The following is a 43,223-nucleotide window of genomic DNA, read 5'->3' as shown; positions in this document are numbered from 1 at the left end:
CGCCGTGCGTGCGCGAAGCTGGTGGCTAGAGTTCCGTGAAATGCTGCTGAAAGCCACCGTCTACAACCTTCGCCGCAGCGTCCGATACCCGTAAAATCCGCCGCCGTATACCGAAACTACAGAGCCCGATTTTTCTATCCGCGCTACGTTTATTCCCGACCATCCCTCCTCGAAGGAGATCGGCTTCAGTCACATATAGTAGTAATAGTGGGTGTCAAGGTTGATGTCCGATGCTTCCGGCTCGGCCAAGATGTCGCCTACCGATTCAGCGATACTCAACGTAACTGGCAGATGCTTACAGAAGTCGGAGCTATTCCAATCCAACTTCGTAAAAGATAGGATTTCTTGGCAGAGTCGGCGATAATCCTGTGAGAAGTACTCTTCGTGCGGCTGGATTACGATCGGGTTTGGCGTTCCCGGCCCGTTGTAGACAGACTGCTCCGGTACGTATCCCTGCGTATACAGGTAGCATTCGTGTCTACCCGGTGGAATAGCGAGTGATCCTCGGAGGGCAGGATTATCGCCAGTTTTAGGGAACAATCGGAAGGGATGATTGTCGCGGATGGCGACAAACTCTTTCTCATTGATGCCCTCGGCACCGTTACTGAAGCCCTTCGCTTCTTCTTCCAAGAAGTTCGAGGACTTGTGGAGTACGAAGCGGTCGGGGTAGACGTCCCGGTACTGACCGTATTGCTCAAGGATGTTTTCGGCGAGCCGCTTCGCGTCCTCACGTGCAAGGTGCGTTTCACCGGGTCGATCGTCGCCAGAGATGTCCTCGACCTGCCCGCCCTCGATTACGAAATTGCGCCCATCCTCGATGAAAACTTGGGCGAGCGCGGCGCGAGTCTCCCCATCATCACCACGTTCCTTATAGAAGGAGATTCCGGCATAGCATGTCCTGCTACGCAGCTTGGCGAGCTTCCACGGGCGTCCTTCACGGGCCTTGTACAGCATCCCGACCGCGAGGTTCCACGCCAGTTCTGACTCCTCCTGTACGTCCTCACCTTCTTGATAGAGCGTCCGCGGGAGGAGGATTTGGGTCGGGGTGCGGTTCTTCATTCCCGTGATCTTGATCTGACTGCGGAAGTTCGTGGTTTCCGTTCTGATCCGTTGCGTATCCGTATTCGGATCCGAGCAACAGTCGACGATTCGTTGTGGAATCGGGACAAAGACCACATCGGGTTTCGGCGTTTGCGAGCAGATGCGGCTAATGTGGCTGTTGAAGAGTTTAAGCGCGAAATCAACGCGATCGTCTCTATCGGGCAATTCCTCGATCTGCCGCATATCATCTGGCCGGATTCGGCCCTTCCACTTGTCGAGCGTCTGGTAGTCTATCCCGATCCCCGTCTTCGAGTCGAAGCCGGGGAAGTTCTGCTTCCATCGCTTTCGTTTCTTTTTGCTCCGGATCCCCGTCCTCATCCCTCGGAGAAGTTCCTCCATCCGGCTGATTGAACGACTGCTCCCAACGATTCCTACGCTGACAACCTCGATATCCACCTTCTCTGAGATTGGGCAGGGGCCGTGTTCCAACAGACCAGCCCGCGGATCTTTCTTTTCTTGACCTTCCGCGAAGACGAGTTTCGGTTCAGGAATGCGCGTTATTTCAAACCCTGTCATTGGTCTATTCCACCTGATTTCCCTTCATCAGGATATCCCTCTCCTCGGCGTTCTTCGGCGGACGCTCAGCGAGTTCAAAGGCAAGCGGTACCAATCGCATTCGTTGTGATTGACTTGAGAGATTCAGATCCGCGAACTCGTCACCTGATTGCGTTTCTTCTGGGACGCCAAAATGAGTTCGCCACTGTCGGAATTGGGAACGCTTGTTGGTGATTCGCTCCCGATTGTTCTTGTCCAGTTCATTGTGGAGTTCGTCGGCTTCGTCCCCCTCAATCACCTTTTGCCCGTACCCATGTCTGGTGAACAACCAGCCCGTGGGTAAGAACGCGTAAAACTTGTCATCGTACTGCTTGACGCGAGGTTCCGCGTACCGATGGGCGACCGCTCGGCCCATATCCAGCAGCGCCACGTAGTCGTTGACCTCCTCCTTTCGTCGGATGTCTGTCTCTTCTCCTTGGAGAGTCTGCTGCGTAGTGCCGAACCGATCACTCACCTCAAAGATTAGCTTGTGAGTTCGATCATGTCTGACAACTCGGCACCGTTCGTGTCGTTTCGCACCCCGCCATAGCAATTGGTAGTTCAATAGCGTGATACCCCACCGGCGTTCATCGTCTCCAGCTGAGGCCATCCATTCCGTGAATGTATGTCGAGACGCGTCGTTCGCTTTGACGTACTTCCGGAGCGATTCTTGCATCTCCTCTGGGTCGATCAGGCTGTAGGCCTCGTCACCGTCGAACCAGATCGGGAGGTAGCTCGGATTCTCGTCCCGGACATCGTGGTGATTCCGGGCCACGCTCGGCATTACCCATAGATGGTCAGGTGGGTCGGCGACTTGGACGCAGTTCGGAATGAGTTCGCCGCGCTTCTTGACGGGATCATTTTCCCGAACATAGAATTCCCACTTCTTCTTACGTCGCTCCTTGGATTCCCGGTCGTCGATTAGTTGTCCGAGGCGTTCATATCCTACCTTCTTGATAGCGACTTTTTCCAAGAACCTCCAGAAGTCTTCGAATTCCAACTGCTCTAACTGCTCTGCCTCGTCCTCACTTAGACTGTGGTCGTCGCACAACCGCTCGTAGTAATCTCGTACTGCCTTCTCTTTCCGGATTCTGTCGTGGAAGATTTTCTTCCACTTCTGCTGAGCGGCGTAGTCAGCGGCGTACACGTGAAATTCGAACTCGGTATCCCCGCGGTGAAAGTCGATGAACTGTCTGGCGAGTTCGTTGATGAATGCTTCATCCGTCCGCCCGAGCTTGGTGTGCTTCGTCTCGACACGGAACACCTTCTCCTCGTTCTGCGCGGGGCGGTCAAGTACAATATCTGATGTCCCGGCATACTCGTCGCCTATTGCGTGGAATTCACCAGCCTCCAAATATTCCTTTACTTGCTGTCGATATGCCTCTCCGCTGTGTTGACTAGACTCCTGTTCCCCTTCGAGGTTCTCCCAAGACACTATCCACTATTACTCATATCAGATATAAAAAGGCTATTCGGAAAACACCCCGCAGAAAATATACGCAGTACCATATAACACACTAACAATACGAATGGCCGAAGAGTTAGATCCGGACGAGGTGATCGCACTACTGTTTGATGAGTGCAGGTATGAGAATATTCGTCCGAAGGCATTCCACAAGATCCTCTACTTCGTTGATAAGGAACTGGAGCGTGAACACGTCTCCGTTGACTTGCCCATCTTCTGGTATATGTATGGTGCGGTGGTAGCGACCTCAGAAACCGAGGCATCAATCGAAGGTGGAGAGGACGGCAACACAGTGAGGTGTTCGATTACGACCTCAGATATCGACGCTCCCGAGGTCGCCGTTCGCCGCGGACGCAGAGCGGTCAGTCGAGCTCTTGACCGTTATTACGATGGTGGTACTGAAGGTTTGACGGAGGAGATGTATGATGAAGCCCCTTACGAGGTGCAGCGTCACTACCGTCGCCTTGATCAGCAATTGGAGACCGCGACGGACGAGAAGCAGATGACACTTGACGGTGGCAAGAACGAAAAGCGAACTCGGGAAACTCTATACGACTTCGTGGAGGCGTTTCCCGAGGACGAGTTCTCGGAGTTTTCCGATGATCTGAGTATCTGGTATCGGTTGATGAGTGCAGAACTCGACTCCGACGATTATGACCCAGATAGGGCGCAAGATCTGGCCGAGGATTTCTGGAGATTGTTCTGCTTGGAGTTGGCCTGCCGAGAGAACAACGGACTGTCACGGGAGGAGATCGCTCGGGAACTGAAAGGGGTGTCGAGCGTGGAGGAATCCAAGCAACGCATTCGAAGTGACCTTCTCGAGATGGAGCAAAAGAAGGCGTACGAAAACGCCGAAGGTGACGAGACTGCTCTCAAGGCCGGAGAGGCACTTGTCATTCCGCACTTGGACTTTACGGTGGCACAAAACGTATGACGAGATACTTCCTTGACACCGGCCCACTACTTGGTGTTACGTTCCTCCACGATCTGTGGCGAGATGAGTCGGAGCAGTTGTTTGCGACGGACAACACGCTGTACACCAGCGATGCTGTTCTCTACGAATACTGTAATTATGACGGGTCAAACGATCTGGAGACGGCGGATATCGATTTAGAGTCCGAGGACGGACGATTCGGCCAGATTCTCTCGAAAGTTCGTCTCGCACAACGGAGTCTTGATATTAAGCTGCGAAGTTACGATGACGACGAGCTAGACCTCAAAACGCTTGTCGACGAGTTCATAGAGGAAACTGGGTTAGATGAAGAGATTGAACCAGAAGAACTCCTCGACAAACGAATCAAGCCGAACGTCGGAGAGTACCTCGCCAATAAGATCGGCAGAAGAGATGTCACGAAGGAAGTCGCTCGAGAGGTGATGGATGACCTGTGTGACGAGATCGAAACCGCCGCCCGAGAGACACAGGAGATGATTGATCAGCGGGTGAAGCGAGCCCCCCAGAGGGAGGACGACTGGTCGAACAAAAAGCGGCGATTACACTTTGTTGACGATCGCATCGACAAGGAAATCCTGTGTGATGCCGCCAATATGTACGAAATGAACCGGATACGGCGAGTGGTGACCACGGACAACAACCATATGTACTCCAACCGAGAGCGAATAAATACGATACTCGGATTGGTTATCGTCTTCATCAAGGACGAATTTAGCGAGACAACGCTTCCATCGTCGTCTGAGACGGAGTGAATCTACGTCAGGTCAATTCAGCCCGAGGGAAGCGAAAATCGTACCCCACCATTGATGATTTCTCGCCGTCAGTTTCGATGCAATCCCGGTTGTTACCGGTTTCTGCGCCAATGATGCCTTCAATATATTTGTGGGTCGCTCGCGTTCAGTCCGATGTACCTTTCCGGGTCGACGGCGTCCAATAGGGTATGAACGCGAATTCGCCGGCAGTTCCTGCGCGGAACATGTCAAGGAATTTGGTGAGGTAAGCATGACAAATCGTGATAAGTACTACAACCGGTCGAAACAGCAGGGGTACCGGAGCCGCGCCTCCTACAAGCTGAAACAGCTCGACGAGGAGGCGGACCTCCTCTCGCGGGGCGACACCGTCGTCGACCTCGGGGCCGCGCCGGGCGGCTGGCTCCAGGTGGCCGCGGAGGCGGTCGGGGAGGGCGGCACCGTCGTCGGCGTCGACCTCCAGCGCATCGACGACCTCGAGGAGCACGACGTCGAGACGATCCGCGGCGACATGACCGAGGAGCGCACCCGACACTACCTGCGGGAGGCGGTCGGGGAGGCGGGCGCGGACGTCGTCGTGAGCGACATGGCCCCGAACATGACCGGCGAGTACTCGCTGGATCACGCCCGGTCGGTCCACCTCGCCCGGCAGGCGTTCGACGTCGCGAAAGAGCTGCTCGCGCCCGGCGGCGACTTCGTCGTGAAGGTGTTCCAGGGCGAGGACCTCGACGCGTTCCGCGACGAGGTCGCCGAGGAGTTCCAGTACCTCCGCACCGTCTCGCCGCCCGCCTCGCGCGACTCCTCCTCCGAGGTGTACCTCGTCGCGAAGGGGCTCACGGCCGCCCCCGTCGAGGAGGGCGACCGGATCGAGGTCGACATCGAGGAGGTCGGCGACGAGGGCGACGGCATCGCCTACGTCGAGGGGTACTCGCTGTTCGTCGCCGACGCCGCCCCCGGCGAGACCGTCGAGGTCGTCGTCACCGACGTGAAGCCCCGGTTCGGCTTCGCCGAGCGGGCCGGGGAGTGACGCGTCAGTCGCTCGCCGGCCGCCGCCGCCACTCCCGCAGCGTGAACCGGTCGTGGTCGGTCTCCGCGGCCACTTCCCACTCCGTTTCGTCCCACTCGGGGTACCGCGTGTCCCCGTCGTAGCTCCCCTCCACGTGGCTGAGCGCCATCCCGTCGAGGTACGGCTGGAACAGCCCGTAGATCGCCCCGCCGCCGAGGACGTAGACGGCGTCGTCCGCGGACTCCCCGCTCTCGACGAGCCCGCGAGCCGCCTCGATCGCCGCCTCGACGCCGTCGACGACGACCGCGGTCGGCACGTCGACGGACGACACGCTCCGGCTCACCACGATCTGGCGGCTTCCGGGGAGGTCGTCGCGCATCGAGTCGAACGTGCGCCGGCCCAAGATCACCGGCGAGCCGGCGACGCGCTCGCGATACTGGCGGACGTCGGCCTCGATGTGCGGCCAGGGGACCTCGCCGTCCTCGCCGATCACGCCGTTCTCCGCCACCGCGGCGACGCTGACGAGTCGCATACCGATCCGCTGGGGCGCGACGATATAAAACTCCACGACGGCGTTCGGGATTCCGAGCCCGTCTACTCCGCGAGGCCGAGCAGGTCGAACGGGTAGCCGTTGTCGTTGTCGTCGGCCTCCTCGTAGACGACGCGGGCGGCCGCGACGTCCTGGATCGCGAGGCCGGTCGAGTCGAAGACGGTGACGCCGGTGACGCCCTCGTCGCCGGTGTCCCTGGCGCCCGCCCGCCCGGCGCGGTCGCCGACGACGATCTCGCCGATCTCGCCGTAGATGTCGTCGTCGCCGAGGACGCCCGCGGCGTACGGGACGTTGATCTCCCCGGAGTGGGTACACTGCGCGTGGTCGTCGATGACGATCGTCGCGTCGGAGAGCAGGTCGTCGGAAAGCTCGTGTTTGCCCTCGGCGTCGGCACCCATCGCGTTGACGTGGGTGTGCTCGCCCACGTCGTCGGGCCCGACGATCGGGTCCTCGACGGGCGTCACCGTCGAGAGCACGTCGCAGTGGCCGGCCTCCGAGATGGAGCCCGCGCGCACGTCGAAGCGGTCCTCGAAGGCGTCGATGAAGTTCGCCACGCGCTCCTCGTCGAGGTCGCTCACGACGACCTCCTCGATGTCGCGCACCGCGGCGATCGCCTCGAGCTGCGTGTACGCCTGAACGCCCGCGCCGACGATCCCCATCGAACTGGCGTCGGGAACCCCGAGGTGGTCGGTCGCGACCGCGGCGGCCGCGCCGGTCCGCTTCATCGTGAGCTCGGTCCCGTCCATGATCGCGAGCGGGAACGCGGTCTCCGGGTCCGAGTAGATCATCGTTCCCATCACGGTCGGGAGGTCGTGGTCGGCGGGGTTGTCCGTGTGGACGTTCACCCACTTGATCCCGGCGGCGTCCCAGTCCCCGGCGTCCATGTACGCGGGCATCGACCGGAAGTCGCCGTTGTACTCGGGCAGGTCGATGTACGACTTCGGCGGCATCTGGGCGTCGCCGCGCTCGTAGGCGGCGAACGCGCCCTCGACTGCCTCGATGACGCGGTCCATCCGCGCGTTCTCGTCGACGTCGTCGCCGTTGAGGAGCAGCGTCTGCATGTCGCAACTCTTGCCGGAGGGGTACTTATGAGTGCTGAAGCGCTCCGGTCGGAGGAAACGAACCGGACGCGGGACGCTCGGCTACGATCCGGTTGGATCCCGCCTACGATCCGGGAGCCGTCGGGCCGGAGTCGGCGTCGTCGGCCGGATCGAGACCGGAGCCCCTGATCTCGAAGCGCGCGCCGCCGTCGGACCCCGCCACGACCTCGACCTCCCAGCCGTGTGCCGTGACGATCTGATCGACGATCGCGAGCCCGAGGCCGGTGCCGTGCTCGGACGTGGTGTGACCCCGTTCGAAGACGGCCTCGCGCTCGGACGGAGGGATGCCCGGCCCGTCGTCCTCGACGTAGAACCCGTTCCCCGCCTCGAGCACGCCCGTGGTGACGGTCACGGACTCGCCGCCGTGGTCGAGGGCGTTTCGGAAGAGGTTCTCCAGCGCCTCGCCCGTCCGGACCGGGTCACATCGGATCGTGCCCGATCCGACGACTTCGAGGGCCTCCTCCGACAGGAGGCCCTCGCTCGCGGACCGGACCAGCGACTCGAAGGCGACCGGTGACGGCTCGTCGATCGCCGCCCCCTCCTTCGCGAGCGCGAGCAGGTCCTCGATGAGGTCGTCCATCTTCGCGAGCGCCCGGGCGCTGGTCTCGAGGCGGGGGTCGTCCGCCTCCTCCCGCACGAGGTCGACGTTCCCGTCGGCGACGTTCAGCGGGTTCCGCAGGTCGTGTGCGACCGTCGACGCGAACCGCTCCAGCTGCTCGTTCTTCTCGACGAGGCTCGCCTCGTAGTACTTCCGGTCGGAGACGTCGCGGCTGAACCCGCTGATGAGGTCGACCGATCCCCCCTCGTCGGTCAGCGGGATACACCGCGATTCCACCCACGACTGGAGCTCCGCGGACGCGTTCACCCGGTACTCGATCCGGACGTGCTCCCCGTTCGAGGCGCGGCCCATCGCCCGCTCGACGCGGTCGACGTCCTCGCGGTGTACCTGGTCGAGGAACGACCGCGGCTCCGCCCGGACCTCCTCGACCGGCTGCCCGAAGACGCTCTCGTACGCGGAGTTGACGAACTGGAGCTCCCGCCAGTCCGCCGAGAAGATCCACAGCGCGTCGTCGGTCGCCTCGGCGACCGACCGGAGCTGCCGGGCCGTCCGGTCGATCCGTCGCCGGGTTCGCTCGTGGTCGACCGCCGAGAGTACCTTCCGCGCCAGAAGCGGGGAGGGGTCGCCGATCGCCCGGTGGATGACGTAGTCGGTGACGCCGGCGGAGATGGCCTCGCTCGCGACCTCCTCGTCGCCCGTCTCGGTGAAGAGCACGAACGGGACCCCGTCGTCGTTCGCACGGACCGACCGGAGGTAGTCGAGGCCGGTCCGACCCGACATGTGGTGGTCGCTCACGATACAGTCGACGTCGTGACGCGAGCGGAGCCGCTCCGCCGCGTCGACCGACTCCGCCGTCCGAACGGCGAGCCGGTCGTCCTCGCGCTCGAGCCGCCGAGCGACCAGCTCGCGGAGATCGCGGTCGTCGTTGACGTATAGTACGGAGACGTCCGTCGCGTCGGCCATTACGTCGAACCGTCGGCGATGACTGAAGACGCTTCGGGATCGATTATCACCTGTCGTAACGGCTCGCGGGACGGCGGACGAGAAAACGGCGCGCGGTGCGGTCGTTCGACGGAACTCGGTTCGACGGGGGATCGGCGGCGGACGGGGTCGCGTACGCTCCCCGCTCGCCGATCGAGGTTCCTACGGAACCTCGCTTACATAGCGCCGCCCATGCCGCCCATACCGCCCATGCCGCCCATGCCGCCGGCGCCGCCCTCGTCGTCGTCGCCGGAGGTGGAGAGGTCGCCGGCCGCGATGATGTCGTCGATCTTGAGCACGAGGTTCGCGGCCTCGGCGGCGGAGGCGATCGCCTGCTCCTTGGCGTGGGCCGTCTCGACGACGCCCGCCTCGAAGGTGTCCTCGACCTCGCCGGTGAAGACGTTGAGTCCGGCGTGTGCGTCGCCCGACTCGTGGGCCGCACGGAGGTCGACCAGCAGGTCGATGGAGTCGAGACCGGCGTTCTCGGCGAGGACGCGGGGGATCAGCTCGAGCGCGTCGGCGAACGCCTCGACGGCGAGCTGCTCGCGCCCGGAGACGGAATCGGCGAAGTCGCGGAGCCGGCTCGCGAGCTCGACCTCGATCGCGCCGCCGCCGGGGAGCGTCCGGCCGTCCGAGACGGTCGTCGCGACCACGTCGATCGCGTCGTTGATGCCCCGCTCGAGCTCGTCGACGACGTGCTCGGTGGAGCCGTACAGGAGCAGCGTCGCGCCGTGGGGGTTCTCGCCCTCGACGTAGAACAGCTCCTCGTCTGCGTCACGGGTGACCGAGCCGACCGCGACGTCGTCTGCCGACAGCGAGTCGAGGTCGGTGACGATCGCCGCGTCGAGGACGTTCTTGAGGAACTTCATGTCGGACTTCTTGGTCCGACGGACCGCGAGGATGCCCTCCTTCGCGAGGTAGTGCTGTGCGAGGTCGTCGATCCCCTTCTGACAGAAGACGACGTCCGCGCCGCTCTCGACGATCCGGTCGACCTTCTCGCGGAGCTGCTTCTCCTCCTGGTCGAGGAACTTCTGGAGCTGGTCGGGGGAGTCGACGTTGACGGAGGTGTCGACGTCGGCCTCCTCGACCTCGATGGCCTCGTTGAGAAGCAGGACGTTCGCCTCCTCGAAGTCGGTGGGCATGTCGTCGTGGACTGGGTCCTTGTCGACGACCGCGCCGGAGAGCAGTCGGGACTCGCCGGCCGAGCGCCCGGTCCGCGTCTCGATGTTCAGGTTCTGGAGGTCGACGACGTGCGAGCCGTCCTCGGCCTCGACGGTGACCTCCTGGATCGCGCGGACGACGAGGTCCGCGAGGACGTCCTTCTCGAGCTCCGCGCCCTTGCCCGTCATCGACGTCTCGGCGACGTTCTTCAGCGTCTCCGTGTCGTCGGCGTCGACCGAGGTGGCGATCTCGTCGACCTGCTCGCGGGCGTACTCGCTCGCGAGGTTGAACCCCTTGATCACGGCGGTGGGGTGGATGTCCTGCTCGAGGAGGTCCTCGGCGTTCTTCAGGAGCTCGCCCGCGATGGCGACCGCGCTCGTCGTGCCGTCGCCGGCCTCGTCCTCCTGGGTTTCGGCGACCTCGACGATCATCTCGGCGGTCGGGTTGTCGATGTCCATCGTCTGCAGGATGGTGACGCCGTCGTTCGTGATGGTGACGTCGCCCATCGAGTCGACGAGCATCTTGTCCATTCCCTTCGGCCCGAGCGTCGAGCGTACGGACTCGGCGACGCCGCGCGCCGCGGAGATGTTGTACTCCTGTGCGTCCTTGTCCTTGACGCGCTGGGCGTCGTCGCCCATGATGATCATCGGCTGACCCTGCTGCATTCGCTGGCTCATACAGCGTTCGATTGTTTGTGATTCTATATAAACCCATCGCAACCGACTCCGCGGGAGCGAACGACCGAGCCGAGTGCTCCGACGACGAAACCCCTCGACTGCGCGCCCACGGGCCGAGTATTGTGTTGACGATTCTCATGGACTTTCGCCGGTTCCCCTGCCCGCGAGGCGACCGTTTTATAAACTACGTATCAGCCGTGAGATCGATGCCCATTCGTTATTAGGCGGCACCGAAAACGACGGCGTATGGACAGGTTGGACGGCCCCGTGGAGGGGCGAAAGGGGGCGTGGTCGGTCGGCGACCGCGTCGGGCGGACGCCACGGTGGACCACGTATCGCGGAACGGACGAGGAGGGGACCCCCGTCGCGATCCGGACGCCGACCGGGAGGGTCCCGAGCGACCGGTACGACAGGTTCGACGCGCTCGCTCGCCAGTGGGGAACCGTCGACGAGCGGCGGACCGTCCGCGGGCTGCTCGACTGGGGGACCGATCCCGAGCCGTGGGTCGCCGTCGAGTACGTCCCCGACGAACTCGATTCGTGGGCCGCCGGGACCAGCCTCGAGACCGCGAGAGCGTGCGACCAGCGGACGCGGGCGGAGCTGCTCTTCGACGTGTGTGAGATACTCCGGACCTACTCCCGGTACGGCTCCACGCCGTGTCACCTCGCGCTTCACCCCGACTGCCTCTCCTTCCGGGTCGACGCCGACGGACCGGTCGCGGTCGTCGACGACTGGGGGCTGAGCCGGCTCGTCGCGGACCCTCCGGCGACCCCGTACACCGCGCCCGAGCAGCTCGAGGGCGATCACGCCTCGAAGCGGACCGACGTCTACCGGATCGGCGCGCTCGCGGCCGCGGCGCTCGGCGACGGGTCGCCGTTCCCCGGCGTCGACGCCGACGACCCGGCGGCGCTGGTCGACGCGATCCGCGAGGGGATCGACGCCGACGCGCTCGGCGACGAATTTCCGGAGGGAGCGGTGCGACCGGTCGGCCGGGCGACCGAGGGCGACCCGTCGGACCGGTACGCGACGACGTATCCCCTCGGCCGGGACCTCCTCGACGCCGTCCCGACGGTCGACACGGCGGACCGTCGGGCGGACGCGCTCGCCGCGACCGTCGCGCCGACGCCCGAGGGAACGGGTGACCACGGAGCCGCGACTGACGACGATGACGCCGGGGCGGGAGACGACGGGACGGCGGCCGAGGCGGGAGACGACGGGACGGCGGCCGAGGGGACCGCCGCCGGCACGTCCCAAGGAGGAGACGACTCACCCGGCGACGGTACGCCCGGAAGCGGCGAAGCCGCGGGCGGCGCGGACGACGCCGGCGGGTCCCGGCGGTCGCTCCTCAAGGCCGGCGTCGGCGCGTTCACGCTGGCCGGGATCGGCTACGGTGGGCTCCTCGCGCTCGATCGGAACGACTCGGCGCCCCGGCTCCCTGGGAGCGAGACCACGTCGCCCGGCGGCTCCGGATCCGACGACGGAACCGGTTCCGGGGCCGCCCAGTACGGCGGATGGCTGGACGACGTCGAGAACTACGACGCCACCCACGACTACCGGGACGAAGACGAGGTCACGGTCTCGGTCGGGACGGGGGAGAACGGGCTGCTCTTCTCCCCGGCCGCGATCCTGATCGATCCCGGCGCGACGGTGGTCTGGGAGTGGACCGGCGAGGGCGGCGCGCACAACGTGGTCGCCGAGGCCGGGACGTTCGACAGCGGCGATCCGGTCGACGAGGGCGGGTACACCTTCGAGTACGCCTTCGAGGACGCGAGCGAGGGCGACGTCTTCAACTACCTCTGTGTCCCCCACGAGACGGTCGGCATGAAGGGGTCGGTCGCGGTCGGCGACGTCGACGACGACCTCGTGAGTCCGGACGACGAGGGCACCGCCGCCGAGATCACGGGCGGGACCGTCACCGTCGACGTTCGCAACTACCAGTGGCTGGAGGAGCTACCGAGGGCGATCGCCGACTCGGACGTTCCGGACGAGGTCGACGTGGAGGTGCTCTCGGAGACGGGCGGGACCGATCGGGTCCGGGAGTTCGTCGGGGCGGTCGACGCCGGCGAGCCGAAACCGGACGTGCTGCTCGTCAGCGTCCAGGAGCTCGGCGTGCTCTTTTCGGCGGGCGCGACCGAGCCGCTCTCGGCACACGCGGACGACCACCGGATCGGGGAGGTGTTGGACGAGACGTTCCCCGCGCTCGACACCGCGGCGCGCCACCCCGAGGACGGCGAGATCCACGCGCTCCCGTACTCGTTCGCCCCCTTCTCCGTCGTCTACCGGAAGCCGCCGTTCGAGGAGGCCGGGATCGGCGACACCGACGAGTGGATGACCACCCCGCCGACGTGGGCGGAGTGGTCGGAGATGGTCGCCGCCGCCGCTGCCGACCGGGGGACCGACGGGTTCGTCTGGAGCGGTCGACCGTCCATGCTCCCGCCGACGTTCACCGGCGTGCTCGGCGGCTTCGGCGGCTCGTACTACGAGGGCGGGGAGACGGCGCCCGGAGACGACGCCGGGGTGACGATCGCGGACACGCCGGGCGTCCGGGCGGCGAACGTCCTCCACGACCTCGCGCTCGGCGGCGACCGGGCGGACCCGCCGGTCGAACGGGCGTCCCCCGAGGAGGTGCTCGAATACGGGTTCTCCGACGTCCTGAACGCGTTCCGCGAGGGACGGGGCGTCGCCGCGCTGCTCCCGCCGTCGATCGGGATCGACGTACGGGACGACTCCGAGGCGCTCGGCGTGATGCCGGTGCCGACGGGAGCCGAGACGTCGCGGACGACGGTGTACGGCCAGTACGCCGTCGTCAACCCCAACACGGAGCTGCTCGGCGAGGCGCTCGCGGTCGTCCGGGGGTTCCGCTCGGAGGCCGTCGGGTCGCTGCTCGTCGACGGGGGGCAGTTCCCCACGATGAACGGGGACCCGTTCTCACTGGACGCCATGGCGTCGTCGCCGTACGAACCGCACGCGCCCGCGATCCGGTTCATGGCCGAGAACGCGGTCGTCGAACCGCCGACGGAGACGTGGTACCGCGAGCGGTCGGCGGTCGGCGAGGTGCTGCGGAAGACGATCACGGACGATCCGCGGGCGGGATTGGACGAGATCGCGTCGATCCTCGACGAGTAACAAAAGGGCGGATCGGTCGATCGGACCGTCGGGACGGCTACTCGGCGGCCGGCTCGCCGGGCTCGTCGAGATACTCCGAGTCGACCGTCTCGAACGTCGGCTCCGGCGGTTCGTCGTCGGCCTCGAGCTCCCGTCGGGTGAGGTGGTTCTCGAGCTGCTGGCGCTTGCCTCTCCCCTTCCGTTCGCGTCCCGATTTCGTGTCTGGCATCGTCACCCGTGTCAACACCTCCCACACATATGAAGGTTACGTGGATCCGCCGAACCCCGTCGGCGTGGATCGACGGGGATCGACGGGGATCGTCTCGAGAACCGACTGGAGAGGGAGCGACACTTGTCTCGCCAGTGCGCCGCTCCTCGTTCTTATTGCGACAGCAAAAGCGCCAGGAGAGGGATTTGAACCCCCGATCCCGGAAGGGAACACGCTTTCCAGGCGTGCGCCTTACCACTCGGCCATCCTGGCTCGTCCGGAGCTAATCCGGTGAGACTGTTAAGTCCTTCTTTTCCCCCCTCGTCGCGCGATCCGGTGTTCCGTGAGATACGCCAACGCCCCGGCAGCGGCGGCGACGACCGCGGCCATCCCGAACAGCCACGCGTATCCGAAGGGGACCGTTCCACCGACGAGGAGGTACCCCTGTGCGGCGGCGAGGAACGCGAACCCGCCGACCGCCCCCCAGAGCGCCGCGGAGCGAAGCCGGTTCCGCCGCGTGGCGGGGAGGCCCGGTGCGTTACCGGCGTGACTGACGGCGTCCGCGGAGGCGGCAGGGCCGTTGCCGCCGGAGACGTCGTCGCCGGACGCACCGTCGCGGCCGCGGTCCTCGCCGCCCTCGCTCATCTCACTCGACGCTCGCGACGGCCTCGATCTCGACGCCGACGCCCTTCGGGAGCGCGCCGGCCTGAACCGCCGACCGCGCCGGCGGCGCTCGGTCGAAGTAGTTCGCGTACACCTCGTTCATCTCCTCGAAGTCGTCGATGTCGCCGAGGAAGACGGTCGTCTTGAGCACGTCCTCCGGCTCCGCGCCCGCCTCCGCGAGGACCGCCAGGAGGTTGTCGAGCGCCTGCTCCGTCTGCTCCGCGATCGGGGCGTCCTCGAGGAGTTCGCCCTCCGGCGTCAGCGGTATCTGTCCGGCGGTGAACACGAGGTCGCCGTTCGTCGTCGCCTGGCTGTACGCGCCGACCGCCTCCGGGGCCGCGTTCGTGTGGATGATCTCCGACATGCGTCGACCCTTCGACGCGGATCATTAAGTGTGTCGGGGACGCGGCCGATCCGACCGCCGAGCATATTACTGTCGAGTGCTAACGTCACACATATGTCGGTGGCACTGCTCGCCGCGCTGCTGGCGGGGATGCTCCTGATCAACGTGGCGGCCGCGTGGACGCTCGCCCGCCGGGACCGCGGCCCCGGTGACGCGCCCGACGCGGAGGGGAGGCCCGCGGACGACGATCCCACCGGGTTCGACGCGGTGCTCGCCAGGCGGCGGGATCGAACCCGGTCGGCCGACGGCGACGACGCGTCGGCCCACGCGTCGACCGACGCGCGCTCGCCGTCCACGGATCCGTCGGCCGACGGCCCGCCGCCGCTCGAAACCGACGGCGAGACGGTCGTCTGCGGGAACTGCGGCGCGAGGAATCGGTCGGGGTACCGCTACTGCCGCTGGTGTGTCCGGTCCGCCCTCGTCGACGACGGACGGGGCCGCGGCGACGCGGCCGGAGCCGCCCGTCGGCCGCTCTGAGCCGGACGGCGCGACCTCACCGCTCCCGTTTCGCCTCGCGACCGAGGTGTTCCTCGACCGCCTCGACCTTCCGGTCGGCCGTCGTCTCGACGGTCCGCTTGTCGTCGATCTTCAGGAACGTGGAGACGCGGTCGCCGTCGACCGCCCGGTGGGCGGCCCCGACGGCGTCGAGCAGCGTGTCGACGTCGTCGGCCTCGATGGTGGTCCCCATCGGGTTCGTCTCGTAGCTCACGTCGAAGTCGTCGAGGGCGGCCACCGCCTCGGCGACCTCCTCGGCCATGCTCCCCTCGATCACCGGTGCGACGCTCAACAGGGCGACGACGGTCATGGGGGAGGGTACGCGACTCGATGAGATAAAGGCCGCACCCGATCCTCGCCGTCCGCGAGCGCGTCCCGGCTCGACTACCGGTCGAGCGCGTCCCGGCTCGACTACCGGTCGAGCGCGTCCCGGAGGAACGAGAGCTGGTGGCCGACCGCCGGCTCGAAGTCCGCCCCGAACGGGGAGAAGTGGTCGGCGGGCATCGAGACGACCGTGCCGCGCCGGAGCGCCTCGGCGGCCGCGCGGACCGACTCGACCGGAACGATGGAGTCGTCGGTGCCGGCCAAAAGCAGCGTCGGCGCACGGATCTCCGCGAGCCGCTCGCCCGGCCGGTAGTTCACGAGCCGCAGGAGCGACCGGGCGGGCGTCTCGTTCCGCCAGGCCGACTCCCGGTCGACGAGGTCGAGGTAGCCGCGTTTCGTCCCCGGCTCGGTGATCGCGGCGAGTTCCTCGGTCCCGCCGACGATCGGGACCGTTCGGCCGCGCCCGAACCGATGGCCGAGCAGGTCGCGGAGCCCCGCGAGCCCGGAACGGACGACGTACCGGCCGCCGCGGGCGAAGGTGACGGCGCGCGCGTCGAGCAGGGGCGTCACCGCGATCACGGCGTCGACGTCCCGGCGATCGGCCGCGAGCGTCAGGACGTGTCCCCCCGACAGCGACGCGCCCCAGAGGACCCGGTCCCGGCCGAGCGCGTCGACGCGACCGAGGCGGTCGAGCGCGCCCGCGTAGTCGGCGCGCTGGCGACCGGGGTGAACCAACCGGGAGTCGCCGTCGGAGTCGCCGAACCCGCGGTAGTCGAAACAGAACGCGGCGTAGCCGGCGTCGGCGAACCGCTCGGCGATCGCGGGGTAGCCGAAGCTCCGCTCCGCGCCGAGACCGGGTGCCATGACGACGACCGGCGGATCGTCGTCGTCGCCGCTCGGGAGGTACAGCGTTCCTCGGCAGGTCTCTCCGTCGACGTCGAACGCGAGATCGCGCGTCGAGAAGCGTTCGCGCGGCGGCCGATCGAGCCGCCGCTGGGCGCGGTTCACCGGGTCGCGTCGGGTCACGGCGTCCGGTCCTCCTCGGTCTCCTCGTCGTTCGATCCGTCACTGTCGTCGCTGGCGTCGTCGGCGGCGTCCGATCCGCCGTCGCCGTCCCCCTCGACGTGCGTGAGCGTTTCGAGGACGCGCGTCGAGAACTCGGTCTCGGTCAGTTCGTCCGCGAGGAGGTCCTCGAACCAGGCGGGCTCCGCGCTCCACGTCCCGAGCGGGTCGCCCGGCGATCGGACCACGGTCGCCTCGACGCGAACGGGGTCCCACGCGTCCGCCTCCGCGCGGTCGATGAGGGCGTTGAGCGCCCGACCGATCTCGCGGCGGTGGACCTCGCTGCCGGGAAACGCGGTCATGTACGTCACCTCGAGGGGGTCGCCGACGTCGATCGACTCGACGCTGATGCCGTAGCTTCGGAGGGTCGGTTCGACCCCGCTCGTCGGCTCGTCGTCGCTCATACCGGAGGGTCGGCGGGACGGGATAAATCGGTACCGGCGCGCCGCTTCGGGAGTGGTTCGATCGAGAACTCGAGCGGAAAGCCGCTGACGGGGGCCGTCGGTTGCGACGGCCGATATCGGGTCTGTCAGAGGCACACGATTGTCCCGCGCGGCCGAGGCCAACTACTCCATCCTCGGGCATAAACGCTCGGTGAACGATGTTTCAGTCATCCGTTTTACAGACGGAGATCGCCGGCCGTCGCCGACCGAACCGACCGGTACCGTCCGCCGCCGACCGCTCCGCTCGGCGCGCCCCGTCGACCGCTTCCCCGCGTCGCCGGCACAATTTATACGCCTTCCGAGGAAACGATCGGTATGCTCCGGGCCGCGCTGGGGACGCCGCTTCGCTCCGAGGACGCGGCCGGAACGCTGATCATCGGGACGGTGCTGACGCTCCTCGCGTGGGTCGTCACGCCGATTTGGGTGATCGGGACGCTCTCCGCGCCCGCTCTCGTCCTGGCCGCGCCCCTCGCGCTCGCGCCGACGTTCGTCGGTCGCGGCTACCTCCTGCGGGTGGTCGCCGCCGGGATCGAGTCGGTCGACGGGTCCGGAACCGGGACCACCGCCGCGGCGGACGCCTCCCCGCAGGCTCCGCCCTTCGTTCGATGGGGGCGGCTCTACCGCGACGGGGTCGCGTCCGCGCTGCTCACCGTCGCGTACCTCCTCCCGCTCGTCGTCGGGCTGACCGCCGTCGGGGTCGCGGGCGCGTTCGTCGAACTCGATCGCGTGGACCCGGCACCGCTCGCGGAGTCGGTCGCGGGGGCCGACTCGGGAGGCGTTCCCGGCGTCGGCGCGGGCGTGCCACCCGTCACGCCGGTCTACGGGATCGTCGGGGCCTTCGTCGCCGTCGTCTCGCTCGCGTACCTGGTCGCGTTCGCGTACGTCAGGCCGGCGGCGCTCGCCGCGCTCGCCGCCGGAGGTCGGCTCCGCGACGGACTCCGACCGGCCGCGGTCGGTCGCGTCGCACTCTCGGGGGAGTACGCGGTCGCGTGGTCGCTGGCGATGGTCACCCTGCTCACGGGATACGCCCTCGCGGGGCCGTTCGTCCCGCTCCTCGTCGGGATCGCCGGGGTGTTCGCGGTCCGGATCGTCGTCCACACGCTGTACGGTCTCGGGGCGGCGGACGCGATCGAGCGCGCCCGGTCGCCCGTCGCCGTCGACGTCGCGGACGCCGCCGACTCGTCGGAACTCCGCGAGTCGGCGGCCGGTTCGCTCGCCGCCGAGGTCGGCCCCGAGGTCGACCCGGCGGTCCAGACCGGGCGGACCGTCTCCGGCGGAGCCGCGGCCCCGGTTCCCGAGGCGGTCGGCACGGTCGACCTCGACGCCCTCGTCGACGGTGACGGGGACGACGGTCGCGATCGGGTAGCCGGCGACGGCGATCGTGACGAGGTCGGCCCCGCGGCCGACCGCGACGGATCCGACGAGCGGGCGAGCGTCGACGCCGCCGACGAGTTCGACTGGGGGACGTGACGGGTCGACGACACCGCCGACCGAGCGGAGGATCGATCGGCACGGAAGCCAAGAGTTGATACCCTCCCGATCGAACCCGGAGTATGCGCATCTCCGAGCGGGGCTACGGCGAGGAGGGCCGAGAACGGCTCACGCTCGTCCCCGAGAACGTCGACGACCTCTGGCATCTGTCGCACGTCCTCGAGCCGGGCGACCGCGTCGAGGGCGACACCACCCGCCGGATCCAGCGGGACGACGACCGGATGCGGGACACGGGCGGCCAGCGCGAGCACGTCTTCGTGACCCTGGAGGTCGACGACGTCGAGTTCGCGCGCTTCGCCAACCGGCTCCGCGTCTCGGGCGTCATCGTCGCCTGTTCGCGGGAGGACCAGCTCAACGCTCACCACACCATAAACGTCGAGGAGCACGACGAGATCACGGTCGAGAAGCACTTCAAGCCGGACCAGACCGAGCGGCTGGAGGAGGCGACGGAGGCCGCGGAGAACCCCGACGTCGCCATCGCGACCGTCGAGGAGGGGGCCGCCTACGTCCACACGGTCCAACAGTACGGCACCGAGGAGTACGCCTCGTTCACGAAGCCGACGGGGAAGGGAGAGTACTCCCGCCCGCGCGAGGAGCTGTTCGCGGAACTCGCCGAGGCGCTCTCCCACCTCGACGCCGACGCCGTGATCCTCGCGGGTCCGGGGTTCACGAAACAGGACGCGCGCGACTACATCGCCGAGGAGTACCGCGATCTCGCGGAGCGTGTCACCGTCGTCGACACCTCGGCGGCCGGCGACCGCGGCGTCCACGAGGTGCTCAAACGCGGCGCGGTCGACGAGGTACAAAAGGAGACGCGGATCGCCAAGGAGGCGAGCCTCATCGACGAGCTCACGGAGAACATCGCGACGGGCGCGAAGGCCACCTACGGCCCCGAGGACGTGGCGGAGGCCGCGGAGTTCGGCGCGGTCGAGACGCTGCTCGTCGTCGACGACCGGCTCCGAACCGAGCGGCAGGGCGGGGGCGACTGGGAGATCGACGTCAACGAGGTGATCGAGTCGGTCGAGCGACAGGGCGGCGACGTGGTCGTCTTCTCGGCGGCGTTCGCCCCCGGCGAACAGCTCTCGAACCTCGGCGGCATCGCCGCCATCCTGCGGTACCGGCTCCAGTGACCCGCAACCGCGAGCGGTCGACGGGAGACGCGGGATGAGCGACGACGACCCCCGCGGCTACGACGAGCGACACTACGCGAACACGAAGGAGGGCGCGAGCTACTGGACCGAGCGGCTCTTCTTCGCCGGGATCGAGCTGACGGTTCTCGCGTCGCCCGCGCTGGTGCTCGGCCTCGTCCTCCAGTCGGCGTTTCCCGACGCGCTGCCGACGGCGGGCATCGGCGCGGTCGTCGTCGGGTCGCTCGCGCTGACGCTGTTTCGCACCCGCGTCGTCGACGCGGGCGAGTGGCCGCGGCTCGGCGAGGTCGGGAGCGCCCCGCTCCGGATCACGTACTTCTCCGCGAGCTACCTGGCGGCGACGCTCGGCGTCGCCGCGGCCGTGACGGCGCTCTCCGGGCCGCTCCCGCTCGCCTTCGTCGGCGGGGGGATCGTCCAGACCCTCGGGATCGCGGCGTTCCCGACCGTCTACCGCGCCGTCCACGGCGAGCCCGTTCGGCGGCGGAGCAGGCGGGGCCGACGGGGCCGTTGAGCGCGGGTCGGCGGTACGCCGCGGCCCGTCGCCGCGCCGCTACTTCCCGGTGAGTGCCTCGCTCGCGGGCGCGAACGCGATCGTCTCCCCTCGCCCCGCCTCGCGGGCGCGCTCGTACAGCATGTGGGCGGCCGCGACCGTCTCGATGCCCGTCCCGCCGGAGTCGAAGACCGTCACCTCCTCGTCGCTCGTCCGTCCCGGATGGGCGCCGGCGACGACGTCGCCCAGTTCGGCGACGACCCCGTCCTCGTCGACAAGTCCCTCCTCGACCGCCGCGAGGAACGAGCCGGCGTCGCGCGTCGCGCGGTCGCGGAGGTCGGGGACGTAGGTGGCGCGTGCGACGAGTTCGGGGGGAAGCTCGTTCTTTCCGGGGGCGTACTGGCCCATCGCCGTGACGTGGGTGCCAGGCTCCACGTCGGCGTCGTCGATCACCGGGTCGCTCGCGGTCGTCGCCGTGATCACGACGTCCGCGCCGGCGAGCGCCTCGCTCGCGCTCGCGACTGCGCGCGCGTCGGCGTCGAGCCGCTCGTCGAACTCCGCCGCGAAGGACTCGCGGTTCTCGGCCGTCGGCGAGAAGACGCGGACCGCCTCGAACGGGCGGACCGTCGCGGCCGCGCGGAGCTGCCCGCGCGCCTGCGAGCCGCTGCCGATCACCGCGACCTCGGTCGCGTCCTCGCGGGCGAGCGCGTCGACCGCGACCGCGCCCGCCGCGCCCGTCTTGAACGGGTTCATCGACGCGCCGTCGAGGAGCGCCAGCGGCTCGCCGGACTCCGCGTCGAAGAGCGGCGTCATGAACCACGCGTCGCGCTCCCCGAAGCCGGCCGAGTAGGTGTATCCGCCCATCGCGCCCGTTTCGGGCAACAGCGCGACGTAGGTCGTGAGCATCCCCGGCGGGTCGTCGCTGCCGAGTTTCGTCCGCGGCTCGGCGGGCGCACCCTCGCCGACCTGCCGGTACCCCTCACGGACGGCCGCGACGTAGTCGGCCGGCTCGGCGAGGTCGTCGACGTCGGCGCTCGTGAGAAACAGCGTGTCGGTCATGTCCCACCCATCGGGCGGGGGTGACTAAACGGTACAGGACGCGGCGATCAGTCCGAGCCGGAGCCGGCGAAGGGGGCGGAAGCGGAGCGAGAGCCGGTGCCGGCGGCGTCAGAGGTCCGAGCCGCGTCGTCGAGGGGAGCCCGCACGAACATCGCGTGGCCCATGAGCGCCAGCGCGACGCTCGCGCCCACGGGCACGGCCGCCGTCAACGACAGCCCGACCAGGTTCAGGAAGGCAGTCACGCCGAGCAGGGCGGCCGGAATGAGTCCGAGGACGTAGTCGTAATACCTACTCATGATCCGCGTGGATCTATACCATGATACCACATAATTGTTTCGCGTACCCACGGAGTCATAGCTGCCGTGGGACGAGAAAACCATCTCATAACTTATGCCGGGTTCGGGGCGGGATCGTTGCCGGGACGCGGCCTCCTCGAAGTTCCGACGTGGATCGAGATGAAACGCCCGCCGTCGGTGAGTGCTTGTAGAACGGGTGTTTCGTGAGAAAACAAGGTGATGAGAACGGTGTCGTTGCTGGTGCGGAGAACGTCTCCAAAGCCCCAGTCGCTCGGCTGTACGCGGTGAAACAACCGACTGCGGAGAACGCCTCCAAAGCCCCAGTCGTGAGGACTTGCGCGACTCGTTGCGCGCTTCAGTCACTCACTCCGTTCGTTCCTTCCAGTGCTTACGTCGTCGAGCTTCGTCCTCGCGACTGCCCCTTTGAGTCCCACCCGACCGCTACCGCTCCGCACCTCACGCCTCCCCAACCTCGTTGCTCGCGCGTTCGCGCTCGCAACTCCCTCGCGGGCGGTTCGCGTCCGTCGGGCGCTCACCGGCGCGCCACCGCACCGCGAATCTCCCGCTTCTTCACCTGTATTGACCGAGTCGAGTCGAACCACATCGTCCGCGGATGCTGATCGGATGGAGAAGCCGAACGTCGATCCGGAAACGCGAGTCGAAGACGGGGGAGTGCGGCTACCGCAGCCGGAAGTAGACCGCCCGCCAGCCGCCGAGCGCGACCGCGCCGGTCACGAGGATAACCGCGACGAAGCTGGGCGCGATCCCGCCGCGGAACACGAACGCGCGCAGGACGAACCCGACGGCGGCCGCGGGGACCCACGAGCGCACGACGAGCGGGACCGACGACTTCGCCGTCTCCGCCGCGCCGGGGGAGTACGCGCCGACGAGCGGCGCGAGGAGGACCCACCCGATCAGGAAGGGAGCCCACACGCCGAGCAGGTAGGTCGGCTCGTTCGCGAGGAACTCGGTCGACGTGTGACTGAGCGTTCCGACGGTCAGAAGCGCCATCAACACGAGGACGTCGCCGACCGCGAGCGGCGCGGCCGCGCGGTCGAGACGCCGGGCCAGAAACGACTGGTCGTCCATACGCCCCCGTCGGACCCGCCCCTACTTTGTACGTACGGATCCGCGCCGGCGGGGCGGAGTGGGGTTGAAAACTGGGACGGGAGCGCTACTCGTACAGCGGGTACTCCCGGCAGAGCTCGACGACGCGCTCGCCGACCTCGTAGATCACGTCCTCGCTGTCGGCGTCGTCGATCACGCGGTAGATGAGGTCGCCGACCTCCGCCATCGCGTCCGCGTCGAAGCCGCGGGTCGTGAGCCCGGCGGTGCCGGCGCGGATCCCGGAGGGGTCGAACGGCGAGCGCGTCTCGTCGGGCACCGTGTTCCCGTTGAGCACGATGTTCGCGGCCGCGAGCGCGTCCTCGGCGTCACCGCCCGAGAGGTCGGGATGCGACTCGCGGAGGTCGACCAACACGAGGTGGGTGTCGGTGCCGCCGGAGACTAAGGAGAGCCCGTGACCCTGGAGCGTCTCCGCGAGGGTCTCGGCGTTGTCGACGACCGCCTGCGCGTACTCCTCGAACTCGGGCTCGAGCGCCTCCTTGAACCCGACGGCCTTCCCGGCGACGTTGTGCATCAGCGGGCCGCCCTGCCCGCCGGGGAAGACGGCCTTGTCGACGTCGTCCGCGAACTCCTCGTCGCACATCACGATCCCGCCGCGGCCGGCGCGGATCGTCTTGTGCGTCGAGCCGGTGACGAAGTCGGCGACGCCGACCGGCGAGGGGTGGACGCCGGCGGCGACGAGCCCGGTGATGTGAGCGATGTCGGCGAGGTGGTAGGCGTCGACGGCGTCGGCCGCGGCCTGGATCGCCTCCCAGTCGACCGTCCGCGGGTACGCGGAGTAGCCGGAGACGACGATGTCGGGATCGAACGCCTCCGCGGTCTCGCGGAGGTCCTCGTAGTCGATGTAGCCGGTCTCGGGGTCGACCTCGTACTGCTCGACCTCGTAGATCTGGCCGGTGAAGTTCGCCGGATGGCCGTGCGAGAGGTGGCCGCCGTGGTTCAGATCGAGCGAGAGGATCCTGTCTCCCGGCTCGAGCACCGAGTAGTAGACCGCCTGGTTCGCCTGCGTCCCCGAGTGCGGCTGGACGTTGACGTGCTCGGCCCCCCACAGCTCCGTCGCCCGCTCGATCGCGAGCTCCTCGACCTCGTCGGCGTACTCGCAGCCGGCGTAGTAGCGCGCGCCGGGGTACCCCTCGGCGTACTTGTTCGTGAGGACGCTCCCCTGTGCCTCCAGAACGGCCTCGCTGACGTGGTTCTCGCTCGCTATCATCGCGAGCGTCTCCTCCTGTCTCGTCCGCTCGCCGGCCAGCGCGTCCGCCACCGCCGGGTCGACCGCCCGGAGGTTCTCGTTGTCCATACGTCTCGTCGCGGCCGACGGCACATTAAGCCTGTCCGTCCGCGGGCGGAACGGGCGCGCCACCGACGATCGGCGGATCCGTCGATTTCAGCGGTGAGACGCCCCTAAACGGCGTTGTTCGCTATACAAGTCCCGTTAATATTAAATAGATATCCGGATTGTATACGAGGAGATAGATGGTGTCGAATTTATTGGAATCGGACGTGGAGGACGTCCTCGAGGCGGCGTTCGCCGGGTCCGACGAGGAACTGTTCGTGATCGACCCGCCGGCGTCGACGATCGTCTCGCTCGTGGACGCCGCCGTCGACCGCGACGACCTCCCGACGATGTCGATGCTCGCCGACGAGAGCGTGCTAAAAGGTGTCATGGACGACTTCCTCGTCGCCTCGAAGGCCGCTGACCTCCTCGAGTCCGGGGCGTTGCGGCTTCGCCTCCTCCCCGAGGACGCCGACAACGCGCTCTTCGTCTCCGAGTCGAAGGTCGTCGCGCTCGTGAACGCCGGCGAGCGCGTCGCCGCCCTCTCGACGACGGACGAGGCGTTCGTCGCCGAGGTGTTCGGGACGCACCGCGACGCCTTCGCGGACGCCGAGGAGTACGCGCTCCGCACGCCGTCGATCAGCCGCGTTCGCGAGACGATGGCGGCCGACATCGGCGAGGACGTCCGCGACGACTTCGACGCGGTGCTCGCGTCCGTAGAGAGCGCGGGCGGGGACGACGGGCTCGACGAGGTGACGGTCTCGCTCCTCGTCGCCGCGCGCAACGACGTCCTCCTGTACGACATCTCGAAGTGGGGCGAGGACGTGGGGATCGCCTCGAAGGCGACGTTCTCCCGGACGAAGACCCGGCTCGAGGACGTCGGCGTCATCGACACGGAGAAGGTCCCGATCGACGTGGGCCGTCCGCGGCTCCGGCTCAAACTCGGCGACGACCGGCTGGCCGGCGTCGACGCCGACGAGTTCGCCGCCGTCGCCGCCGACCTCCTCGCGTAGTCGCCTCCTCGCGTAGTCGCCTCCTCGCGTAGTCGCCTCCTCGCGCAGTCGCATCCGTCCCGTTTTCACCGTTCTCGTCCCGTCCCCGCGGGCTTTTTTTCCCTCCTCCCCGTCGACCGCGGCATGGACATCGGACTGGTCGGCGACGGCCCCGCGGTCGAGGCCGTCTCGGCCGCGCTCGGCGACGTCGACGTGAACGTGATGCCGGTCGAGCCGTCGCTGCTCGACGGGTTCGACCTCGCCGTCGTCGTCGACGCGACCGGGTCGGCGACGTTCGACGCCGCGAACGACCTGCTCGACCGCTGGATCGCCGTCGAGGTTGGCGGGCTCGGCGGGACCCCGCTCGCGGACGTCGACGCCGCGGTGACGGTCCTCGAGGACGCGTGTTACGACTGCCTGCGGGACCGCGTCGCGAGCGGCGATGCGGAGGCGGCGGACGCGCCGCAGGGGACGCGCTCCGCGGTGCGGTACGCCGGCGCGGTCGCCGGCCGGACGGCGATCCGCCTGCTCGCGGGCGAGCCGGTCGGCGACACGGTCCGGGAGGTCCCCGGTCCGACCCGGTCGCTGCTTCCAGTGCCCGGCTGCGGCTGCGGCTCCGAGCCGGGCACGGCGCTCACGCTCGGGGGCGAGCGGCGCTCGGTGTCGGCGGCGCTGGAGCGCGCGGAGCGAGGGGTCGACGCTCGGATCGGACTCGTCTCCGAGGTGGGCGAACGCGAGTCGTTCCCGGTGCCGTACTACGTCTCGCACGTCGCCGACACGACGCCGTTCTCGGACGTCCGCGCCGCGGAGTTCGCCGCCGGGGCCGACGACGACTGGGACGCCGCGTTCATGAAGGCGCTCGGCGAGGGACTCGAGCGCTACGCCGCGGGCGTCTACCGGGCGTCGTCGTTCACGACCGCGACCGAGGCCGACGTGCCGAACCCGGTCGCGCCGGACGCGTTCGTCCGCCCGGACGACGCCGCGGGGTACTCGCCGGGGGACGAACTCGCGTGGATATCGGGCGAGCGACTGGTGACCGAGGGGCGTCCGGGCTCCGAGACGGTCGTCAGCCTCCCCGCGGAGTTCGTTTGCTTCCCGCCGCCGGAGCGCCGATACCGCCCCGCGATCACGACCGGGCTCGGCCTCGGCAACACCGGGGCGGAGGCGGCGCTGTCGGGGCTCTACGAGACGATCGAGCGGGACGCCACGATGACGACGTGGTACTCGACGACGGAGCCGCTCGGGCTCGAACTCGACGACCCGGTCGTCGATCGGCTCCGGAAGCGCGCCCGCGCGGAGTCGCTGTCGGTGTCGACGCTGCTCGTCACGACCGACGTCGACGTCCCCGTCGTCGCCGCCGCCGTCCACCGCGACGGGGAGTGGCCCCGCTTTGCCGCCGGATCGGGCGCGGACCTCGACCCGGTCTCCGCGGCCCGCAACGCGATCGCGGAGGCGCTCCAGAACTGGACGGAACTCCGGTCGATGGGGAGGGAAACCGCCGCCGAACAGGAGGCCGCGATCGGCCGCCACGCCGACCTCCCGGACGCGACGCGCGAGTTCTTCGACCCCGACGCGACGGTCCCGGCGACGAGCCTCGACGCGCCCGACCTCGAAAGCGGGACGGACGGTGAGTCCGGCTCCCGGAACGGGGACGGCGGGGTCGCCGAACTCGAGGCGGTCGTCGACCGTGTTCGGTCGGTCGGGCTCGACCCCGTCGTCGCGCGCACGACGACCCGCGACGTGGCGGCGCTCGGCTTCGAGGCCGTTCGCGTCCTCGTCCCCGGTGCGCAGCCGCTCTTCACCGGCGACCCGTTCTTCGGCGAGCGCGCCCGCGAAGTCCCCCGATCGATGGGGTTCGAGCCGACGCTCGACCGAGCGTACCATCCGTTCCCGTGAACGTCCTCGAGCGACCCGGCGGGTGACCCCCGCGTTCGCCCCCTCCGCCCCGCGTGTTTAAGTGACGCCGCGTCGCGGTGGGTCGTATGGACATCGTATCTGACGACGAGGTCGAGTCGACGGAGGCGGTCCCCGGCGTCCACCTCACCCAGGGGGCCGCGGGCGACGAGGCGAGCATCCAGCGGTTCTACATCGAGCCGGGCGCGGAGGTACCAGAACACGACCACCCGCACGAGCAGGTCGGGACGGTCACGGCCGGCGCACTCACTTTCGTCGTCGACGGCGAGGAGCGGACGGTCCACGCCGGCGACACGTTCGCGATCCCCGGCGGGGAGCCGCACGCGGCGGTCAACGAGGGCAAGGTCCCCGTCGAGGGGTTCGACGTGTTCGCACCACCCCGGCCGAATCCCGACTGGGAGGAGTGACGACTGCGACGGGATGCCCGACTCGATCCCGACGGTACCGGACACGGTGCCGGCGACGACCCTCCACCCTTCGACCACCCGATGACGAACGACGCCAACGGACCCGACGGGAGCGGAGAACCGATCGACGAGGAGACGGAACGAGTCCGGCTGGAGAGCGTCGAGGAGTACCTGAAGCACCTCCGGCGCTCGAACCCGTACTACGACTGGCTCCAGCCGGAGGTGTTGACCGTCGAGCGCGGGTTCGTCCGGCTCCGCCAGTCGGTCAGCGACCGAACGCGGCCCCCGGAGGTCGGTCCCGCCGAGGGGATCAACGGCGGGATCCTCGTGACGCTGGCCGACGCGGCCGCCATGGCGGCGATCATCGCCGACGCGCTCGAGCCGGTCCCGCTCGCGACCACGCGGATCGACATGTCGTTTCACGACGGGGGCGACGAGCCGCACGTCGTCCAGGCCGACGTGATCGATTTCGGCTCGACGCTGGCCACGGCCCGGATCGAGGTCCTCCCCGAGAGCGACCTCGGCGACCCGGACCCGCGGCTCTTCGCCTCCGGCGAAGCCACCGCACGACTGTTCGAGTGAATCGGAGCGACGACCGCGCCGGCGTGACGGCCCCGTTCGCCGTGACGGCGGTTTTCGCCCCCGTCTCGGTTCCTTTTGTACGTCCGGATCGAAGCGGGGGAGACGATGGCACTCGCGAGCGCCGGGGCGCGGCTCCACTTCGGCTTCTGTAACCTCAGCCTCTCCCACGAGCGCCTGTACGGCGCGCTCGGCCTGGCTCTCGCGGAGCCGCGGGTGACGGTCGAAGCGACCCCCGCCGACTCGACGTCGGTGACCGTCGAGTCGGACGCGCTCTCCGGTGCCGAGGGGTCCGGGGCGGACGCGGTTCGCGGCGACGCCCGCGACGCGGTCCGCGCCGGCGTCCACGACGAGATCCGCGCCGACGTCGGCGAGTACGCCGCGACCGCCGTCGACCTGCTCGACGTTCCGGGCGCGACCGTCGCGGTCCGGGCGTCGCTGCCGCGACACGCGGGGCTGGGAAGCGGCACGCAGCTGGCCGCGACGACGCTCGCGGTGATCGCTCGGGCGCACGGTCGCGATCCCGAGGTTCGCGAACGGGCTCCGGCGCTGGGCCGAGGGGGGCGCTCCGGGGTCGGCGTCGCGGCCTTCGAGGCGGGCGGGTTCGTCCTCGACGCGGGCCACCCGACCGCGCGGTTCACCACCGACCGCCCGGCCGACGGGGAGTGGGCGGTCCCGCCGGTCGCCGCGCGCCACGACGTCCCCGACGACTGGCGATTCCTGCTCGTCCGCCCGGACGCCGAGCCGGGGCGAAACGGGGAGAGCGAGGACGCCTCGATGCGGGCGGCCGTCGAGCGGGCGGAGCCGGGGCTCGCCGACCGGATCGCCGGGATCGTCACCCGTCGCGTGCTGCCCGCGGTCGCGGCGGGGCGCGCGGAGGCGTTCGGCGCGGCGGTCGCGTCGGTGGGGCGGCTCAACGGCGCATGGTACGCCGACGAGCAGGGCGGCGTCTACCGGCCGCCGGTCGGCGACGTGGTGGCGTCGCTGTCGGCGTCGCCGGCGGTGTTCGGAGCCGGACAGTCCTCCTGGGGGCCGGCCGTCTACGGGGTCACGGACGCGGACCGCGCCGACGCGGCGAGGGAGGCGGGCGAGCGCGCCCTCGAGGCGGCGGGCGTCGACGGGAGCGTCGCCGTCGTCCGGGCCGCGAACGAGGGCGCGCGGGTCCGGGCGGGAGCGGGCGACGTGGACGATCCGGACGACGTGGCCGGCGATCCGGACGACCGGGACGATCCGGACGGTCTCGACTGCGACCCCGACGAGGGACAACACTAAGCGGGCCCGCGACCCGTACCGAGGTATGTCGAGTGTCCCGTTCGGCGTCGCCCGGCTGGATTCGATCCTGGAGGGTGGCGCGCCGCCCGGAAGCGTGGTCCTTCTCGCCGGCGAGTCGGGAGCCGGCGCGCGGGAGTTCCTCTACACGAGCGCGGCGATGAACGCCCTCGGCCGGACCGAGGAAGAGCTCTTCGACCTCTACTACGGCGACCTCTCCGGCGACGCGGCGGTCCCCCCGGAGGTCCACTACCTCTCGTTTACCGCCGACGAGGCGGCGCTGACGAGGGAGATGGGGTACACGCTGGCGGAGGAGGTCGTCGACGCCGCCGTCGACGGGATCGCGTTCCGCGACCTCTCGCCGGAGTTCTTCCAGCTCAGCCCGATCCCGCGGGAGTGGTACGAGGGCGAGACGACGACGATCGCGGATCTCGGCGACCACGGGCGCTACGACGACGTGCTCACCGCCTTCGGCGACTACCTGAGCGAGCACGCCGCCGGTAACGTGGTCTGTATCGACTCCGTGACCGATCTCGTCTCCGCCGCCTCCGACGACATGGAGTGGAGCGACGTCGCGATGGTGATGAAGGGACTGAAGAAGGCCGCCACGCGGTGGCAGGGGCTGATCCTGGTGCTGGTCAACCAGGACGCGCTCACCGACCGGGAGTTCGGTACGCTGATGGACGCCGCCGGCGGCACCCTCCAGTTCGCCTGGGAGAGCGGCGGGTCGAAACGCGCCCGAACCATGTTCGTCCGGGAGTTCCGCGGCGTTCTCTCGCGGCTCGAGGCGGAGAACATCGTCCGGTTCGAGACGGAGGTCCACGACGGCGGCTTCGACATCAGCGACGTCCGGAAGATCCGGTGAGCGGCGGGTCGAGATCCGGTCTCGACGTCGACGGCGACACGATCGCCGCGGCCGCTGCGAACGCCGCGGCCCCCGAGAGTATCGATCCGGAGAACCACGCGGCAGGTTACTTATGTCTCGCCGCCGAACGTGGCGTAGATGCAGAGGTACCGCGATGAGTGACTCCGACGGAGGGGGGACCGTCGAGGAGTCGGTCGACGGCACTACCGGCGGGGGAGACGGCGTGGACGCCGCCGATTCCGGAAGCGACGGCCGCGGCGCGGCGAGCGTCACGGATCTCACGGGGGACCTCACCGAGATCCGGTCGGCGATCGCCGACCTCCGGGAGACGACCGACCGGTTGGACGGGTCGGTGGACTCGGTACGGTCGGAGGTCGAGTCGCTCCGCTCGTCGGTCGACGGGGACGTCGAGGACCTCCGCGAACGGTTCGTCCGGCTCTACCGCGATCTGGAGGGGAAAGCCGAGGCGGACCACGACCACCCCGAGACGGCCGAGCGGTTGGAGGCGGTCGCGGCCGACGCGGCGAGCGCCGCCGAGCGACTCGACGGCGTGGAGACGCGCGTCGAGTCGCTCGGAGACGGCCTCTCCCGGCTCGACGAGACGGTTGCGACCGTCGAGAGCGACCTCGACGGGATCGACGATCGCGTCGCGAGCGCGGAGGGGCGGCTCTCCGACACGGCGGACCGGCTCGCCGACACCGAGGAGCGACTCTCCGCCGCCGAGGACCGCCTCGCGGATCTGGCTTCGGCCGGCGAGGACCGTTCGGAGAAGCTCTCGCGGGTCGCGAGCGCGGTCGTCCGGGCACAGCGTGAGATCCGTGCAGTCCGACGCGACCGCGCCGACCGCGAGCGGCTCGACGCGATCCTCCGGACCGCGAACCGACACGGGGTGAAAAAGGCCGACTGCGGCGGGTGCGGGAACACGGTGCGTCTCTCGCTCCTCTCGACCCCCGAGTGTCCCTACTGCGAGTCGCAGTTCGACGACCTCGACCCCGCGAAACGGTTCTACCGGCGGTCGACGCTGACCGTCGACGACAGGCCGGCGCTCGAGGGCGACGTGCCCTCGGCCGCCGACGGGGGACGGGCGGGCGAGGGGATCGACCGGGACGACGGGACGACCGACGAGAGCGGCCGGGACGGACGATGAGCGACGACCCGACCGGCCGCTCGGCGGACCGGACCGACCGACCGGACGACGAGGACGACCACCTCGACGAGGGCGACTCCCTCGACGGCCTCGACGAGGGCGGCGGCGCTCGCGGTTCGTCGGCGGAGATCGACGGCGCGCCCGACGACGACCCGTTCGACGAGATCGATGCCGACCCCGATGGAGACCTCTTCTCGGGGCCGATCGGGACGGGCGGACGGGACGGGGCCGATGCGGATCCCTTCGCGGAACTCGACGACGAGGGGGCGACCCCGGACCCCGGCGGCGATCCCTTCGAGCGGATCGAGGTCGACGAGGTCGACGTCGACGACGTCTGGAACGCGCTGGAGGAGGACCCGGACGACGTCGCCGACGCGGCGTTCCCGGAGGGTGACTCGCGCGAGCCGACGGACCACGTCGTCGACAAGCGGACGTACTGCCATCGCTGTCCGAACTTCTCGGATCCCCCGGAGACCGCCTGTACCCACGAGGACGCGTCGATACTCGAGGCGGTCGGCTTCGAGGAGTTCCGCGTCCGCGACTGTCCGATGGTGACCGACGACGGTCCCCGGTTCGATCGACACGGGCGGCTCGACGAGTGACTCGCGGACGGCCGCGAGCAACGGGGAACATAAGGGCGCTCGGTCCGTACCGCGGGGAGATGCAGTTCTGTGACGACTGCGGCTCGATGATGGTCTCGCGGGACGGCGTGATGGTCTGTCGAAACGACGACTGCGGGGCGACGACCGAGCGCGACGAGGAACTCGCCGAGCGGTTCGAGTCGACGACGGAACAGACCGGCGAGGAGCTGATCGAGACGGAGGAGGGCGCGAACTTCGAGGGGAAGCCCACCGCCACCGACGTCGTCTGCGAGGCCTGCGGTCACGGCGAGGCGTGGTACACGATCAAACAGACCGGCGCGGCCGACGAGCCGCCGACGCGATTCTTTAAATGCAAGGAGTGCGGTCGCCGCTGGCGCGGCTACAACTGATCCGATGCGCTCGCGACGCCTGCTGCTCGCCGTCGTGTCGGTCGCTCCCCTCCTCGGGTTCCTCGTCGGACGAGGCCTCGGGTTCTGGCGTCTCCGGCTCGGAGCCGGGCGGCTGCTCGCGTCGTTGCCCGACGCCGTCCCGGAGCACGTCCGAGTGCTGCCGCCGCCGCCCGACGAGTACGCCGGTACTCTCCCGTACACCCCGGCGGAGACCCGCGAGCGGCTGCCGGAGTGCGGCTTCTCCGAACTGTTCCGCGCGTACTTCCACGCGTACGACCGCGACGGGGAGACGGTCCACGAGGTCGGGAGCTTCGTCCACCGGCCCGAGGGGATCACCGGCGACTGGCAGGTCCACGTCCGACTGTTTCCGGCCCCGGACGGCTCGACGGAGGTGTGGGCACACTGGGAGCCGAACCCGTACGTCGCCCCGCTCGCGCACCTCCGCATGGAGGGGTACGACCCCGGCCGCGGCGAGCGGATGGCGGCCGAACTGATCGGCGAGCTGCGGTGAGTTCCGGTCGGGGACCCGCGGCGCTCCTACCGGCCGAGCCACCGAGCGAACGCCTCGGCGACGGGCTCTGCGGCGTCGCCGGCGCGGCCGACGAGGAAGTGGTCGGCGTCGACCGCGACGACCTCGAGGTCCAGCCCCCGCGCCCGCTCGACGACGGGCTCCCAGTCGGCGGTCGAGTCCCGGCTCGCGTACACGATCCGAACGGACGCCTTCCGCGCCGCGAGGTCGTCCAGGGCGGCGACCGCGTCGACCTCGGGCGCGAGCCGGTCGGTCGGGGCGAGCGCGCAGACGCCGGCGAGCTCCGGCCGAGAGACGGCCGCGACGAGCGCGACGGTGCCGCCGAAGGAGTAGCCGAACAGTCCGACCACGTCGTAGCGGTCGAGCGCCCACCCGACGGCGTCGTCGGCGTCGGTACACTCGCCGATCCCCTCGTCGTACGCGCCGTAGTCGAACCGGAGGCAGTCGACGCCGCGGGCCGCGAGCGCGTCGCTGACGGCGGTCAGCCGCTCGTCCCCGCGGTGGCCGCCGTGGCGGGGGTGCGGCGGGCAGGCGACGACGACCGCGTCCGACCGGGCGCCGTCGCTCGCGGCGGTGTCCAGCGTCGCGCGCACGTCGCGGCCGCCGGGGATCGGGACGGTGTCGGTCACGGAGGATCGCGGTCAGGGCACCTGTGTCACGCGGTCGACGCCGTCGAGGGCGGCCAGATCGTCGGCGAGCGCCGCCTGGTCGACGCCGGCCTCGTAGTAGAACACCACGTCGAAGGTGCCCTCGCGAAGGAGCTGTTGGCACTCCCAGACGAACGCCTCCCCGTCGAGGGTGCGTCCCTGGAACTGGTTCGAGGAGAAGTCCGTGTCGTCGTTGCCCGCCTCGATGTACGTCTCGCCCTTTCCGGCGTGGTCGGCGATGACCTCGTTGGCGTCGACGGTGAGCTCGTGCATCTCGAGGTCCTCCTGGCCCGACAGCTCCGTGTGGACGATACAGCCCACGAGTTCGATGTCGCCGGGCTCTAAGAGCGCCTTCGTCCGTTGATAGAGGTCCGACTCCAGGGTCTCGCTCATACCGGATCGTTCGGCTCCGACGCTAAACGAGTGACGGTTCTCTCGCGGCTCGGGTCCGGCCCCGTCGGCTCACTGTACCCAGACGGTCTTGCGGTTCACGAACTCCTTGATGCCCGCCTCGGAGAGTTCGCGACCGAAGCCCGAGACCCCGACGCCGCCGAACGGGACCCGCGGGTCGGAGGCGACGACCCGGTTGACGTAGACGCAGCCCGCGTCGATCTCGTGGGCGAGCCGCTCGCCGCGCTCCCGGTCGGTCGTCCAGACGCTCCCGCCGAGCCCGAAGCGCGTGTCGTTGGCCCGCTCGATGGCCTCCGCCTCGTCGTCGACGCGGAAGACGGCCGCGACGGGGCCGAACAGCTCGTCTCTGGCGGCCGGGGCGTCCTCCGGGACGTCCGTCAGCACCGTCGGCGGGTAGAACGCCCCGTCGCGGTCGAGCGGCTCCCCGCCCGTCTCGACGGTCGCGCCCGCCTCGACGCTCCGCGCGACCTGGTCGTGAAGCTCCGCCATCAGATCGGCGCTGGCCTGCGGCCCCACGTCGGTGTCGCGGTCGGTCGGGTCGCCGACCGTCAGCGACTCCGCCCCCTCGACGAGCCCCGAGACGAACTCCTCGTAGACGTCGTCGTGGACGACGAAGCGCTTCGCGGCGATACAGGACTGCCCGGAGTTCTGGTTGCGCGCCCACACGCCCTCCTCGATCGTCGTCTCGAGGTCGGCGTCGTCGAGGACGACGAACGGGTCGCTGCCGCCGAGTTCGAGGACGGACTTCTTGATCCGTTTCCCGGACGCGGCCGCGACCGCGCTCCCCGCGGGGCCGCTGCCCGTCAGCGTCGTCGCCTTCACCCGATCGTCGTCGATGGCGTCCTCGACGAGGTCGGCGGAGACGAGGAGCGTCCGGAAGGCGTCCTCGGGGAAGCCGGCGTCGCGGAACACCTCCTCGATGGCGAGCGCGCAGCCAGGGACGTTCGAGGCGTGTTTGAGGAGGCCGACGTTGCCGGCGACGAGGTTCGGCGCGGCGAAGCGGAACACCTGCCAGAACGGGAAGTTCCACGGCATCACGGCGAGGACGGGACCGAGCGGCTCGTAGGAGGTCTTGACCTCCGATCCGGGCGGGCTCGGGTGGTGCTCGTCCTCGAGGTAGGCGCTCGCGAACTCGGCGTAGTGTTCACACACCCACGCGCACTTCTCGATCTCGCCTTCCGCCTGCTCGATCGGCTTGCCCATCTCCCGCGTCATGAGTTCGGCGTACTCGGACTTGCGCTCGCGGAGGATCTCGGCCGCGGCGACGAGCAGTTCCTCGCGTTCGCGCCGCGGTCGCTCGCGCCAGGACTCGAAGGCCGCCTCCGCGCGGTCCAGCGCGTCCGCGACGTCCGCCGCGTCGTCCTCCTCGTACGTCTCGACCGTCTCGCCGGTCGCGGGATCGACCACGTCCATGGACGGAGATCCCCCCCCTCGACACGTATGCCTTTCCATGGGGATCGATGAGAAATAATTAAATACGGTTCCTCTGTCCGGCATCAACGAGATATATGAAACCTTTAATAGTTACTCCGGTCGTTGCTCGCCTACGACGCCCCAAGATCGGTTCGGCGGATCCGGATCGCGGTTCGGCGGATCCGGATCGGACTACCGGAGGCGAGCGACCGCCCGGTCGTCCCGTTCCTCGATCCTGACGAGACCGTCGTCAGAGAGGTCCGAAAGCAGCCCGCGGAGCCACTCCCGCCCGTGCTCGCCGTCGGGCGCGTAGTCCACTCGGATCCGATGACCGAGCGTGTCCAGATCCACCTCGTCGTGTTCGCCGAGAAGCCGGACGATCCGCCCGCGGAACTGCCGACGGCTCCCCTCGAAGTTCGGCTGGGTGGGCACATCCGGCGCGGTGAAGTCGCCGGTCCGGTAGGCGTGACACCACTCGCGCCACGGGCAGCCCGCCTCGTCACAGCGCGGCCGCTGCCCGCAGGCGACGCCGCCGAGCTCCATGATCGCGTTGTTCCAGAGCCGGGAGTCGCCGTCGGGCATGAGGCGGGAGGCGACCCGCTCGAAGACGGCGTCGTCGTCGGGAACGTCGAACGCGCGGTGGAGGACGCGTTTCACGTTGGTGTCGACGACCGCGTCGCCCGCGTTGAACGCGAACGACGCCACCGCGTTGGCGGTGTAAGGGCCGACGCCCATCAGTTCCTGAAGCTCCTCGGGGGAGTCTGGGAACTCCCCGTCGTACTCCGTCTCGACCTGCGTCGCCGCCTCGTGGAGGTACGTCGCGCGGTTGTTGTAGCCGAGCGAGTGGTCCGACCAGAAGGCGACCACGTCGCTCCGGTCGGCGTCGGCGAGGTCGGCCGCGGTCGGCCAGCGCTCGAGGAAGTCCTCCCACGCGGGGACGACCCGGTCGAGCTGGGTCTGCTGGCTCATCACCTCGCTGACGAGGATCTCGTAGGGGTCCGCCGTCCGCCGCCAGGGGAACTCGCGGTGGTCCGCCTCGTACCACTCGCGGAGCGCGTCGCGGACCCCCTCGTGGTCCGCCGGGAGGGAGGGAGCGTCGCCGTCGGCGAGCCCGGAGACGACGGCCTCGTCGGGGTCGGTCATACGCTCCCTCGGGCCGCGGGCGGCTTATCCGTGGTGGTCCGGCTCGAGTCGCGTATCGGCCCGCTGTAGCCGCCACCGCTGGAAGCGGAGATCTACGCCTCCCTCGCCGGTGGGTCCGAACTCGACCGGCTCGCGGGCACCCGCGGCAGTCACGGTCTCGAAGGTCAAATCGTCCGGATCGGTCGAGGTCGGATGTAAGCTGAACTCCCGATCGAGCATCGAGAGCGTCGCGGTGCCCCCGGCCGGTTCGACCTCGGCTTCCACCAGACCCCGGTGTGACTCGTAGACGCCAGCGATCCGATCGACCTTCTCGCGGAGCGCGAAGAACGGGACGGCGCTGGGCCGTCTCCCCGACAGGATGGCGAGAACCGCCGGCCCGACGTACATGGGGTGTACCTCGGGAGTCGCGTTCGCTCCGATGGCGACGCCGATCCCCGCCTCCTCGAGGAATCCGACGTATCCCGTCGAGACGGTGACCGTCCCCCCGTGTTCGACGAGCCGATCGTCGAGGAACTCCCGGAGCATCCAGCCGTAGCCGTACTCCACTTCGGTACCGTCCAGGCGAGTTTCCCGCGTCGTGTACGGTTCGTGCATCGTGGCGACGGCGTCCTCGCTGACCAGCCGCTCGCCGTCGAGCGTCCCGCCGTTCATCTGCATCCGGAGGTAGCGCCCCATCTCGTCGACCGAACTGAGCAGGCCGCCCGGAGCGTCGATGACCCGGTCGTGCGGAACCCCTCCCTCGATCAGGTCGTCGTCGTCGCGGTAGTAGCCGCTCATCGCGTCGTCCGTGCCGTCGAACGCCTCCCCGTCGAAGGTGGATCGGTCCATCCCGAGCGGGTCGAGCACGTTCTTCCGCACGTACTCACGGTACTCCGTCCCGGAGACGGCCTCGATCACCTCGCCCAGCACGGTGTATCCGGAGTTGTAGTAGTAGAACGGGTCACTCTCGTCGGTTACGCGCGTGTCGAGCGAGCTCTCGACGTGACGTCTGAAGTCGTCCGCGCTACTGAGTGGAGTCGTCGACGACTTCCCAGTGACGTGACGAGTGATGAGCGCGACGGCCGTCGCATCGCTCGGCATTCCGGACCCGTGACACAGCAGATCGTGGACCGTGATCGGGTCGCCAGGGACGTGCTCGTAGACCGGCAGGTACTCGGTCACGGGATCGGAGACGTCGAGTGCTCCCTGCTCGGCGAGTCGCATGATCCCGAGTGCCGTGAAGGACTTCGTACACGATCCGATACCGTAGAGCGTGTCCGACGTCATCGGGGCGTTCTCCGAGAGGTCACGAGCGCCGAACCCCTTCGAGTAGCGGTGGCCGTCCTCGGTAACGATCGCCAGGCTCATCCCTGGGACGCCTCCGTCGACGAGACGGTCGTCGATGAACCTCTCCACGCGGTCGAGCGTCTGCTCCGACGGATGGCGCTGTGGTGACATACCGAGACGTCCGTCCACCGCCAGTTAGTCCCATCCCCTCCTATAGGGGGTCACGTCGTCGCGCGCTTCCGGAAGTAGAGCGCGACACTGGCGGCCTGTCCGGCTTCACATCCGCCCCGATGGCCGCCTCGGTGCGGTCTTCGACGGGACCGAGAAACCAACCGCAGGGACCGGGGCGATATCGGGAACGCGGTGTGAGCGACCCTACGCGACGTCGTCGATCGCGGCCGTCAACAGCTCACAGCCGAGCTCGATCTCGCGTTCGGTGACGTCGAGCGGCGGGAGGATCCGGATCACCTTCTGGCCGCACGCGAGGGTGAGGAGGCCGTGTTGGACCGCCCGGTCGACCACCTCGTCGCGGCGGTCCGTGGTGTCGAACTCGACGGCGAGCATCAGTCCCTTGCCGCGCACGTCGACGACGCCCTCGGGGTCGGCGTCGCGCATGACCTCGAGGAACTGCCGGCCGCGCTCGCTCGCGTTCTCCATGAGCCCCTCCTCGCGGATGGCGTCGATCGTGAGCGACCCCTGGAGCGCGCCGACGACGTCGCCGGCCCCCCACGTCGATGAGATCCGGCCGGTCTCCTCGGGGAAGACGTCCGAGCGGGAGACGGTCGCGCCGACGCGGAGCCCCTTCGCGCTCGTGATCACGTCCGGCTCGAGCGCGTAGTTGTCCGCGCCCCACATCTCGCCGGTGCGGCCGAGCCCCGACTGGATCTCGTCGGCGATGAGGGTGATGTCGTGTTCCTCGACGAGGTCGGCGATCTCGTCGGTGAACGTCTCCGAGGGGAACCGGTAGCCGCCCTCGCCCTGGATCGGCTCCATAATGAGATACGCGACCTCGTCGGGGTCGATGTGGCCGGACTTCGGGTCGAGCTTCTCGCGCAGTCGGGACTCACCGTCGGCGAAGAAGCCGCACGAGCAGGTGTCGGCCGAGCAGGTCCGGTCGTCGCAGTACGGCACGTCGTGGACGCCGCTCATCTCGGGGTAGTCCCGGCGGTAGACGGACTTCGAACGGTTGAGAGACAGCGCACCGAGCGTCCGTCCGTGGAACGCCCCCTCGAAGGTGATCGCGTACTTCGCGCCGTCGGCGTCGTCGTAGGAGATCTTGATCGCGTTCTCGACCGCCTCCGCCCCCGAGTTCGAGAGGAAGACGGTGTCCATGTCGTAGTGGGAGGTGATGTCGGTGAGCCGGTCCATGAGATCGGCGGGGCCGGGCGCCGCCTCTCCGGGGGGGTTACCGTCGGAGACGTAGAAGTCCTGACCCGCGATCTTCGTCGGGTCGACGACATCGAACTCCTCGAGCGGCTCGGTGATGAGCGGGTTGTTGTACCCGAGCGGCGCGGCGGCGACGTGGCTCGTGAAGTCCATGAGGACGTTGCCGTCGACGTCGGTACAGAAGGGACCCGTCGCGGGGGCGGTGCGGTCCCAGACGAACTCGTAGACGTAGGTGCTCGGTGCCGCCGATCGGTGGTGGTAGTCGACCCACTCCTGGGCTCGCTCGCCCGGAAATTCGGTCACTTCGGGAGTTACCGTGTCACGGTCCATACACTGGGATGTCACCCGACCGCGAAAAAAGAGGGGGCTACCATGGGAGGAGGGTCGGCGAGGAACGGCTCCGGGGAACGCGTCCGCGTTTCGGGTCGATCGAGTCCGTCGCCTTCGGGGGACGTGGCGTCAGTGTCGACGGACGCGGTTCAGTGTTCGATCTACGTGGTCTCAGTGTTCGATGTACGTGGTCTCCCACTCCGTGCGCGCGTCTATCTCGCGCCGCCCGCGTCGAGTGAGCGTGTAGTAGTTCGTCCGTCGATCGCGTTGGCCCTTCTCGACGAGCCCCTTCTCGACGAGCGTGTCCAGGTTCGGGTAGAGCCGGCCGTGGTGGATCTCCTTTTCGTAGTAGTCCTCCAGTTCGTCCTTTATCGCCAAGCCGTGCGGCTCTTCGAGGCCGGCGATAACGTAGAGCAAGTCACGCTGGAAACCTGTGAGGTCGTACATGCTGGTGGCCGGACATATACGTGGAAAATAAATAAATATACCGTTACATAGAACCCCGAATACGGAGCCATCCGACACGTACCGCAGTGACGTGACCCGTTCGATACCGTCAACGAGGTGACTATCTTTCTCGGATCGGAGACCGTTCTCGGCGTCTCGATAGTATTATGAATCCGACACTACTGGGTGAGAACGCACGATTCGTCGCCGACGAGTCGAGAGGTCTTCGGAGGATCGCGCGTCGACGAGCCTACGGCTCGGAGTTCGATCGGTTCGGTCGTCGAGAACGAACGCGGGCCCCACGCGGAAAAAAGCCGCGTGAGGCGAGCGTTCGAAATTGGTCCCCGCTGACGCTTCGGCCCTCCAGACGAAGCGTCACGTGACAGTATCGGGTTGATAGTAATAAACCTATCGAGCGCGGGTCACATGTGTTCCTCTTCTAACACCCATCCCAGCGCGCGCTTGTAGTGGGTGAAAAGCTCCTCGACGCCGCGATGAGACATCTCCTCGTCGGCCAACTCCTCGCGCAGGAACTCGTACTGCTCGCGGACCTCCTCTTCCGATCGCATACGGACCGGTAGGGGGGCCCGACTCAAAGGGTTGTGGTCGCCGCCGAACGGCCGTTCGGGTCGAATCGGGCGGCCGCGAGCGACACGCCTATACGGCGACCCCGGATACTGGGTGGAACGATGGACGATCGGACGCGCGAGTACCTCCGGGGGCGGTTCCGCGACTACTATCGGCGGGTCTCGCTGTCGCCGCCGCCGGACGCGCATCTCCGCGAGTGGGGACACATCCCGTGGACGCCCGGATCGGGCACGACGATGGTCCGTCACCAGTCGATGTACGACCTCGGGGACCTCGACACGTTCTTTTCGGACAACGCCCCGCGACACGCGTACTTCTCGGCCGCGCGATACGACGACCCCGGCGCGTCGACCATGTCGAAGAAGGGGTGGCGCTCCGCCGACCTCGTCTTCGACCTCGACGCCGACCACCTCCCGAGCGTCGACCCGGAGGAGGCGACCTACCCGGAGATGCTCGAGGCGTGTAAGGACGCCCTCATGCGACTGCTCGATTTCCTCGAGAACGACTTCGCCTTCGAGGACCTCTCGGTCGTCTTCTCCGGCGGACGCGGCTACCACGTCCACGTCCGCGACGAGTCGATCCGGGAGCTGGGAAGCGAGGCCCGCCGGGAGGTCGTCGATTACGTCCGCGCGATCGACCTCGACGTCGACGGGCTGATCCGCACCGTCTCCGACCGCGGAACCACGAAGCGCGTGCTCCGGACCGAGGGCGGCTGGGGCGCGCGCGTCCACGAGGCGCTCGTCGAGTACGCCAACGACCTCCGGGAGATGGACGACGCGGACGCCCGCGAGCGGCTCATGGAGCTCGACGGGATCGGCGAGGGCCGCGCCGAGACGATCCTGGGCGCGTTCGACCGCAACCCCGACGCAGTCCGCCAGGGCAACGTCGAGGCCGGCGGGCCGGGCGTGCGTCGCCTCGTCTCCGCGCTCGCTACACGCGTGGCCGCGACCGACGCCGCCCCGATCGACGAGCCGGTGACGACCGACACGCGCCGGCTCATCCGCCTCCCCGGAACGCTTCACGGCGGATCGGGGCTCGCCGTCACGCCGATCGACCGCGCCGACCTCGACGGGTTCGACCCGCTCCGGGACGCGGTCCCCGACCGGTTCGTCGGCCGCGACATCCGGATCGAGGCCGACGAGCGCGCGACGGTAGAATTAAACGGCAAGAGGGTCACAGTCCAAGCCGGCGAGAACACCGTACCCGAGTTCGCGGGCGTCTTCTTGATGGCCCGCGGCGAGGCGCGGAAGGCCCCCGAACGATGAACCTGGACGAACTGCGCTCGGTACAGGCGAAGGAACGCCGCAAGGACAGTCTCCAGCACCTGCGGGACGCCTTCTACGACGACGTCGCCGCGTACGTCTCCGACCTTCGCGCCGCGCGCGACCGGCGCGCGGACCAGGTCGACAACCCCTTCTCCGACGACGACGTCCGGCGGATGTCCGACGAACTCGAGACCGCCGAGGAGGTCGCGGAGGCGCTGTACGAACGCCGCGTCGGCAAGGTGGTCAAGCTCGCGTCGTTCGCGGCGGCGGAGATGTCCGTCGAGACGGAGGGGATGACGACCGAGGAGCGCGCGCTCTTCGAAGACCTCGTCGCGCGGATCCGCGCGAACAAGTCCGAGGTCCTCGCGACGCTAGCCGGCGACGCGCCGCCCGCGGAACCCGACGGGACGCCCCCGACGCCCGAAAGCGAAGGGAAGGCGACGGACCCCCCGAGGGACCCCGATCCGCGGGAGGAGGACTCCGTACCGCCGGAGGCCGATCCGGATTCGGACGTGCTCGCGGGAGCGATGGGGGGCGATCCGGCGGGATCGACCGACCACGGCTCGCCCTCCGATCCGACCGATCCGACCGATCCGACCGGTCCGATCGAATCGAACGCGCCCGCGGCCGACGCCGAACCCGGTGCCGCGAGCACGGACGGCGGCCCGACGCCCGTAGAGCCCGACCCCGCGCCCCCCGGCGCGCCGGGCGCGGACGGACCGGTCGACGAGGAGCCGGGATCGATCGCGCACGAACCCGACCCGTCCGGTGCCGTCGAGCCGTCGTCGCCGGGCGAAACGGACGGATCAGCGATCGACCGCGAGACCGTCCGCATCACCCGCGACGTCGGGGAGATATTCGGCGTCGACGAGCGCGAGTACGACCTCGCGAGCGAGGACGTCGTCACGCTCCCCACGGCGAACGCGGAGCCGCTCGTCGAACGGGACGCCGCCGAACGGATCGAGTGAGGCCGGCGTCGGACAGTCCCGCGGCCCTCTCGTCTCGGCACCGCGCGCGTCCCCGTCGTGTTAACTTAAGCATGATTCCACCAGACGGTGTGGGCTTGCAACCACGTTTCCGCGGTCGGTGGATCGACATGGCTGAAACAGTTTGAAAACGAAGAGGTTCGTCGTTGTACTTCTCTAAAGACACGTTCGACAGAATTTCTCAAACCGTGTTGTTCGACGCGGTAACTGTAGTTTTCGCGGCGGAGA

At 68.5% G+C, this 43,223-nt stretch carries 44 protein-coding genes, 1 tRNA gene and 2 pseudogenes; 21 read left to right on the top strand and 26 right to left on the bottom strand.

The genetic code is table 11. From position 1 onward, the window contains the following. Positions 1-94: pseudogene (locus NO889_RS16205) on the top strand (IS5/IS1182 family transposase); the annotation flags it as partial. Between the two features lie 95 nt (positions 95-189). Here NO889_RS16205 and NO889_RS16200 read toward each other — a convergent pair. Then, a complete protein-coding gene (locus tag NO889_RS16200; protein WP_256413258.1) occupies positions 190-1,617 on the bottom strand; it encodes an argonaute/piwi family protein in 1,428 nt (475 codons plus the stop codon). 4 nt (positions 1,618-1,621) lie between these two features. Next, positions 1,622-3,070 (bottom strand): hypothetical protein, encoded by a 1,449-nt coding sequence (locus tag NO889_RS16195; protein WP_256413257.1) that lies wholly within the window; start codon positions 3,068-3,070, stop codon positions 1,622-1,624. Between the two features lie 94 nt (positions 3,071-3,164). On the opposite strand from NO889_RS16195, the gene NO889_RS16190 reads away from it, so the two are divergent. From NO889_RS16190 to NO889_RS16180, 3 genes are all read left to right on the top strand, one after another. Beyond that, positions 3,165-4,034: a hypothetical protein gene (locus NO889_RS16190; RefSeq protein WP_256413256.1), complete on the top strand. Its 870-nt coding sequence runs from the start codon at positions 3,165-3,167 to the stop codon at positions 4,032-4,034. Next, complete coding sequence (locus tag NO889_RS16185) at positions 4,031-4,804, top strand: hypothetical protein (protein ID WP_256413255.1); 774 nt, start codon at positions 4,031-4,033, stop codon at positions 4,802-4,804. The genes NO889_RS16190 and NO889_RS16185 overlap by 4 nt, the downstream gene beginning before the upstream one ends. 250 nt (positions 4,805-5,054) lie before the next feature. Beyond that, positions 5,055-5,828, top strand: coding sequence for a 23S rRNA (uridine(2552)-2'-O)-methyltransferase (locus NO889_RS16180; RefSeq protein ID WP_256413254.1), 774 nt, complete (start codon positions 5,055-5,057; stop codon positions 5,826-5,828). A gap of 4 nt (positions 5,829-5,832) precedes the next feature. Here the strand turns inward: NO889_RS16180 and NO889_RS16175 are convergent, their stop codons facing one another. The 4 genes from NO889_RS16175 to thsB form a co-directional block, all read right to left on the bottom strand. Then, on the bottom strand, positions 5,833-6,339 hold the full coding sequence (locus NO889_RS16175; RefSeq protein ID WP_256413253.1) for a dihydrofolate reductase: 507 nt from the start codon (positions 6,337-6,339) through the stop codon (positions 5,833-5,835). A 62-nt stretch (positions 6,340-6,401) separates the two neighbouring features. Beyond that, positions 6,402-7,418, bottom strand: coding sequence for an ornithine cyclodeaminase family protein (locus tag NO889_RS16170; RefSeq protein ID WP_256413252.1), 1,017 nt, complete (start codon positions 7,416-7,418; stop codon positions 6,402-6,404). 103 nt (positions 7,419-7,521) lie between these two features. Beyond that, positions 7,522-8,979, bottom strand: a complete 1,458-nt coding sequence (locus NO889_RS16165) for an ATP-binding response regulator (RefSeq protein WP_256413251.1) — start codon at positions 8,977-8,979, stop codon at positions 7,522-7,524. Between the two features lie 194 nt (positions 8,980-9,173). Continuing rightward, positions 9,174-10,823: a thermosome subunit beta gene (gene thsB / locus NO889_RS16160; protein ID WP_256413259.1), complete on the bottom strand. Its 1,650-nt coding sequence runs from the start codon at positions 10,821-10,823 to the stop codon at positions 9,174-9,176. Positions 10,824-11,081: 258 nt separating this feature from the next. Here thsB and NO889_RS16155 point away from each other — a divergent pair, with 258 nt between their 5' ends. Further along, the gene (locus tag NO889_RS16155; protein ID WP_256413250.1) at positions 11,082-13,961 is read left to right on the top strand and encodes a halocyanin domain-containing protein; all 2,880 of its coding nucleotides are present in this window, start codon (positions 11,082-11,084) and stop codon (positions 13,959-13,961) included. A 37-nt stretch (positions 13,962-13,998) separates the two neighbouring features. On the opposite strand, the gene NO889_RS16150 is transcribed toward NO889_RS16155, so the two are convergent. The 4 genes from NO889_RS16150 to NO889_RS16135 all read right to left on the bottom strand — a co-directional run bounded on the left by NO889_RS16150 (position 13,999) and on the right by NO889_RS16135 (position 15,175). Beyond that, complete coding sequence (locus NO889_RS16150) at positions 13,999-14,169, bottom strand: hypothetical protein (RefSeq protein WP_198529998.1); 171 nt, start codon at positions 14,167-14,169, stop codon at positions 13,999-14,001. 170 nt (positions 14,170-14,339) lie between these two features. Beyond that, positions 14,340-14,421, bottom strand: a tRNA-Ser gene (locus NO889_RS16145). A 27-nt stretch (positions 14,422-14,448) separates the two neighbouring features. Then, the gene (locus NO889_RS16140; RefSeq protein WP_256413249.1) at positions 14,449-14,793 is read right to left on the bottom strand and encodes a DUF7981 family protein; all 345 of its coding nucleotides are present in this window, start codon (positions 14,791-14,793) and stop codon (positions 14,449-14,451) included. Position 14,794: 1 nt separating this feature from the next. Further along, positions 14,795-15,175 (bottom strand): Rid family detoxifying hydrolase, encoded by a 381-nt coding sequence (locus NO889_RS16135; protein ID WP_256413248.1) that lies wholly within the window; start codon positions 15,173-15,175, stop codon positions 14,795-14,797. A gap of 93 nt (positions 15,176-15,268) precedes the next feature. On the opposite strand from NO889_RS16135, the gene NO889_RS16130 reads away from it, so the two are divergent. Beyond that, the gene (locus tag NO889_RS16130) at positions 15,269-15,691 is read left to right on the top strand and encodes a DUF7577 domain-containing protein (RefSeq protein WP_256413247.1); all 423 of its coding nucleotides are present in this window, start codon (positions 15,269-15,271) and stop codon (positions 15,689-15,691) included. 16 nt (positions 15,692-15,707) lie between these two features. On the opposite strand, the gene NO889_RS16125 is transcribed toward NO889_RS16130, so the two are convergent. The 3 genes from NO889_RS16125 to NO889_RS16115 all read right to left on the bottom strand — a co-directional run bounded on the left by NO889_RS16125 (position 15,708) and on the right by NO889_RS16115 (position 17,499). Next, on the bottom strand, positions 15,708-16,019 hold the full coding sequence (locus NO889_RS16125; protein WP_066411323.1) for an MTH1187 family thiamine-binding protein: 312 nt from the start codon (positions 16,017-16,019) through the stop codon (positions 15,708-15,710). A gap of 101 nt (positions 16,020-16,120) precedes the next feature. Next, the gene (locus tag NO889_RS16120; RefSeq protein ID WP_256413246.1) at positions 16,121-17,059 is read right to left on the bottom strand and encodes an alpha/beta hydrolase; all 939 of its coding nucleotides are present in this window, start codon (positions 17,057-17,059) and stop codon (positions 16,121-16,123) included. After that, complete coding sequence (locus tag NO889_RS16115; RefSeq protein ID WP_256413245.1) at positions 17,056-17,499, bottom strand: DUF8159 domain-containing protein; 444 nt, start codon at positions 17,497-17,499, stop codon at positions 17,056-17,058. Before NO889_RS16115 ends, NO889_RS16120 begins: the two co-directional genes overlap by 4 nt. Before the next feature lie 354 nt (positions 17,500-17,853). Here NO889_RS16115 and NO889_RS16110 point away from each other — a divergent pair, with 354 nt between their 5' ends. From NO889_RS16110 to NO889_RS16100, 3 genes are all read left to right on the top strand, one after another. Beyond that, on the top strand, positions 17,854-19,008 hold the full coding sequence (locus NO889_RS16110; protein ID WP_256413244.1) for a DUF4013 domain-containing protein: 1,155 nt from the start codon (positions 17,854-17,856) through the stop codon (positions 19,006-19,008). An 83-nt stretch (positions 19,009-19,091) separates the two neighbouring features. After that, positions 19,092-20,159, top strand: a complete 1,068-nt coding sequence (locus NO889_RS16105) for an mRNA surveillance protein pelota (RefSeq protein ID WP_256413243.1) — start codon at positions 19,092-19,094, stop codon at positions 20,157-20,159. A 34-nt stretch (positions 20,160-20,193) separates the two neighbouring features. After that, on the top strand, positions 20,194-20,688 hold the full coding sequence (locus NO889_RS16100) for a DUF8215 family protein (RefSeq protein WP_256413242.1): 495 nt from the start codon (positions 20,194-20,196) through the stop codon (positions 20,686-20,688). Positions 20,689-20,727: 39 nt separating this feature from the next. On the opposite strand, the gene NO889_RS16095 is transcribed toward NO889_RS16100, so the two are convergent. The 4 genes from NO889_RS16095 to glyA all read right to left on the bottom strand — a co-directional run bounded on the left by NO889_RS16095 (position 20,728) and on the right by glyA (position 24,444). Beyond that, the gene (locus NO889_RS16095) at positions 20,728-21,726 is read right to left on the bottom strand and encodes an ornithine cyclodeaminase family protein (protein ID WP_256413241.1); all 999 of its coding nucleotides are present in this window, start codon (positions 21,724-21,726) and stop codon (positions 20,728-20,730) included. Between the two features lie 47 nt (positions 21,727-21,773). Then, positions 21,774-22,022, bottom strand: a complete 249-nt coding sequence (locus NO889_RS16090) for a DUF8015 family protein (protein WP_256413240.1) — start codon at positions 22,020-22,022, stop codon at positions 21,774-21,776. A gap of 678 nt (positions 22,023-22,700) precedes the next feature. After that, positions 22,701-23,111 (bottom strand): DUF3054 domain-containing protein, encoded by a 411-nt coding sequence (locus NO889_RS16085; protein WP_256413239.1) that lies wholly within the window; start codon positions 23,109-23,111, stop codon positions 22,701-22,703. Positions 23,112-23,196: 85 nt separating this feature from the next. Next, complete coding sequence (gene glyA, locus NO889_RS16080; RefSeq protein ID WP_256413238.1) at positions 23,197-24,444, bottom strand: serine hydroxymethyltransferase; 1,248 nt, start codon at positions 24,442-24,444, stop codon at positions 23,197-23,199. A gap of 176 nt (positions 24,445-24,620) precedes the next feature. Here glyA and tbsP point away from each other — a divergent pair, with 176 nt between their 5' ends. The 10 genes from tbsP to NO889_RS16030 all read left to right on the top strand — a co-directional run bounded on the left by tbsP (position 24,621) and on the right by NO889_RS16030 (position 33,095). Next, entirely contained in the window at positions 24,621-25,433 is an 813-nt protein-coding gene (tbsP, locus tag NO889_RS16075; RefSeq protein WP_256413237.1) for a transcriptional regulator TbsP, read from the top strand. A 123-nt stretch (positions 25,434-25,556) separates the two neighbouring features. Next, positions 25,557-27,308 carry a YcaO-like family protein gene (locus tag NO889_RS16070; RefSeq protein ID WP_256413236.1) on the top strand — a complete coding sequence of 584 codons (1,752 nt, stop codon included), beginning with the start codon at positions 25,557-25,559 and terminating at the stop codon, positions 27,306-27,308. A gap of 86 nt (positions 27,309-27,394) precedes the next feature. Continuing rightward, positions 27,395-27,733: a cupin domain-containing protein gene (locus NO889_RS16065; RefSeq protein ID WP_256413235.1), complete on the top strand. Its 339-nt coding sequence runs from the start codon at positions 27,395-27,397 to the stop codon at positions 27,731-27,733. A gap of 81 nt (positions 27,734-27,814) precedes the next feature. After that, on the top strand, positions 27,815-28,315 hold the full coding sequence (locus tag NO889_RS16060; protein ID WP_256413234.1) for a PaaI family thioesterase: 501 nt from the start codon (positions 27,815-27,817) through the stop codon (positions 28,313-28,315). Between the two features lie 105 nt (positions 28,316-28,420). Further along, a complete protein-coding gene (locus NO889_RS16055) occupies positions 28,421-29,584 on the top strand; it encodes a beta-ribofuranosylaminobenzene 5'-phosphate synthase family protein (RefSeq protein ID WP_256413233.1) in 1,164 nt (387 codons plus the stop codon). 25 nt (positions 29,585-29,609) lie between these two features. Beyond that, positions 29,610-30,446 carry an RAD55 family ATPase gene (locus NO889_RS16050; protein ID WP_256413232.1) on the top strand — a complete coding sequence of 279 codons (837 nt, stop codon included), beginning with the start codon at positions 29,610-29,612 and terminating at the stop codon, positions 30,444-30,446. 154 nt (positions 30,447-30,600) lie between these two features. Then, positions 30,601-31,593 carry a hypothetical protein gene (locus tag NO889_RS16045; RefSeq protein ID WP_256413231.1) on the top strand — a complete coding sequence of 331 codons (993 nt, stop codon included), beginning with the start codon at positions 30,601-30,603 and terminating at the stop codon, positions 31,591-31,593. Then, positions 31,590-32,195 (top strand): DUF8135 domain-containing protein, encoded by a 606-nt coding sequence (locus NO889_RS16040; protein WP_256413230.1) that lies wholly within the window; start codon positions 31,590-31,592, stop codon positions 32,193-32,195. Before NO889_RS16045 ends, NO889_RS16040 begins: the two co-directional genes overlap by 4 nt. 59 nt (positions 32,196-32,254) lie before the next feature. After that, the gene (locus tag NO889_RS16035; protein WP_256413229.1) at positions 32,255-32,584 is read left to right on the top strand and encodes a transcription factor S; all 330 of its coding nucleotides are present in this window, start codon (positions 32,255-32,257) and stop codon (positions 32,582-32,584) included. Between the two features lie 4 nt (positions 32,585-32,588). Beyond that, positions 32,589-33,095 (top strand): hypothetical protein, encoded by a 507-nt coding sequence (locus NO889_RS16030; protein ID WP_256413228.1) that lies wholly within the window; start codon positions 32,589-32,591, stop codon positions 33,093-33,095. 26 nt (positions 33,096-33,121) lie between these two features. Here NO889_RS16030 and NO889_RS16025 read toward each other — a convergent pair whose 3' ends face one another. The 8 genes from NO889_RS16025 to NO889_RS15990 all read right to left on the bottom strand — a co-directional run bounded on the left by NO889_RS16025 (position 33,122) and on the right by NO889_RS15990 (position 40,725). Then, positions 33,122-33,742 (bottom strand): alpha/beta hydrolase, encoded by a 621-nt coding sequence (locus NO889_RS16025; protein WP_256413227.1) that lies wholly within the window; start codon positions 33,740-33,742, stop codon positions 33,122-33,124. A gap of 12 nt (positions 33,743-33,754) precedes the next feature. Continuing rightward, the gene (locus tag NO889_RS16020) at positions 33,755-34,153 is read right to left on the bottom strand and encodes a DUF5778 family protein (RefSeq protein ID WP_256413226.1); all 399 of its coding nucleotides are present in this window, start codon (positions 34,151-34,153) and stop codon (positions 33,755-33,757) included. A 69-nt stretch (positions 34,154-34,222) separates the two neighbouring features. Beyond that, a complete protein-coding gene (locus NO889_RS16015) occupies positions 34,223-35,584 on the bottom strand; it encodes an NAD-dependent succinate-semialdehyde dehydrogenase (RefSeq protein WP_256413225.1) in 1,362 nt (453 codons plus the stop codon). A gap of 192 nt (positions 35,585-35,776) precedes the next feature. Continuing rightward, positions 35,777-36,727, bottom strand: coding sequence for an HhH-GPD family protein (locus NO889_RS16010; protein WP_256413224.1), 951 nt, complete (start codon positions 36,725-36,727; stop codon positions 35,777-35,779). A gap of 24 nt (positions 36,728-36,751) precedes the next feature. Further along, positions 36,752-38,164 (bottom strand): serine hydrolase domain-containing protein, encoded by a 1,413-nt coding sequence (locus NO889_RS16005; RefSeq protein ID WP_256413223.1) that lies wholly within the window; start codon positions 38,162-38,164, stop codon positions 36,752-36,754. Between the two features lie 204 nt (positions 38,165-38,368). Further along, positions 38,369-39,709, bottom strand: coding sequence for an aminotransferase class III-fold pyridoxal phosphate-dependent enzyme (locus tag NO889_RS16000; RefSeq protein WP_256413222.1), 1,341 nt, complete (start codon positions 39,707-39,709; stop codon positions 38,369-38,371). 171 nt (positions 39,710-39,880) lie between these two features. Next, positions 39,881-40,156: a PadR family transcriptional regulator gene (locus tag NO889_RS15995; protein ID WP_066411259.1), complete on the bottom strand. Its 276-nt coding sequence runs from the start codon at positions 40,154-40,156 to the stop codon at positions 39,881-39,883. Between the two features lie 422 nt (positions 40,157-40,578). Next, positions 40,579-40,725: a hypothetical protein gene (locus tag NO889_RS15990; protein ID WP_256413221.1), complete on the bottom strand. Its 147-nt coding sequence runs from the start codon at positions 40,723-40,725 to the stop codon at positions 40,579-40,581. Between the two features lie 120 nt (positions 40,726-40,845). Here NO889_RS15990 and priS point away from each other — a divergent pair, with 120 nt between their 5' ends. After that, positions 40,846-42,009: a DNA primase small subunit PriS gene (priS, locus tag NO889_RS15985; protein ID WP_256413220.1), complete on the top strand. Its 1,164-nt coding sequence runs from the start codon at positions 40,846-40,848 to the stop codon at positions 42,007-42,009. Beyond that, positions 42,006-42,977, top strand: a complete 972-nt coding sequence (locus tag NO889_RS15980) for a DNA replication complex subunit Gins51 (protein ID WP_256413219.1) — start codon at positions 42,006-42,008, stop codon at positions 42,975-42,977. Before priS ends, NO889_RS15980 begins: the two co-directional genes overlap by 4 nt. A gap of 65 nt (positions 42,978-43,042) precedes the next feature. On the opposite strand, the pseudogene NO889_RS15975 reads toward NO889_RS15980, so the two are convergent. Further along, positions 43,043-43,223, bottom strand: a pseudogene (locus NO889_RS15975) (IS6 family transposase); the annotation flags it as partial.

Origin of the sequence: Halorubrum rubrum (assembly GCF_024494685.1) — an archaeon.
GTDB lineage: Archaea > Halobacteriota > Halobacteria > Halobacteriales > Haloferacaceae > Halorubrum > Halorubrum rubrum.
This window is presented reverse-complemented; position numbering and strand designations above follow the sequence as displayed.

Excerpts from the sequence above, each read along its gene's own strand:
- NO889_RS16175 (WP_256413253.1), bottom strand. The coding sequence starts at position 6,339 with ATGCGACTCGTCAGCGTCGCCGCGGTGGCGGAGAACGGCGTGATCGGC.
- NO889_RS16125 (WP_066411323.1), bottom strand. The coding sequence starts at position 16,019 with ATGACCGTCGTCGCCCTGTTGAGCGTCGCACCGGTGATCGAGGGGAGC.
- NO889_RS16170 (WP_256413252.1), bottom strand. The coding sequence starts at position 7,418 with ATGCAGACGCTGCTCCTCAACGGCGACGACGTCGACGAGAACGCGCGG.
- glyA (WP_256413238.1), bottom strand. The coding sequence starts at position 24,444 with ATGGACAACGAGAACCTCCGGGCGGTCGACCCGGCGGTGGCGGACGCG.
- NO889_RS16130 (WP_256413247.1), top strand. The coding sequence starts at position 15,269 with ATGTCGGTGGCACTGCTCGCCGCGCTGCTGGCGGGGATGCTCCTGATC.
- NO889_RS16055 (WP_256413233.1), top strand. The coding sequence starts at position 28,421 with ATGGCACTCGCGAGCGCCGGGGCGCGGCTCCACTTCGGCTTCTGTAAC.
- NO889_RS16050 (WP_256413232.1), top strand. The coding sequence starts at position 29,610 with ATGTCGAGTGTCCCGTTCGGCGTCGCCCGGCTGGATTCGATCCTGGAG.
- NO889_RS16070 (WP_256413236.1), top strand. The coding sequence starts at position 25,557 with ATGGACATCGGACTGGTCGGCGACGGCCCCGCGGTCGAGGCCGTCTCG.
- NO889_RS16005 (WP_256413223.1), bottom strand. The coding sequence starts at position 38,164 with ATGTCACCACAGCGCCATCCGTCGGAGCAGACGCTCGACCGCGTGGAG.
- priS (WP_256413220.1), top strand. The coding sequence starts at position 40,846 with ATGGACGATCGGACGCGCGAGTACCTCCGGGGGCGGTTCCGCGACTAC.
- NO889_RS15990 (WP_256413221.1), bottom strand. The coding sequence starts at position 40,725 with ATGCGATCGGAAGAGGAGGTCCGCGAGCAGTACGAGTTCCTGCGCGAG.
- NO889_RS16180 (WP_256413254.1), top strand. The coding sequence starts at position 5,055 with ATGACAAATCGTGATAAGTACTACAACCGGTCGAAACAGCAGGGGTAC.
- NO889_RS16105 (WP_256413243.1), top strand. The coding sequence starts at position 19,092 with ATGCGCATCTCCGAGCGGGGCTACGGCGAGGAGGGCCGAGAACGGCTC.
- NO889_RS16155 (WP_256413250.1), top strand. The coding sequence starts at position 11,082 with ATGGACAGGTTGGACGGCCCCGTGGAGGGGCGAAAGGGGGCGTGGTCG.
- NO889_RS16100 (WP_256413242.1), top strand. The coding sequence starts at position 20,194 with ATGAGCGACGACGACCCCCGCGGCTACGACGAGCGACACTACGCGAAC.
- NO889_RS16015 (WP_256413225.1), bottom strand. The coding sequence starts at position 35,584 with ATGGACGTGGTCGATCCCGCGACCGGCGAGACGGTCGAGACGTACGAG.
- thsB (WP_256413259.1), bottom strand. The coding sequence starts at position 10,823 with ATGCAGCAGGGTCAGCCGATGATCATCATGGGCGACGACGCCCAGCGC.
- NO889_RS16045 (WP_256413231.1), top strand. The coding sequence starts at position 30,601 with ATGAGTGACTCCGACGGAGGGGGGACCGTCGAGGAGTCGGTCGACGGC.
- NO889_RS16000 (WP_256413222.1), bottom strand. The coding sequence starts at position 39,709 with ATGGACCGTGACACGGTAACTCCCGAAGTGACCGAATTTCCGGGCGAG.
- NO889_RS16165 (WP_256413251.1), bottom strand. The coding sequence starts at position 8,979 with ATGGCCGACGCGACGGACGTCTCCGTACTATACGTCAACGACGACCGC.
- NO889_RS16090 (WP_256413240.1), bottom strand. The coding sequence starts at position 22,022 with ATGAGTAGGTATTACGACTACGTCCTCGGACTCATTCCGGCCGCCCTG.
- NO889_RS16040 (WP_256413230.1), top strand. The coding sequence starts at position 31,590 with ATGAGCGACGACCCGACCGGCCGCTCGGCGGACCGGACCGACCGACCG.
- NO889_RS16010 (WP_256413224.1), bottom strand. The coding sequence starts at position 36,727 with ATGACCGACCCCGACGAGGCCGTCGTCTCCGGGCTCGCCGACGGCGAC.
- NO889_RS16190 (WP_256413256.1), top strand. The coding sequence starts at position 3,165 with ATGGCCGAAGAGTTAGATCCGGACGAGGTGATCGCACTACTGTTTGAT.
- NO889_RS15980 (WP_256413219.1), top strand. The coding sequence starts at position 42,006 with ATGAACCTGGACGAACTGCGCTCGGTACAGGCGAAGGAACGCCGCAAG.
- NO889_RS16115 (WP_256413245.1), bottom strand. The coding sequence starts at position 17,499 with ATGAGCGACGACGAGCCGACGAGCGGGGTCGAACCGACCCTCCGAAGC.
- NO889_RS16110 (WP_256413244.1), top strand. The coding sequence starts at position 17,854 with ATGCTCCGGGCCGCGCTGGGGACGCCGCTTCGCTCCGAGGACGCGGCC.
- NO889_RS16135 (WP_256413248.1), bottom strand. The coding sequence starts at position 15,175 with ATGTCGGAGATCATCCACACGAACGCGGCCCCGGAGGCGGTCGGCGCG.
- NO889_RS16185 (WP_256413255.1), top strand. The coding sequence starts at position 4,031 with ATGACGAGATACTTCCTTGACACCGGCCCACTACTTGGTGTTACGTTC.
- NO889_RS16200 (WP_256413258.1), bottom strand. The coding sequence starts at position 1,617 with ATGACAGGGTTTGAAATAACGCGCATTCCTGAACCGAAACTCGTCTTC.
- NO889_RS16020 (WP_256413226.1), bottom strand. The coding sequence starts at position 34,153 with ATGAGCGAGACCCTGGAGTCGGACCTCTATCAACGGACGAAGGCGCTC.
- NO889_RS16030 (WP_256413228.1), top strand. The coding sequence starts at position 32,589 with ATGCGCTCGCGACGCCTGCTGCTCGCCGTCGTGTCGGTCGCTCCCCTC.
- NO889_RS16085 (WP_256413239.1), bottom strand. The coding sequence starts at position 23,111 with ATGGACGACCAGTCGTTTCTGGCCCGGCGTCTCGACCGCGCGGCCGCG.
- NO889_RS16095 (WP_256413241.1), bottom strand. The coding sequence starts at position 21,726 with ATGACCGACACGCTGTTTCTCACGAGCGCCGACGTCGACGACCTCGCC.
- NO889_RS16065 (WP_256413235.1), top strand. The coding sequence starts at position 27,395 with ATGGACATCGTATCTGACGACGAGGTCGAGTCGACGGAGGCGGTCCCC.
- NO889_RS16150 (WP_198529998.1), bottom strand. The coding sequence starts at position 14,169 with ATGCCAGACACGAAATCGGGACGCGAACGGAAGGGGAGAGGCAAGCGC.
- NO889_RS16035 (WP_256413229.1), top strand. The coding sequence starts at position 32,255 with ATGCAGTTCTGTGACGACTGCGGCTCGATGATGGTCTCGCGGGACGGC.
- NO889_RS15995 (WP_066411259.1), bottom strand. The coding sequence starts at position 40,156 with ATGTACGACCTCACAGGTTTCCAGCGTGACTTGCTCTACGTTATCGCC.
- NO889_RS16140 (WP_256413249.1), bottom strand. The coding sequence starts at position 14,793 with ATGAGCGAGGGCGGCGAGGACCGCGGCCGCGACGGTGCGTCCGGCGAC.
- NO889_RS16060 (WP_256413234.1), top strand. The coding sequence starts at position 27,815 with ATGACGAACGACGCCAACGGACCCGACGGGAGCGGAGAACCGATCGAC.
- tbsP (WP_256413237.1), top strand. The coding sequence starts at position 24,621 with ATGGTGTCGAATTTATTGGAATCGGACGTGGAGGACGTCCTCGAGGCG.